This is a genomic window from Pseudomonas sp. Teo4 (genome assembly GCF_034387475.1).
In the GTDB taxonomy this organism is placed as follows: Bacteria; Pseudomonadota; Gammaproteobacteria; order Pseudomonadales; family Pseudomonadaceae; genus Aquipseudomonas.
This window is the reverse complement of record NZ_JAXCIL010000003.1, coordinates 1-55,408: the sequence shown is the minus strand read 5'-3', so window position 1 is coordinate 55,408 and position 55,408 is coordinate 1. Positions and strand designations below refer to the sequence as shown.

General features: G+C 57.3%; 57 protein-coding genes (1 of these 57 cut by a window edge). 27 read left to right on the top strand and 30 right to left on the bottom strand.

Going from position 1 to position 55,408, the window contains the following annotated elements; genetic code table 11:
- Positions 1 to 857, bottom strand: the 5' portion of a protein-coding gene (locus PspTeo4_RS27990; RefSeq protein WP_009684324.1) for a hypothetical protein. 550 nt of this gene lie to the left of the window's left edge; the window shows 857 of its 1,407 coding nt (coding positions 1–857); its start codon is at positions 855 to 857; its stop codon lies off the left edge, out of view.
- A 22-nt stretch (positions 858 to 879) separates the two neighbouring features.
- On the opposite strand from PspTeo4_RS27990, the gene PspTeo4_RS27985 reads away from it, so the two are divergent.
- The gene (locus PspTeo4_RS27985; RefSeq protein WP_023118086.1) at positions 880 to 1,089 is read left to right on the top strand and encodes a hypothetical protein; all 210 of its coding nucleotides are present in this window, start codon (positions 880 to 882) and stop codon (positions 1,087 to 1,089) included.
- 74 nt (positions 1,090 to 1,163) lie between these two features.
- Here the strand turns inward: PspTeo4_RS27985 and PspTeo4_RS27980 are convergent, their stop codons facing one another.
- Genes PspTeo4_RS27980 through PspTeo4_RS27965 form a run of 4 tightly spaced genes read right to left on the bottom strand, consistent with a single transcriptional unit; the run spans position 1,164 to position 5,316 of the window.
- Positions 1,164 to 1,877: an EAL domain-containing protein gene (locus tag PspTeo4_RS27980; protein WP_009684325.1), complete on the bottom strand. Its 714-nt coding sequence runs from the start codon at positions 1,875 to 1,877 to the stop codon at positions 1,164 to 1,166.
- Between the two features lie 27 nt (positions 1,878 to 1,904).
- Entirely contained in the window at positions 1,905 to 2,420 is a 516-nt protein-coding gene (locus tag PspTeo4_RS27975; protein WP_009684326.1) for a hypothetical protein, read from the bottom strand.
- A 55-nt stretch (positions 2,421 to 2,475) separates the two neighbouring features.
- Entirely contained in the window at positions 2,476 to 3,156 is a 681-nt protein-coding gene (locus PspTeo4_RS27970; protein WP_009684327.1) for a hypothetical protein, read from the bottom strand.
- 12 nt (positions 3,157 to 3,168) lie between these two features.
- On the bottom strand, positions 3,169 to 5,316 hold the full coding sequence (locus PspTeo4_RS27965) for a DNA topoisomerase (RefSeq protein WP_023118088.1): 2,148 nt from the start codon (positions 5,314 to 5,316) through the stop codon (positions 3,169 to 3,171).
- A gap of 97 nt (positions 5,317 to 5,413) precedes the next feature.
- Between PspTeo4_RS27965 and PspTeo4_RS27960 the strand changes: the two genes are divergently transcribed.
- Positions 5,414 to 5,692 carry a hypothetical protein gene (locus PspTeo4_RS27960; RefSeq protein WP_009684330.1) on the top strand — a complete coding sequence of 93 codons (279 nt, stop codon included), beginning with the start codon at positions 5,414 to 5,416 and terminating at the stop codon, positions 5,690 to 5,692.
- A gap of 16 nt (positions 5,693 to 5,708) precedes the next feature.
- On the opposite strand, the gene PspTeo4_RS27955 is transcribed toward PspTeo4_RS27960, so the two are convergent.
- From PspTeo4_RS27955 to PspTeo4_RS27850, 22 genes are all read right to left on the bottom strand, one after another.
- Positions 5,709 to 6,053, bottom strand: coding sequence for a hypothetical protein (locus PspTeo4_RS27955; RefSeq protein ID WP_007975543.1), 345 nt, complete (start codon positions 6,051 to 6,053; stop codon positions 5,709 to 5,711).
- 9 nt (positions 6,054 to 6,062) lie between these two features.
- Positions 6,063 to 11,291 (bottom strand): strawberry notch C-terminal domain-containing protein, encoded by a 5,229-nt coding sequence (locus PspTeo4_RS27950; protein ID WP_009684331.1) that lies wholly within the window; start codon positions 11,289 to 11,291, stop codon positions 6,063 to 6,065.
- A 74-nt stretch (positions 11,292 to 11,365) separates the two neighbouring features.
- Positions 11,366 to 12,667 carry a hypothetical protein gene (locus tag PspTeo4_RS27945; protein WP_009684332.1) on the bottom strand — a complete coding sequence of 434 codons (1,302 nt, stop codon included), beginning with the start codon at positions 12,665 to 12,667 and terminating at the stop codon, positions 11,366 to 11,368.
- A 35-nt stretch (positions 12,668 to 12,702) separates the two neighbouring features.
- Entirely contained in the window at positions 12,703 to 14,217 is a 1,515-nt protein-coding gene (locus tag PspTeo4_RS27940; RefSeq protein ID WP_009684333.1) for a UvrD-helicase domain-containing protein, read from the bottom strand.
- Positions 14,218 to 14,348: 131 nt separating this feature from the next.
- Positions 14,349 to 14,825 (bottom strand): hypothetical protein, encoded by a 477-nt coding sequence (locus tag PspTeo4_RS27935; RefSeq protein WP_009684334.1) that lies wholly within the window; start codon positions 14,823 to 14,825, stop codon positions 14,349 to 14,351.
- A gap of 50 nt (positions 14,826 to 14,875) precedes the next feature.
- Positions 14,876 to 15,766, bottom strand: coding sequence for a DUF6685 family protein (locus PspTeo4_RS27930; RefSeq protein WP_023118090.1), 891 nt, complete (start codon positions 15,764 to 15,766; stop codon positions 14,876 to 14,878).
- Positions 15,767 to 16,056: 290 nt separating this feature from the next.
- Positions 16,057 to 16,467 (bottom strand): hypothetical protein, encoded by a 411-nt coding sequence (locus PspTeo4_RS27925; protein WP_009684336.1) that lies wholly within the window; start codon positions 16,465 to 16,467, stop codon positions 16,057 to 16,059.
- 11 nt (positions 16,468 to 16,478) lie between these two features.
- The gene (locus tag PspTeo4_RS27920; protein ID WP_023118091.1) at positions 16,479 to 17,255 is read right to left on the bottom strand and encodes a hypothetical protein; all 777 of its coding nucleotides are present in this window, start codon (positions 17,253 to 17,255) and stop codon (positions 16,479 to 16,481) included.
- Between the two features lie 203 nt (positions 17,256 to 17,458).
- Complete coding sequence (locus tag PspTeo4_RS27915; protein WP_009684338.1) at positions 17,459 to 18,064, bottom strand: hypothetical protein; 606 nt, start codon at positions 18,062 to 18,064, stop codon at positions 17,459 to 17,461.
- 141 nt (positions 18,065 to 18,205) lie between these two features.
- The gene (locus PspTeo4_RS27910; protein ID WP_009684339.1) at positions 18,206 to 18,463 is read right to left on the bottom strand and encodes a hypothetical protein; all 258 of its coding nucleotides are present in this window, start codon (positions 18,461 to 18,463) and stop codon (positions 18,206 to 18,208) included.
- Between the two features lie 179 nt (positions 18,464 to 18,642).
- Complete coding sequence (locus tag PspTeo4_RS27905) at positions 18,643 to 19,077, bottom strand: hypothetical protein (protein ID WP_009684340.1); 435 nt, start codon at positions 19,075 to 19,077, stop codon at positions 18,643 to 18,645.
- A complete protein-coding gene (locus tag PspTeo4_RS27900; RefSeq protein ID WP_023118093.1) occupies positions 19,074 to 22,100 on the bottom strand; it encodes a hypothetical protein in 3,027 nt (1,008 codons plus the stop codon). The genes PspTeo4_RS27905 and PspTeo4_RS27900 overlap by 4 nt, the downstream gene beginning before the upstream one ends.
- Positions 22,097 to 22,366 (bottom strand): hypothetical protein, encoded by a 270-nt coding sequence (locus PspTeo4_RS27895; RefSeq protein WP_009684343.1) that lies wholly within the window; start codon positions 22,364 to 22,366, stop codon positions 22,097 to 22,099. Before PspTeo4_RS27895 ends, PspTeo4_RS27900 begins: the two co-directional genes overlap by 4 nt.
- Positions 22,359 to 23,591 (bottom strand): hypothetical protein, encoded by a 1,233-nt coding sequence (locus PspTeo4_RS27890; protein ID WP_009684344.1) that lies wholly within the window; start codon positions 23,589 to 23,591, stop codon positions 22,359 to 22,361. Before PspTeo4_RS27890 ends, PspTeo4_RS27895 begins: the two co-directional genes overlap by 8 nt.
- Entirely contained in the window at positions 23,591 to 24,304 is a 714-nt protein-coding gene (locus PspTeo4_RS27885; protein ID WP_009684345.1) for an HNH endonuclease, read from the bottom strand. The genes PspTeo4_RS27890 and PspTeo4_RS27885 overlap by 1 nt, the downstream gene beginning before the upstream one ends.
- Positions 24,305 to 24,318: 14 nt before the next feature.
- Positions 24,319 to 24,711: a hypothetical protein gene (locus tag PspTeo4_RS27880; RefSeq protein WP_009684346.1), complete on the bottom strand. Its 393-nt coding sequence runs from the start codon at positions 24,709 to 24,711 to the stop codon at positions 24,319 to 24,321.
- Between the two features lie 17 nt (positions 24,712 to 24,728).
- Positions 24,729 to 25,262, bottom strand: a complete 534-nt coding sequence (locus PspTeo4_RS27875; protein WP_009684347.1) for a hypothetical protein — start codon at positions 25,260 to 25,262, stop codon at positions 24,729 to 24,731.
- A gap of 10 nt (positions 25,263 to 25,272) precedes the next feature.
- The gene (locus PspTeo4_RS27870; RefSeq protein ID WP_009684348.1) at positions 25,273 to 26,202 is read right to left on the bottom strand and encodes a hypothetical protein; all 930 of its coding nucleotides are present in this window, start codon (positions 26,200 to 26,202) and stop codon (positions 25,273 to 25,275) included.
- A complete protein-coding gene (locus PspTeo4_RS27865; RefSeq protein WP_009684349.1) occupies positions 26,202 to 27,437 on the bottom strand; it encodes a DotG/IcmE/VirB10 family protein in 1,236 nt (411 codons plus the stop codon). The genes PspTeo4_RS27870 and PspTeo4_RS27865 overlap by 1 nt, the downstream gene beginning before the upstream one ends.
- 2 nt (positions 27,438 to 27,439) lie before the next feature.
- The gene (locus PspTeo4_RS27860; RefSeq protein WP_009684350.1) at positions 27,440 to 28,360 is read right to left on the bottom strand and encodes a DotH/IcmK family type IV secretion protein; all 921 of its coding nucleotides are present in this window, start codon (positions 28,358 to 28,360) and stop codon (positions 27,440 to 27,442) included.
- On the bottom strand, positions 28,357 to 29,010 hold the full coding sequence (locus tag PspTeo4_RS27855) for a DotI/IcmL family type IV secretion protein (protein WP_009684351.1): 654 nt from the start codon (positions 29,008 to 29,010) through the stop codon (positions 28,357 to 28,359). The genes PspTeo4_RS27860 and PspTeo4_RS27855 overlap by 4 nt, the downstream gene beginning before the upstream one ends.
- Positions 29,011 to 29,143: 133 nt before the next feature.
- Entirely contained in the window at positions 29,144 to 29,662 is a 519-nt protein-coding gene (locus PspTeo4_RS27850) for a hypothetical protein (protein ID WP_009684352.1), read from the bottom strand.
- A 1,279-nt stretch (positions 29,663 to 30,941) separates the two neighbouring features.
- Here PspTeo4_RS27850 and PspTeo4_RS27845 point away from each other — a divergent pair.
- Positions 30,942 to 32,261: a replication initiation protein gene (locus PspTeo4_RS27845; RefSeq protein ID WP_009684354.1), complete on the top strand. Its 1,320-nt coding sequence runs from the start codon at positions 30,942 to 30,944 to the stop codon at positions 32,259 to 32,261.
- A gap of 384 nt (positions 32,262 to 32,645) precedes the next feature.
- Here the strand turns inward: PspTeo4_RS27845 and PspTeo4_RS27840 are convergent, their stop codons facing one another.
- Positions 32,646 to 33,602, bottom strand: a complete 957-nt coding sequence (locus PspTeo4_RS27840; protein WP_015026520.1) for a ParB/RepB/Spo0J family partition protein — start codon at positions 33,600 to 33,602, stop codon at positions 32,646 to 32,648.
- A gap of 89 nt (positions 33,603 to 33,691) precedes the next feature.
- Positions 33,692 to 34,816 (bottom strand): AAA family ATPase, encoded by a 1,125-nt coding sequence (locus tag PspTeo4_RS27835; RefSeq protein ID WP_009684356.1) that lies wholly within the window; start codon positions 34,814 to 34,816, stop codon positions 33,692 to 33,694.
- 299 nt (positions 34,817 to 35,115) lie between these two features.
- On the opposite strand from PspTeo4_RS27835, the gene PspTeo4_RS27830 reads away from it, so the two are divergent.
- From PspTeo4_RS27830 to PspTeo4_RS27790, 9 genes are all read left to right on the top strand, one after another.
- Positions 35,116 to 35,388, top strand: a complete 273-nt coding sequence (locus PspTeo4_RS27830) for a hypothetical protein (protein WP_009684357.1) — start codon at positions 35,116 to 35,118, stop codon at positions 35,386 to 35,388.
- A complete protein-coding gene (locus PspTeo4_RS27825) occupies positions 35,388 to 36,311 on the top strand; it encodes a hypothetical protein (protein WP_023118095.1) in 924 nt (307 codons plus the stop codon). The genes PspTeo4_RS27830 and PspTeo4_RS27825 overlap by 1 nt, the downstream gene beginning before the upstream one ends.
- A 54-nt stretch (positions 36,312 to 36,365) precedes the next feature.
- Positions 36,366 to 36,893: a hypothetical protein gene (locus tag PspTeo4_RS27820; RefSeq protein ID WP_009684360.1), complete on the top strand. Its 528-nt coding sequence runs from the start codon at positions 36,366 to 36,368 to the stop codon at positions 36,891 to 36,893.
- Between the two features lie 59 nt (positions 36,894 to 36,952).
- A complete protein-coding gene (locus PspTeo4_RS27815; RefSeq protein WP_009684361.1) occupies positions 36,953 to 37,186 on the top strand; it encodes a hypothetical protein in 234 nt (77 codons plus the stop codon).
- Between the two features lie 9 nt (positions 37,187 to 37,195).
- A complete protein-coding gene (locus PspTeo4_RS27810; RefSeq protein WP_009684362.1) occupies positions 37,196 to 37,537 on the top strand; it encodes a hypothetical protein in 342 nt (113 codons plus the stop codon).
- 12 nt (positions 37,538 to 37,549) lie between these two features.
- A complete protein-coding gene (locus PspTeo4_RS27805; RefSeq protein WP_131201116.1) occupies positions 37,550 to 37,744 on the top strand; it encodes a hypothetical protein in 195 nt (64 codons plus the stop codon).
- A 41-nt stretch (positions 37,745 to 37,785) separates the two neighbouring features.
- Positions 37,786 to 38,091 carry a hypothetical protein gene (locus PspTeo4_RS27800; RefSeq protein ID WP_009684363.1) on the top strand — a complete coding sequence of 102 codons (306 nt, stop codon included), beginning with the start codon at positions 37,786 to 37,788 and terminating at the stop codon, positions 38,089 to 38,091.
- A 19-nt stretch (positions 38,092 to 38,110) separates the two neighbouring features.
- Entirely contained in the window at positions 38,111 to 38,872 is a 762-nt protein-coding gene (locus PspTeo4_RS27795) for a hypothetical protein (protein ID WP_009684364.1), read from the top strand.
- A gap of 112 nt (positions 38,873 to 38,984) precedes the next feature.
- Positions 38,985 to 39,347, top strand: a complete 363-nt coding sequence (locus PspTeo4_RS27790; RefSeq protein ID WP_009684365.1) for a histone-like nucleoid-structuring protein, MvaT/MvaU family — start codon at positions 38,985 to 38,987, stop codon at positions 39,345 to 39,347.
- Between the two features lie 58 nt (positions 39,348 to 39,405).
- Here PspTeo4_RS27790 and PspTeo4_RS27785 read toward each other — a convergent pair whose 3' ends face one another.
- Positions 39,406 to 40,257 carry a site-specific integrase gene (locus tag PspTeo4_RS27785; protein WP_228490487.1) on the bottom strand — a complete coding sequence of 284 codons (852 nt, stop codon included), beginning with the start codon at positions 40,255 to 40,257 and terminating at the stop codon, positions 39,406 to 39,408.
- Between the two features lie 646 nt (positions 40,258 to 40,903).
- Here PspTeo4_RS27785 and PspTeo4_RS27780 point away from each other — a divergent pair.
- Genes PspTeo4_RS27780 through pilV form a run of 15 tightly spaced genes read left to right on the top strand, consistent with a single transcriptional unit; the run spans position 40,904 to position 55,189 of the window.
- A complete protein-coding gene (locus tag PspTeo4_RS27780; protein WP_009684367.1) occupies positions 40,904 to 41,392 on the top strand; it encodes a DotD/TraH family lipoprotein in 489 nt (162 codons plus the stop codon).
- Entirely contained in the window at positions 41,379 to 42,188 is an 810-nt protein-coding gene (locus tag PspTeo4_RS27775) for a type IV secretory system conjugative DNA transfer family protein (RefSeq protein WP_023118096.1), read from the top strand. Before PspTeo4_RS27780 ends, PspTeo4_RS27775 begins: the two co-directional genes overlap by 14 nt.
- Positions 42,185 to 43,390: a type IV pilus twitching motility protein PilT gene (locus PspTeo4_RS27770; RefSeq protein ID WP_009684369.1), complete on the top strand. Its 1,206-nt coding sequence runs from the start codon at positions 42,185 to 42,187 to the stop codon at positions 43,388 to 43,390. Before PspTeo4_RS27775 ends, PspTeo4_RS27770 begins: the two co-directional genes overlap by 4 nt.
- Positions 43,383 to 43,652, top strand: a complete 270-nt coding sequence (gene icmT / locus PspTeo4_RS27765) for an IcmT/TraK family protein (protein WP_009684370.1) — start codon at positions 43,383 to 43,385, stop codon at positions 43,650 to 43,652. The genes PspTeo4_RS27770 and icmT overlap by 8 nt, the downstream gene beginning before the upstream one ends.
- A gap of 10 nt (positions 43,653 to 43,662) precedes the next feature.
- A complete protein-coding gene (gene parM, locus PspTeo4_RS27760) occupies positions 43,663 to 44,796 on the top strand; it encodes a ParM/StbA family protein (RefSeq protein ID WP_009684371.1) in 1,134 nt (377 codons plus the stop codon).
- A 3-nt stretch (positions 44,797 to 44,799) separates the two neighbouring features.
- The gene (locus PspTeo4_RS27755) at positions 44,800 to 45,246 is read left to right on the top strand and encodes a hypothetical protein (RefSeq protein ID WP_009684372.1); all 447 of its coding nucleotides are present in this window, start codon (positions 44,800 to 44,802) and stop codon (positions 45,244 to 45,246) included.
- A gap of 27 nt (positions 45,247 to 45,273) precedes the next feature.
- Positions 45,274 to 46,116 (top strand): toxin co-regulated pilus biosynthesis Q family protein, encoded by an 843-nt coding sequence (locus tag PspTeo4_RS27750; RefSeq protein WP_052960512.1) that lies wholly within the window; start codon positions 45,274 to 45,276, stop codon positions 46,114 to 46,116.
- Positions 46,117 to 46,118: 2 nt separating this feature from the next.
- The gene (locus PspTeo4_RS27745) at positions 46,119 to 47,810 is read left to right on the top strand and encodes a PilN family type IVB pilus formation outer membrane protein (RefSeq protein WP_015026533.1); all 1,692 of its coding nucleotides are present in this window, start codon (positions 46,119 to 46,121) and stop codon (positions 47,808 to 47,810) included.
- A gap of 2 nt (positions 47,811 to 47,812) precedes the next feature.
- Complete coding sequence (gene pilO2 / locus PspTeo4_RS27740) at positions 47,813 to 49,156, top strand: type 4b pilus protein PilO2 (protein ID WP_023118098.1); 1,344 nt, start codon at positions 47,813 to 47,815, stop codon at positions 49,154 to 49,156.
- On the top strand, positions 49,143 to 49,664 hold the full coding sequence (gene pilP / locus PspTeo4_RS27735) for a type IV pilus biogenesis protein PilP (protein ID WP_009684378.1): 522 nt from the start codon (positions 49,143 to 49,145) through the stop codon (positions 49,662 to 49,664). Before pilO2 ends, pilP begins: the two co-directional genes overlap by 14 nt.
- Before the next feature lie 19 nt (positions 49,665 to 49,683).
- Positions 49,684 to 51,246 carry a GspE/PulE family protein gene (locus PspTeo4_RS27730; RefSeq protein ID WP_009684379.1) on the top strand — a complete coding sequence of 521 codons (1,563 nt, stop codon included), beginning with the start codon at positions 49,684 to 49,686 and terminating at the stop codon, positions 51,244 to 51,246.
- 1 nt (position 51,247) lies between these two features.
- Positions 51,248 to 52,330, top strand: a complete 1,083-nt coding sequence (locus PspTeo4_RS27725; RefSeq protein ID WP_009684380.1) for a type II secretion system F family protein — start codon at positions 51,248 to 51,250, stop codon at positions 52,328 to 52,330.
- 32 nt (positions 52,331 to 52,362) lie between these two features.
- Complete coding sequence (locus tag PspTeo4_RS27720) at positions 52,363 to 52,929, top strand: type 4 pilus major pilin (protein ID WP_023118099.1); 567 nt, start codon at positions 52,363 to 52,365, stop codon at positions 52,927 to 52,929.
- A 26-nt stretch (positions 52,930 to 52,955) separates the two neighbouring features.
- Positions 52,956 to 53,933, top strand: a complete 978-nt coding sequence (locus tag PspTeo4_RS27715) for an ATPase, T2SS/T4P/T4SS family (protein WP_009684382.1) — start codon at positions 52,956 to 52,958, stop codon at positions 53,931 to 53,933.
- Positions 53,930 to 55,189 (top strand): shufflon system plasmid conjugative transfer pilus tip adhesin PilV, encoded by a 1,260-nt coding sequence (pilV, locus tag PspTeo4_RS27710; RefSeq protein WP_243720648.1) that lies wholly within the window; start codon positions 53,930 to 53,932, stop codon positions 55,187 to 55,189. Before PspTeo4_RS27715 ends, pilV begins: the two co-directional genes overlap by 4 nt.
- The last annotated feature ends 219 nt before the right edge of the window (positions 55,190 to 55,408 follow it).

The window sequence follows — 55,408 nt, the reverse complement described above, 5'->3', positions numbered from 1 at the left end:
CCGCGATAGCTACTTGCGTCCAGCCGCTGAAGGACAATCCCGAGCATGTGCTCCGTCGCATGCTCGGGATCCGCCAACGAAGCCCCGCGGAAGGCCCCCAGCGACGCCGCTGCGTTGACGAAGGAGCCATCCTTGCTCGCATGCGCGAGCGCTACAGCGAGGTCGGCCTTGAGCTCGCGAAGCGCAGTGCCATATAACTTTCCGGCTACCCCAAACTCAGCAATGGCACGACGCCGCAGGTCATCACCACTCACATCGCGGCAATGCTGCAGCTCGTGGACCGTCGCAAAAAACAATTTTTCCTCTGCCGACTGAAGGACCCGAGGCCCACCATTGATCGCGTCATCCACATATTTGAGACCGGAATCGCTGATAGCCATATCGGCGCCGACGCCTTCAAGACCGCCAACAAAGCAAAGAGTCTCTCGCTCACTCCAGAGGTACTTCTTCTCCGACAATTTGATGGCGAACTGGCGGTCCCCACCTCGCTCTGCTGCCAACCAGAAACGGCTCTGCGGATCCAGAAGGTCTGGGGAACCTCGCATCAGAAAAGCGGGGGCCTGGCTGACGAACTGCATGAAATCAGCCGATGATGTCGACACGATTCGGATAGAAGTAGAGCCCGGAGCCGCCAGATTCTGAAGCTCCTGGGAAATGGAGTCCTGCCCCAGATGAGCCAGGCCCGAGAGACCCGCCTGGCGGCCATCTGCAGCGCTCACCGGCGCTGCCAAACACAATGACGCCAGGACGCCGGCAGCAATCGTTCTGAGCAGTGTCTTCGCCCCAGGCGTAGAACCCTCTTTCGAGTGCACAACAGTCGTCCCGGACATCAGAAAATCGGTAACTCCGCTACCCATGCAGTCCTCCGGACAACGGAACATGCCGGACCTCGGTCACTCCGGGCCGCGGCTGGAAAAGCACGTGAAGACCCGCCGCCTCGATAATCTCAAGGCATTGACTCTCCACGGCCGGCAGGACGATATCACCGGCCTCGCTCTTGATCCGGACATCACGTCGAACGTCGAGAGGCCTCGACACCACCTGCACAACGGCATCGTGGAACGGCCAATCGGACGCAAGCCAGAGTAAGGCGCAAGACTGCACGCCATCGAGCTCACCTCGGTGCAAGAGGTATTCGTCGAGCACAACCGGCAGAGCGGATGTCATAGCCCGATCCTCGCAACACCGAGAGCGAGCTGCCGGCTTTCCTGCAGATCGGGCAGCTCTTCCAGGATGGGGCCTACATGAAACCCCTGGACGAGCCCCACGCGCAGCTCCCTCAGCCGGGCGAGCTTTTCTTCGGAGTCGACATGCTCGGCGATCAACTCACCGCCGAACGAGCGCGCAAGATCCCGGATAGGCAGGATCTCTCCGCTGCTGCAGAGCCTTGCAACCAAGTCGCCACTCAGCTTCAGGTATTCCGGTTGGATTTCGCGCACGAGCGGCGCGGTAAAGTAACCATCGCCGAAGTCGTCGATGGCCACCTTCGCGTTCAATAGGCGAACCGCCGCGACGAACTGCTGGATCCTCGGCATGTCGTTGATCTGCGCAGTTTCGGTGATCTCGAAAACGACCTGGTGTGCCAGATCCATATTCTTGAACACCAGCGAAAGCAGCTCGTTACAGGATTCTTCTATCGTCAACACGGACACGTTAACAGCGACGCGCACATATGGCCGATCGCGCAGTAAACGGAAAACATGCCGCAGCACTTCGAAGTCGATGAGGTCGATGAAACCGAATTCCTCGCCCAGCTGCAGTAGTTTTACATGCCCGGAACGGACCCCCCTCGTTCTGGCAAGGGCTTCGTAATGCGAGACAGCACCTGTCCGAGCGTCCACGATCGGCTGGAACACCGGGCTTACTACTTTCCGCATTCGTCCCCCCTCGCCTATTGGCAGTTCTTACAGCTCTTTGGATGCCCAATTGATCGGTGCATCAGTGATCGCCTCGATCGAGTTCAGGTGAACCCACAAAGCACGCTTCGCATAGACACGCGCCTCGCCGGCGATCCGCTTCAGCTCGGCCGAGTTCAGAGGAGCGATACCCTGGTGAATGGCGTTACGGAGAGCGACCACTAGTTCCAGGTGGCTGTAACTATCCGCAGCTCCGCCGAAGGCTTGATGCACGGCGCGAAATAGATCCGCGTTATCACGAGTGATCGAATCCAGGTCTCCCAGATCAACAGGGCGGGAGCTGTCCTGGATCGGCACATAACCGGTTCCGTCGACGTTGAGGTAGGCGACGGAAAACTCTTTGCCATGCGCGGTCACCGACTGAGCCTGGACCACTTTGCGGCCGAGGCCGTTCGCCTCGAACGCGATATCGTCCAGCTCAACATAGTGGCCGGCGGGGAACTGAACGGCCGACTGGATGACGACCTGCGGATAGGTGAATTGGGTATTCAGAGCAACAGTCATGGCGATACCTCTATCTGAATTGGCAAATGTTATTTTCTGTTATTATTGCGTATTGTCAACGGACTTTCAGGCTATTCCCGCCCTCTTCCAGCTCGTTGCTCATACGCTGAACTCCCGCCAACATTTGCGCCTCGGACAGCAGCGAATTCGCAAACTGGTCTTCCTGCAGCTCAACCAGGCCGTCACGCATTTCTCTACGCAGTTCACGACTGACCTGAGCGGCCGCCCCGGTTTGCACCCGAGAAAGGCGCTCCAGGGTTTCGTTGATAGCATTCAGTCCACCGGCCACCTTGTGCGCCAGGGCGTTCAGGCTGGGATCCCGAGCACGCAGTTCACGGATGCTCTCGGCGCCGGCGTTCAGCTCGTTCACCGCCCGCCCATGGACCAGGTAGTCCTGCACCTGCTGCAAATGGCGCCGGATCTCCAGGTGGTAGAAGTTCTTCGCCGACTCGACATAGAGCGGCAAACTGAAGCCTTGGCCGTTGGCCGCCCGATTGCGGTATTCCAGATTCAGTCGCTCGGCGAAAAAATCCTGCCGCTCTTGCTTCGCAATGGCTGCGGGCAGGCCCGCGACTTCCTGGCGTCTCATCATCTGTTCCAGCTGCTCCCGGTACAGGTAAATCACGTCGGCAGCGATGCTGTCTTGGATCCGCACCAACACGTTGCGGTCCAGCCCATTCGGTACGGCTGCGACAGCACGCAACTCGTCAATCACCAGATCTCTCACGCCGATCATCATCTCTGCCCCTTATGCGGCTACTTGTTCGGTGTACTTGCAACCCGACCGGAAGCCCTCGCAGCCGATAAACGGCCCATTGCCTCCCATTCGTTTCATCAATTGGCTGCCGCATTGCGGACAGGCCTTGCCGACCGGCTCCGGTGCGACACGAGGGCCCGAGCTTCCACCTTTGCCTGCCCCCGCTTTCGCCGGCCCCGTGTAGGGGATATTCAGGGGTTTGGAGCGGATCTCCGCGATCACCTTGGTAATCCACGAGCGCTGCATCGCCTCAAATCGATCGATGGTGCTTCTGCCCGCCTCGATCTCGCGCATCGCCGTTTCCCACAACGCGGTCATGTCCGGTTTCGCGATCTCGGCAGGCAGCGCCTGGATCAGCGCCCTGCCGGCTTGAGTCGAGATGATGAATTCTTCCTTCTGCTTACCCTTCGGCTTCACGAACTCCACCTGGGCCAGGTCGACCAACTTCGGCACGAAGGTATGCCTTGTTGCAGGGGTCCCCAGGCCGCCTGCGGCTTCTTCTTCGCCCGCTTTCCGGTCATCGATCATCTGCTTGAAGATCGCTTTGATGCGCTCGTCGGTGACGTACTTGTGCACGTTGATCATCGCGTCGAGCAGCGTGGCGTCAGTGAAGTGATCGGGTGGCGTGGTTTTCTTCGCAGTGATGTCCAGGCCTTCACATAGGGCAGCATCCCCAACAGCCATCGGCGGCAGCACGTCGTTCTCGCCGCTGTCGTCTTCCCCTTTCTTCTTCGTTTTCATGCCCGGGTAAAGGGCCTTCCAGCCCGGCAGAAGCGGGGTGGTGCCGGAGGTACCGAAGCGCTGCCCCGAGACCTCGACCACTACCTCTACCTGGCGGTAGCGATGAAGCGGCATGAACTGCGCCAAATAGCGTCTGCAGATTTCCTCGTAGAGGTCCTGCTCGATCCCCGAAAGGACGGAGATATTGGCCCGTCGCGTAGTGGGAATGATCGCGTGGTGGACCGGAGTCTTGGACGTGTTCCAGGCTCGCGACTTGCGAGTTAGATCAATGTCCTGCAGCGGTGCACCAAATTGCAGGTTATTCGTGACGGCGGCATACACTTCAGGAGCATCAGCATGCTGACTCTCAGGCAGATACTGGCAGTCGGATCGCGGATAGGTGGTGAGCTCATGCTTTTCATAGAGGCTCTGCAGGGCCTTCAGCACCGCATCCGACTTGTAGCCGAATTTCTTCGACGCCAGGATTTGCAGCTGGTCGACAGAGAACGGCAAAGGGGCCGACTCGGTCTTTTCAGTGTCGCTGTATTCGACCACCTTGCCAGTCTTGCCTTGGACCGCAGTGTTCAACTGGTCGGCTACTCGCCGATCCAGCAGCCGCCCTCTTTCATCCAGCCCCGCCTGGCTGGGGTACGGTTTCCAGCGCGCACGGAAATCGCCTTTGGTGACCTTGAATCGCGCCGAAAGCGCGAAATAATCAACGGGAACAAAATTTTCGATCGCCAGGTCACGCTGGACGATCAGCCCCAACAACGCGGTCATCACGCGGCCGTAGGCTATGTGCGACCCTTGAAATCCACATTCCTTCGCGTGAAGGGAAATGGCACGACTGAGGTTCATCCCCGCCAGCCAATCAGCCCTTGAGCGCGATCGCGCTGCGTCACGAAGACCGATGAAGCCGGCGTTGTCGCACTCCCCCTTCAAACCGTTCGCGACAGTCGTCTCATCGAAACCAGAAATGAGCACGCGCCGCACCGGTTTCCGGTTGCCCAGAAACTCCAGGATCTCGTCGATAAGCAACTGCCCTTCGCGGTCGGGATCCCCGGCATTGACCACCACAGTGGCCTTCGCGACAAAAGACTTGATCGTCTTGAACAGATCTTTTTTCTCGGAGTCGAGCGCTATCGACCACCCTGGTAAATCGCTCTGCCCAGGGAAGAGCGGCAGGTGATCCCAACTCCATTTGAACTTGCCGTTCTTACCCTTCGGGGCGCCTGGGAAAGCAGCTCCGATGTAGTAATCGGGTTCTTCGAGCGCAAAAATGTGCCCCGCAGCCCAGCAAACCGCCCAACCATTTCCTTCCGCAAAAGTCCCCCCCCTGTTGGTTATTGGCGAGGTCTTTGACAAGACCTGAACCATGGCCTTACCCAGCTTTGGCTTCTCGGCGACGTAGACTTTCATCTCAAGATGCCTCCACTGGCCAATTGCGAAACGGTTTCCAAGCCGAGTTCGGAAGGTTTGGTATCATCAAAACGAGTTCGAAAAAGGAGTCCATCAGATGGACAAACAACTGAAAGACTTGGTGAAAAAAGCCGGCACCTTCGCTCGGGAAAAAAACGGGGGCCTTTCTCACCGAATCCGCACCAAACTTGACGAGATCAAGCCCGCCATTGCGGTGCTTGCTCAGGAGCGTCTCACCCCCAGCGATATCCGCGAGTTCATTCAGAAGGAAACTGGCATGAAGATCGGGATCCAGAACCTTCGCCGGTACCTGAAGGACAGCTTGAACTACCCCCCGAATGGATCCGGCGGCAAAGATTCGGCCGCGGGAGAGTGATACCAGGGCAATGCTTCTACGCGCTTGCATCATCACCCCCTAGCACCCTCATACCCTGCATGGCCAACAGCAGATCGGCCATCACTTCGCCACCCTCACCGGCGGGCACCAAAAGCTCACCGGAGCTTTCCGAAAACTCGACCTGCATTACCGGCTCACGGATGACGCCGGCCTCGGCCTTTTTCCACTCGGATACCGAAAATCGGATCCGGTGCTCGTCATCACCCTCAATCCACTCAACTGCGGCATCTGCCCCAGTGCTTTGATCAGCGCTAACAAACCCGAGCTGCACATAAGGCAGCTCGCGGCCGATACCCGATGGCATTTCCATGCGGGAGCAGAATTTCTCGAATGGCGTCATGCAGCCTCCCTAAGCTTTCACAGCGCGCATGCGCTCTTCATTTTCACTTTCATTAGAGTATATGACACCTCTTAAATTGTTAATAGCTTGTCTCAAAGAGGATTCCGCATATAGCGAAACGCCCTGCCTGTACAAAATCCCCATCGCTTTCGAGATGTTTTCGGTGGGAAACTTGGCCACCATCACCTTCCGCGTACCGGCGAAAGGCCCGGTAACCTTGATCAGGTCCTCGTTCGCAAAGTAACGACCGCCCCAGACCTTGCTTCCGGGAACCTCCATGACGGCCATGCCGTCCTGCAGGAAAAGACGCATCTCGCTTTCGTCGTCATCGCTCAAGCCTGGCGAAGTTGTGAGCTTCACCGCTGGGAACCGGTCGAGTACCTCACCACACATAGCCGCCGTTTCCACGCGAACTGGCAGGCTTTGCAAATGCTTGAGGTCGACGCCCCTGGCCATCAGCACCCCGCGGTGACGCGCACCCCGCTCATCGGTGTAAATGATGCTGCTGCCGATGGAGCCCGCAGCCGCGATCTGCGCGGCCTTGAACAGGTTGCCGTCGAGAATCAGCCGCTGGTATGTCACGTTCCCTGCGGGCGCAGTGTCGAACCGCAGCATGAGGTCATCCAGCAATCCGGCCTTTGGCATGATCCGGAACTGGACGTCGTCCTGCAGGCTGTAGAGCGTCCGGTCGATCAGCGTTTGCCGGCCCGGTACTGCAAAGCTGAGCTCATACCCTCCAAGCAGGTGGATGTGTTTCGGGTTGTCAGGCACGGCGATCGAAGCGATAACGCCGAAATCAGTTTCACCGTCGTTGTTGGTAAACCTGGCTACGGCCCCGACCTGCAGTCCGTCGAGGACGCCATCAAGCACCTTGAGGCGGTGCATCATCTTCTGAACAGAGTTCGGCCTCTTAGCCGCCAACGCCTCGTCAACCGACTTGCAATCCTTCGCTAAAACGGTTTCCAGAAACTTCCGTCGGTTGACCGCAAGGAACCCCTTGAGGGCAAGGAAGAAGTCCTGGTTCTGACGTCGCTCATGATTGATCCTGAAGTGCTCAACCGCAGCAGAACCCTCACGAACCAGGCGCTTGACGGCATCCGACCTCATCGGATCCAGCGCGACGTCATACTCGATCGTCTTGGCGAAGACCGGCTGATTGAATGCGCTATCGGAATGGGGATTCCCGCTCTCGTACACCACCCGCGCCACCTCCCGCGCTCGCACATCAAGCTCTCGCGATTTCAAGGGGTTCACGCCCTTGGCGTCGAGCTCCTTGATGACCCGGAGGTATTCATTGGTGAGCGCTTCGTAGATCTGCTCTTGCTCGACCACACGCAGCATCACAAGCCGACTGGTCAGCTTGTTGATGAAGTACGATTCTTCGCGCTCGTCCTCATTCTCCAGATTGATGTCGAGACGCTGCGCAATTCGCGGATTGGCCTCCAAATACCGGAAGGCGACCTCGTCACCAATGGCATTGATGAAGTCCGGTACCGATCGGTCCAGAGCAGCGTTGTCCTGGTTTGCGGTTGTATTGGCAGATAGCTTCCGGAGCTTGGAATTCTGCATCGCGATGGGCCGGGCCTCGCCGATCAAGCCCGACGACAACGTCTCGATTTCCGGCGACGACGTTTGGCCCTTCCGGTTGACGCGACCGAAGAACTGCACCCGAGTGTTCACGTCCGCGGCGGACTGAAGCTCGATCATTACCCGGCGCCGCTGGTCAGGGAACTTTTCGCCGGCATGCAAGCTGATACCCGTGCTGCCGGCACGTGTCAGCAGAAGGGCATCGGTAGTGCCCGTCACGAAGTCCTTCACGATCTGCGCCTTGGGCCGTTCAAGCACAGGCGATGCAAAGAAGCTCCCTGCTCGCTGATGGATCTGCAGCTTGCGGCCGGAAAGCTCATCGCAGATGAAACCAGCCGTCGCGATTCGGGTTCGGATCTCATCCAGTGGCGACACCGGCAGATCCGGGAAGTCATTGATCAACCCGTCCACTGTCGAAACCACATCCATGAACTCTTCGGAGGTCACGGGGACCTTGGTGGCCTCACCATAGCGGTTGGTCTCCACGTAGTAGGTCAGGCGATGCAGCATGCGGTGCAGCACATCCCGGAAGGTGAGATAGCCATCCAGTTCGGTCTCGCCCTGCAGGCTGGTTCCGAACTCTTCGGCATCAACGTCATCGAAGCCAGGCCGTAGGTCGGCCACAATGTCCACCAGGAGGGACTCCATGGTGTTCTCCAACACGATGACAGGCTTTTTGCCCTCTTCCAGGGCCTTGATAGCCCTGTCAGCAGCGAGGTCTGTCTTGATGGCCATCATGAACTGGCGGTAAATCGCGTAGAGGCGCGACCCAAAGTTGGTGCTGACCGCTCCCATCCGGTTGCCTTTGCGCTCCACCTCCGGAATGGCTTCAAGTGCTTTTTTGATCTCCTTGTTCCGCTTGTTGACCAACTCATTGATGTCGCCGGCCAAGTAGTTCATCAGCTCCAGGATCTCGGCGAGCTTGTCCGAAAGCGATCGATTTCGTTCCTCTCGCCCGTCGTCGCTGACGGTGCTAAATGCCAGATTGCTGAGGTCATGCTCGCGCCGAATAAACACGCCGTCCCGAGCCAGCATTCCCGAGAGCACCTCCTGCAGAACCTCGCCGCCAATGGCGAGCGTCTCCGGTAACGCTCCCATATCCACTGTTTCGGGGAAGAGCTCGGAATACAGCATCACGTTCTTGCCAGCCTTCATGGCCGTCGCCGAGGAGTAAACGACGAAGTCGGCGTTGTCGATGGCGAGACCGATGTTCTGCCCGGTATTCGACTCGCCGGCCGCGTTGTGCGCTTCATCCAGCAATAACGCTTTGCCCTCCGCGATCTGGCTGATCCAGCGCGCCTTCGAAGATTTGGCTCTGTCCCGGTTGAACTGGGAATAAGTACCGAGCACCAGGTTGTAGGCGGGATCCACCACCCCGCCATCGAGCGCGGCCTGGATCACCGCCTTGGGTGTGGCTGGAACCAGTTTGTTGCCAGAGATCGGATCGAAGATCGACACTCCATCGTTGACGATCATCGGCGTGAAAAGCTCGGCCGATCCGATGTCGCTGATGTCCCGCCAGAAGTCCGTGAACAACGTCGGCGTTTCGGTTAGGAAGACAACCGTCTTCTGCTGCAGGACCGAGTACCTGGCCAAGGCAGCCATCACCCGCCCTTTACCCAACCCTGTCTGGTCCGCCTCCAGGAAGCCCCTCCCCTTCTGCAAGGAGTTGATGGCCAGGGCCACGGCGTCAACCTGCTCAGGGGAGAGATAGCCGCCCAACTCCTCCACGGACCACCCCAGTTCAGCCGCCACGAAACCGTCGACATCGCCCTCTTCTCGCACAACCTCTGTCAGAGCCATACGGGTAGGCGTCGCCAGGTTTCGGGGGACCATCGCTGTGGCCTCGCCGGCTCGGCTGAAAGCCGCATATGGCGACTGGTACGAGTTTTCTTCTTCCTCGCTGCGATCCACCGGCGCGACCGCCCTTGCCGCACCGGACTCCGTCTCAACTGGGGGATGGGATTGCTCAGCTGAGCGATCCTCCACCGGGGCATCGCCATCGAGCTCGACGACGGCCGAATCGCTGAGCGCTTCCTGAAGGCCCATTTCAGGAGTTCGAATCTCCGCCAGGCCATACTTCTCGTACATGCCGGCAGCCCATTCGAACACCTCGTCGTGGTCCAGCAGCACCGGCAGCCGATCGGGCACTTGGGCATGCCCGGCTTCCTTCCTCCCGACCACGACGATACGAATCGGGAAAGAAGCCCCCTGCTTGGTGTAAATCCCACCATCCACCTCGACGGCGTCGACCTGGTAGCGATCCGCCAACCAGTTGAAGAGATACCGAGAACCGCCTGTGACGAGCCCGGCCTGGCTGTCAAGGTAGCTGTCCGCGCCGATGATATAGACCCCTACGCCGTCGTCCGCCCGCGCCTGCAGCGACCGGATCATGATCAGGTGGTCTACCCTGCTGACCTTGAGCCCGGACATCATGCGGGGTGGCTGCAGGCCCCCAAATGGCGGGTTGCTTAAAACGACATCGAAGTCCCCGCCACCATTAAGCGAGCGGAAGTCGAAGGATGTGGCATCGCCATGCTGGAGGTTCGCCTCCGACCGGTCTCTCCGGATCGCATCAAGGCGCCGAGCGTCGAGCTCGACGCCGGCCAAGGCGGCGTCCTTGACGGTGCATACCAGCGAGCCGTTGCCAATCGTCGGCTCCAGAACAGAACGCCCCTTGAAGCCGCCAACGATTTGCTGGACAGCAACACTCAATGGAAGCGGCGTCGAATACTGCTGCAGAGCAACGGATTCGGAGGTACGTGCAGCCAGCGGCGGTTGCCCTTCGTGCAGCTTGATGGCCAGACTGTAGGCAGCTTTAGGCGTCATCCCAGGTTGTTTGCGAATGTGCCGAACCAGCGCGGCCTCGATTGCCTCCTGTACCTCTCTTGCCCGAGGAGAAGAGAGAACAGCCCCCTCAGGGATCTCCGTCACGATACTGCTGAAGCGCTTCAGATCGTCGAACCGCAGGACCTTGCCGCCGGCAATCTCCCTCACCAAGCCATCGGCGCATAAAGCCAGGTCCTCCGCAGTTGCCCCATACAGGAATGTGGCACCGCGGCTGTCGGCCTCCCGAATGATCTGTTGGGCTGGCCCCTGAATGAAGCGTCCATCCTCACCCAGGAAGACCATCTGGCCACGGTAATTCATGCCAAGCGGCCGGGCTGACATCACCGCGTTGTTGACGGTGACCGTTACCGGAAGAACCTCGTCGGGCCGGTCTTCGCTTTCGTTCCCTACGGACTGTTCGCGGCCTTGCGCCGGAACCTGCGGGGGGATGCTGATTGCCGGGGCAGAGACCTTGGGAGTGGACACAGTCGCACTAGCTGGTGAAACCGGGCGCTCCGGCATGATGCGAGTCACCCAGTTCATCGGCACCTTCACCGGATGGGCTTTGGGAAAAGCTTTCTGGATCTGCTGCAGGCTGAAGCGCAGGTCATCGCGAACCAGGAACCCCGACCGACTGCGATAGAAGCCCAGCTCGCCCAACACCTGGAGCTGGCCGTTGGTGAGATCCTGGTTCGCTACCAACACGAGGCGCTTGGTACCCGAAGGGAACTTGACTGCCACCAAGCGCGTTTCCGGATCATCTGTGTTGAGCTGGATCCAGTTGACGAGGTTCTTGGTTTGAGTGGGGGTGGCTGGTTGCATGGCGATCACTACCGGAGGCGTAAAAAACAGCCGCTCGAAAGCGGCTGAAATGGCTACTGCTTGCCTTGAAGGCGTTACGGACGAGGACCGGCCGGAGCCTCCTCCTCGCCCTTGAGCGCGGTATCGAACTCGCTTTCGAGCGAGGCGAAGTCGGGGGCCGGTTCCTGCGCTTCTTCAGCCGGAAGCTTCGGCGGTTGCGGCTCGGCGCCCGGGCGAACCAGAGGGGTACTGAACTGGTTCGCCAGGTAGGTGCCCGGTTCGTCGGCGAGGATGTTGAACGGCGAGAAGCCGGAGATCGTGTCGGTGCGAGCGATGCCGGGGAGGATGACCTTGCTGAACAGGTTTGCCTGTTCACCGAAAATCATTTCGTAGCGCTGGGTGCGACCGGCCTTCACCTCGCTGATCAGCTTGAACGCTGCGTTGTTGTCCTGCGTCGGATCGCCGGCGTAGTTCATGCGGTAGCCGGGAATGCTTTCCACACGCACGTCGCCATTGACCAGGCCGGCGAACAGGTCGTCGTTCGGGATGCCCTTGAAGATGTTGTTCTTGAACAGATCTTCCAGGGTTTTCTCGGTGTCGGGCACGTACTCGTCACCGTCGCGCTTGAAGCCGACGTACACAGCACGAGTCAGTACATCTTCACCATCAGTCACCCGCAGCAGCGCGAGCGCCTTGGTGCCACGGCCGAGTTGTTCGGCGAGGACTTCTTCCAGATCCTGGCGGCTGCGCACATTGCGGGCGTTCGACGGCTCCACGGTATCGATGTGCACTTGCGGTTTGTCGTTCGGGCCGAGGGCCTCCAGCTTCTGGACCGCCCAGGTAACGGGAAACTCCTTCTCGAAGGTGCCATGGTCGGTCTTGACGCGGGCCGTCACGGTACGGGCGTTCACTGGCAGGGTGATGCGCTCGGGCTCGCCCGGCTGCACCGCGGGGTTCTTGAACGAGATACGCGGCGCCGTCGCCAGGATGTTCTCGATGAACGAGCGGTTGTCGTGGTCGGTGTCATTGCTGGACGCCAGGGTGTTGAGCCAGCGCGAGCTGAGTACGCGCTTGCCATCCTCCATCTCGTCGCTGAAGAAGCAACCTTCCAGGGTGAGGAAGGTGCCCTTCGCGGCATCCGGGGCGGCCAGCGACTTCTTGCCGTTGCCCTTGACGAAGTTGGTCAGGGATTTACTCGCGGACTCGCCGCGGAAGGTGACGACGATCTCTTCGCCGGCTTTCACCTTGGGGTTGCTCTCGTTCAGCAGCTTCCCGGTCAGCTTGACCGCGCCGTTCGATTCCACGGCGGTGCTGACCTCGAACACGGCGCCGAAGGCGTCGTACTTCTTGTCGGCGCCGCCCTTGTTTACATCTTGGATACGCTTCAGCAGGGACATAGTGTGGTGCTCCTTGTCGGGGGATAAATCGTTGATTACGCCATGGAAGGACGACTGGAGCGGTTGGCCGCCAGTTCTTCGAGGTGTTCGAGGTAGGCCTCCAGCTGCTCATTGAGGTGGAGAACGCGCTGCGCTCGGGTTACCCCGACGTAGTTGACGTTGATCTCCTCGATCAGGTTGGTGTCGGCCTTGCTCATGTCGATCAACTGGCCGGTGTCGGAGTCGAGAAACTCCATGAAGTCGCCAGCCAGCTGGACATTGGGGAATTCGAGCCCTTTCGACTTGTGGCCCGTGGTGAGGATCAGACGGTTGTCCGCAACGTTGCCGTCTTCGACCGGTGCCAGGGCTGCCCGCTCGATTCGCTCCAACAAACCTGGGATATCCCGGCCATAGGCAGTGACGATCTTGCAGCGCGACTTAACTTCGCGGTCGTTGATCATTTCGGCGTATTCCACCAGCTCATCGAAGCTGCTGAAGGACCGGATGAATGGATCCTTCACCTGGCCTTTGATCGACAACTGATAGACGTCCAGGATCTGATCGAAGCGGTAACCGCGGATGTCACCGACGAAGGAGAAGGGCTCGTTCTTGGTCAGAGCTTTCACGGCCCGGTCGAACAGCGCAGCATTGCCTCGGCTGAGGTACGCATAGCCCTCGCTGGCAGTCAGAGGACGGATCTTGCTTTCCGCCCCCAGTCCACGCAGATGAACGACATCACCCTTGAGGTCCAGGATGCGGTTAGCCACTTCCGCCACTTCGTTGCCGAAGCGGAACGAGCCCGTCAGGTAGAAGGTTTCGTCCGAGGGGATGAGCTCCATCGCGTTGCTCGCACCACGGAAGCCGTAGATCGCCTGATGGCGATCGCCCACATACACCTTCTTCGCCTGCTGCTGATTTACGATTGCTTGGGTGACGGGATTGGTATCTTGCGCTTCGTCGAAAAGGATCAGGTCGTAGGGCAGTCGACGACCTGCGACCTGGTAGAGCTTGAGGTACCCGTCATGCAGCATCGGGACTTCGGAGCGCAGATCCTGCATTGCGGTCCAGACCTGCATCGCGTCCTGCAAGATCCGCTGCGGATCGAAATGGCTACGCTCGACCGGGGCGTCGCCGATGCTGACGTGCTTCGGGCTAAGCGTGGAATCGGCCGACACGAGGTAGTTTTTCACGGTCTCGATCACGCGACCGCCATACAAGTTGTGGGCACTCGACGGGACGCCCGACAGGCTGGAGGTCAGCTGTCGAGTAACATGGAAGGGCTTGATGTCCCCCTGAAGCTTGCCATGTACGTTGCCGTAGTCACGGCCAATGGCGCCGTAGGCAAGCGAATGTGCGGTCTTGCAGGTGACGTTGGATGGGAACTTCCTGGAGGCCTCGACCTGGATCGATTTGTTGAACGCGACATATAGCTGACGCTTGTCGCGCTTGGCCTCGGCGATGCCTCGCAACGTGGTGGTCTTGCCAGTGCCAGCACCGGCTTCGATCTTGATTACATCGGAGTTGCTTTCGCAGGGAGCACGTTGCTCCTCGGTCATCTGCAGGCCATCCATAACAAAACCCTCGTTACCTGATATTGCATCAGGATAAACAAACGAAAGTCGTCGTGTAAAGCCTAACCTTTTAACACCTGCGCCCCCTCCCCCATCACCCGGCCAAAGCGAGCGCAGGGACCAGCTCGCGCCTAGCGCTCACTCACGCGGGCAATTACATCCTTCCATCCCGGCCAATCACTCGCCGCCAAGTTGCTATTCCCCGAGGCGTGCCGATCAACCCAGTCAGCAACCTGGGCCTTCTCTTCGTCATTCATCGCGACTGCAGCGGTGATGATGCGTTCGTAATGGGCTACTAGATGAGGGGGCGTTAGCTTGGTGGAGCCGAGGAACATTTTGCCGGCCTGCCAATCCTTGAATACCCTTTGAATCTTTCTTCCCCCGCTGCCTGGCTCCAAGAAAATAGTGGCGAAGTAGTCAATCTCAACGATTCCATCATTCGGAATACTAGGTACACCATCCGGCATCAGATGCTGCCCGTTGCAAATCACCTCAACATACTCAGGCTCTTCGGGATTGATGTCGTGCCAGTGAATTTGGTAGCCCTGTTCCCTTAAAAACTGGATGAACTGCTTAAACAGCTTGCCTGTAGTGGTGAGTGCCTGCATAGATTGCCTCTCGCGTTTTTCTCGTTACAATGCAAGTATATAATTGAACTTCAGTTCAATCTGAAAGCCGCCATGTTTCTGCGAGCCAGCTCTTGCAGATGATCACCCAGATCGAAGAACCCCCACTCGTGGAGCACGGCCGCAACTCGCACCGAACGAATATCATCTCGCGGCAGAAACACAGCTCGGGAATCCTCATAAGGACGGGGCAGGCGTCGGTGCAGGTAGGCAGCGCCATAAGCCCGCATGGCATCGTGAAACGCCATGTAGCTCATCGGCTCGTCCCGTAGCGCGAATATCTCAAAGTCACGCACCAGGGAACTGACAGAAGCGCTGTTGAGGCCGTAGATCTTTAGCCGCCCCTGCAGCGGCACAGAACGACGCAACCGCGAAGCGATATAGCGTGCTGCCGCAAAGTGATGCGAGCCACCGGAGTTCATCAGGAAAAGCCGCCCATCCCACCGATAGCAGGCGAAATGATCCGAAGGATCCTCGCGATGAAGTATTCGTATCTCGGACCAGGCGAGGTTTTGATCCAGCTTTTCCAAGCTCATAGGCTCGATCATCGGTCGCGAGTTGGTGGCGACCATATCGTCAAGGCTCGCGAAGTCACGCAGCTCCGATTTCGACGCTGAAAGGCCTTCGACATCCTGAATCTCGCACCGCCATTGCTCCTTGACCTCGCGACAGCCCAAGCGGGCGAGATCCTCCCGGGTGAGATGGAAGCTGCCGTATTGGCCGCCCTGATTGCGCCACCCGAGCATTTCTCCGGCAGCTAGACGGGGCCAAGAGCCGTGCACCGCGCCACCCCATTCATGCCATAGAACAACGCTCGACGCGGCAATACTTTGAGCGGGTTCCCGCAAGTGCACTTTCAGAGCAGGAAAGGCCTCAACAATAGCGCGGACCGAAGCGGGGATACCGAGATCATCCTGAATCATCCGCTTCATCCGGAGGAAGAAATGTCGCACTCCCGCCCCCTTATGCAGCAATCGGAGCCGGCGACTCCGGCGAGTTAAGCAAGCCATGCTTCAGCCCAACCAGGTCAATCATCCCCACGAAAACGCTCCCCATACAACGCCAACGACCACCAGCACGCCCAGGCCGGCCAAGATCCACCGAGTCCGAACTTTACGGCGCAGACGCGCCTTTTCGGCAGCCAGTTTCTCAAGCCATCCATCCGGCCGCGACCCCATGAAATGCGCTTGCACGATACCAACTCCTGCAACGGCTAAAGCAGAACGACGGATGCCAAAGTGCGTGACAACCAGGAGAGAAGTATCGGCACCGGGATCGAGTATTCCGCTGCCTGAATAATGACCATGAGATCGGGTGACCCAACCTTTTCAGCACATTCGGCGAAGGTCAGAACGGGCTGGGGGGGGGAGGCAATCTTTTCGACATCCGGTTCGCCTGGAGATCCGATGCAGACAGTCCGGTAGCGGGCCACCGCCTCGCCATCTTCCGGATGTTCATTCAGCCATTGAGCGATAGCTGCGTCCCTGGCCTCCCCCACCTTCCCCAAGTAGACGCTACCCTCGGCCAGCACCAAGATGAGGAACAAGAACAGCGCAACGCCACCCCATAGGATCACCCTCGGGACGGCTCGAAACATCTTCGAATCGCGGAGAACTACAAGCATGGACAGCCCCCTCAACCTGCTGCGAGGTACAGCACGCGCCCGCCGCTGCTATCCAAATCGATGCCTTCGTCATCCTGTGCCCCTGCTCCATCGGGGACCAGCTCGCCATGTCGCTCCAGGATCCACTGCGACACATCAGCAGCCGTAACGCCGAATTCGCGAGCCATGAGCGAAACATCAGCCCAGCTCACGTTTTCGCTAACCTGATTGAACATGCGATCGAACTCATACGTGGTCAGGTCGCGCTCAACCAGGTGCGTCCACAAACGACGGTTTGTCGTGATCAGATGATCATCACTGTCATCCCGCCAACAGGCCCCTTTGATCACCTCGGGAGATACCGCCGGCGCCCGGAAGAAACTGCGACGCACGCACACAACAAGTCGCACCTTGGCGCTCGCCACCAGGTAGAAGCGATGCCCAAGGCGCTCTTTGAGCCGTGGCGACGTAGATTCGACCGCCGTGATCGAGCAGCCTGCCAGCAACTTGGAAAGCTTCGTCAGCGCCGCGTAGACGCTCTTCTTCTGGCTGAAAATGCTGTCTTCGATGTACCAATAGTGAACCCGCGCGTCATCCAGGCGAAGTCCGTTGTCGACCTTCAACCCCATGACCGACATCAAATTCATCACCGACTGCAGCCGAAGGTTTTCCTTCTTGCCGGCCAACCAGGAACGCAGGTTCTGGACAGGGATATTGGCAAACCTGGCCATCATCTCGATGTCCATCACCACCAGCTCAGCGAGCAGAGTGACCAGCTCGTTAGCTTTCATTCGCTTCTGGGTAGCCATAGCTTTTCCTTAGATTTTCGCCGCAACAATCATCAACAACACGCCAGCAAAGCTGGGCCAAATTAAGTTTTGTCATCCAGACTGCGCCCCGTTACCGAATGCCCGAATCCGAGCGCTAAGTGCCTCTTCGGCAACGAACAAAACCGGCGATGACCAAAATCAGCATTGGCGAGCAAAAACCATTTCCGGACACTACATCTGGATCAGCCCGCCCTCTTCTCAATGGGCAATCGGAATAACGGCTCATCCGTCCAGAGACTTTGTATGCTCGCAAACACCGAAGCGTCTGCAGGGGTTTGCCACAGCGCCTGAATCTGCGCATCGCCAGCCCGGTCGAGATCCACCAAGCTGATGCGCTGCCCGCCTTCAGTTGGTTTCAATCCAGAAGCCACCCGCTCAGCAATCTCAACAGGCAAACTCGCGAACACCGCGTTGGCCTCGCACACCTGAACCACTGCGAATGCCCGTAGGCCATTCCCCAAGCGGAACACATACCCTCGCTCGAACTCGCTTTTATTCAGCAGCTCACACAGGGAATCGACCATTTCTTCATCGACCTCCCAACGGTGGAGGCCTGGAGCTAACATCCCGCCATCCAGAAGCCCGAGGTCAAACAGGACCATCCGCAGCTTCTCCATCGAAACATTCCGCGTCGTCCCCTTGCTCGAAATGAACGCCGACAGATTCCCCCGATGGGTAGCGTGAGTTTCTGCGATGCTCTGCAGAGTCACCCGCTTGGCCTTCCTCAGAAAACCCAGCCATGCCGCCATTTCGGCGCTGACTTCTCGTTCCTTATCGGTGACTTTCATTGATCTATATTACCATGTCAATATGTCGTTGATAGTAAAAAAATAACCAATCAGACGCAATCATACGCGGCAGGTTTTTCCCTCACCATGAATCTAACCATCGAGCTTGTTCCTAGATCCTGCTGGTACAGCAACGTCCGTTCAAACGTCAGCGAAGCCACTTGGAGTCGGCTGAAAAGCATCTGCTTCAAGGCTGCCAACTACCGTTGCGAGATCTGCTCTAACCGAGGCCCGCACCATCCTGTCGAGTGCCATGAAATCTGGCACTACGATGACCACCGGCTCATCCAGCGCCTGGATCGATTGATAGCGCTCTGCCCGAGGTGCCACCAGGTAAAGCATATCGGTCTCGCCATCGAGCGCAGCGAAACCCACAAAGCCATCGAGTGGCTGTGCCATGTGAACTCCATCAGCCCCGGCCAAGCCCTACAGCTGGTCAAGCGAGCCTTCGCGATCCACGAGATCCGCTCCGCGTACAGCTGGTCGCTCGACCTCTCTCAACTATCTGATCACTACCAGGTGAGGCTCGCTCCAGATAATCGCGAAGCTGGCCTCAACCGCCCCTCATCGACAAGAGCTCAATGAGGCGCCAACTGCTGCATGCGCAACATGTGTTCAGCACCGACACGCTCTAGTTCTGCTGCAGACGTTTTGTAGACCTGCTTCATACGAGCGATGTAGTCGACATCGCTTTCGTTTGGGTAGCGGTCGTAGCGCCGAACTTCTGCATCGTCCGATATCGGGGCAGGCAACACCGACGCAGCCGGCGGCGTATAGGGCTGATAGACGGGGGGGCTTTCCACCGGTACCCGTTGCGGCGATGCACTTTCCACAGGGACAATCGGTGTCGATGCTCTCCCCGGGCCAGCATCAGGGCGAACAACCACATTGCTCGAACTGCTCTCGTTCGAAGCGCCTCCCGAAGTTCCGATGTTGAAGATCCCCGCGCACGCGGGGAAAGCGGTCGCCACCATCAGAAGGAAAACGACCGAGCAGTTGATCCGCTTGATCATGCGCGTAGTGCCTCCGACCGCTGCTGTTGGTAGATATCGAGCAACTCGGCGACCAGCCCATCAATTACTCCATCGTCCCGATCCTGGCCAATCAGGCCGCTGATCTCGACCTTCTTCTTCCGCGCCTCGATTTCCCGCGCAACGCTACCACCAGGGTAGAGCCGAGCCAGGAGGCGCCGCGTTTCGACTGGCCCAATTTCCCGATACAGTGTGTCGCGGACGTAGGTGTCTTCTTGCGTGGTCGAAAACGCCCAGAGCCTGATACCGCCCATAGTGCTATTCAGCAAATGCACCGATTCGCCTTCACGAGTACTGAACGCGCCAACGAACGTAGACCCCTTCGCACTCGGAGGACGGATCATGTGGCGAACCGCGTATTCCGCCGTCGATGACAGGCCGAACATTTCGCGCATGCGCCCCGCCTTCTTCTCGTTCTGCTTCGAGAAAACCTTCTTGACGGTAGCGAAGGACAACATTTCTTCGTCAAAGTCATCCACGTCCTGAGACAGTACGGTAACCATTACGCCCTCCTTACCCCCCTCGCGCATATCGCCGATAACCTGGTCCCGTACCGGACGCACGCGCTTCGTTCGATGGAGTTCGTCCCACTGAAGGTGCTTTTTGTCTTGGCGGATTTCGCGAATACGGTGCTCATGGTACGGGCGGTACCGTGGGGCGAAGCACTCGACATCTTCCTCGGTCAAGTAGAAGTTCCTCGCCACGACATAGCGAGCCAGCATGTAACACATCGCTGTCTGGTGGTCGGCCGCGGCGGATCCACTACGAGCAACTTCGGCGAGGTCGATCGAAACGACCCTGGCTTCGCCCAGATCAAAGGCCGTAGGCAAAGCGAGAATCGGGTAGCTGCGCAACGATTCCGAAATCATCCGGGAGAAGGCATCCAGTAGCGCCTCACCATCCTCGGTGCTCTTGCCTCCATAGAGATCGACGAATTGTTGCTCGCGACTCACCGCCGCCAAGTCGGCCAGCGTAGGAACGGCTTGCCGCTGCGCCAGGGTTGCAGAATGGATGTCACCATGGTCGTAGAGCGCGTCGACGATCTCCCACCAGGAAGTTCGCCCGTCTACCTGGATACCGAAGCGCTCAACCGCCCGGTCGACCTGCTCAGCCCCTCGGGTGTTGGGGATGTAGGGCTTGGCCCTGGTATTGTTGCCATCGCCTGCGTAGTAGCGGTAGGCCTCCTGCAGGGTGAACTTGACCAAGCCAACCATGCCGTCTGCCGGTGCGGCAGCACCCATTGGCGTAACAAGCAGCGACACAAAGTTAGTTTGAAAAGCAACTTCGCTGGGTAGTGGGTAACGGGACCCTACCTGAGTGTCCAAAGGGTTGATGGCGAACTCCGGCGTCATACGCAGACGCAAGCTCATCGCCAAATGCCGCTTTTCCTCGGGAAGAGCGTTGCGTAGCAGAGATATCAAACCAGCACTCCCCTTGCCGACGTCGATGATCCCGATCATCGGCAGCCGGGTGATACCCGGCGAGAGGCAAAGCGCAAGGTTCCCTTGGTTACCATCAACCGTTTTACCGGACCGAGGTTCAGCCACACCGACCGTAATCCAACTGGACTGGACTGGTGAGTTGGGTTGATAAGGCCAGATCTTTCCATCCGGCGTGCGATAGAGAACCGCTCCGCCATCAGCCCAAGGCGACGCAGGACGGTACAAAGGCAACATCTGCGTGACATCACCGAGAACCGCACAAGAAGGTGTTGCGACGCTATTCAAGCTCAGGCAGAGCGCCGACGATGTAAAACCTTGGAACTGATCGCCGCTGGCTTCGCGAATATCAATACCTCCCCATCCCTGTACGGCACGGGCGAGGCGAGATGCGCGGGATGCGAGTAATTTCTCGTCATCCTTCGGAGCCCACGTCGCGAAATCCACACGCAGGCGGACGTCCAGTTCATTCTGTTTCTTCACCATCTCACGAACCGCCGAAACCCCCTCCCGGAAAACCTTGTTGTCCGGATTGGTGAAGCTGATGATGCTGGCAACCATGTTCTTGAAGCCGACCATCTTCAGGCCGCCTGACTCAATCAAAAAACTGATCCGCCAAGGCAAGCGGTTCTGACTTACCCGCACAAACAGCTTCTGAAAGGGCTCAATGTCTTGTGCATGCAGGTGCACGTACATCGGGGCATATATCCTGTCGCCAACTATCGTGTACTTCCGCCCTGCTTTTTCAGCATCTCGCGGTACCAGCTGGCGATCGAGGCGCGGCCAAAATGCCCCTGACATGTCCTTGGGATTTCTGCTGATGTCCCGCACGGGAATCTTGTCGCCCGGAAGCCGCGGGCGCCAATCATCGGCGGTGAACTCCGGATCCACGCTCATCCGCATTTCGTAACCGGCCTTGTGGACGTCCAGAACCTCTACAGCGATATGGACCGACCGCAGGTCCCCGACCAGGGCGTCGACGAACGAGCGGTGCCGAGTACGCAACGACTGCATCGCCGCGAAGACGTTCGGCACATCCCGCATCCGGGGAAGCGGCGAGGCCTCGCGCAGCTCCTCCTTCGCCTTCACATCGCGCTTCTGCTCGCCACTGGTGGCCGCCGACGGCCTGGTGATCAGGGTGATGAAGGCCTTCTCGTTGGTGCAGAACTGGGAAAGGTGTCTGACGTCCTCTTCGAAGAGGTCATCCAGCTCCAACCCGAGGCGCTTGGCTGTCGCTCGGGAAGGAGCGATGGCCGCTTCGATATCGCGTACAGCACTATCGGGATCACCGCTGAAGTACACGTGGACGGCATGGCCGCCATTGCTCAGGTACGCCTTCAAGCTCTTGCTGAACAGGCTGTCACATTCAGCAAATTCGACCTCGCCGATCATCCTGGTGGAGCCGTGCAATTGCAGGACGGTGAGCAAGGTGCCATCCCGCATAGTCATGGTCTGCTCGTCGTCGATGCTTTCTATATTAATGTAGTCAGCCATCGCCATTTTGAATTTCGAGCAGACATACGCGAGGAGATCCTCAATCGTGTCGACGATACCTGCAGCGCTCATCTAGCGGTCTCCCCGGTTTCCAATTTCGCCTTGTAGTGCTCCGCCACCAGTCGGCCATGCTGGACGAACAGTCCTCTGGCAAACTCTTTAAGGTGACTTGGCAACTTTGTATTAATGAATGATTTTACCGTCTCAAGATCTTTCATTGCCGCATGAAGTGCAGCATCGTTCTCCGGAAGAAGAAGCAGTCGATCCAGCGCAATTATCACTTCCAAATTGCGCGAATCTCGCAGTGCAACTTCAAGCAGAGTGTTAATGTCAGACATTGTGTAAGTCCTCTTGAACTTCAATGTCCGACGACATATTTGGAGGAGCAAGCAGACCTATAGAAGATGCGATGTCATAAGCATCCTTAAAATTATGCTTTGGCACCAGACAGGTCACGCTACCCGCGCCATACTTTCTGATGGCGAACCCGGCCTTATGAAGCTGTAGCGCATAGGTGAACATCAAGAAACGGTCCACCGCGGTTATCCAGGCTGCACGCGGGGAAACTGCCCGATACTCCGTACTCTTAGGCTCAAGCCGATAGCAGTTCTCACGTGAAAGACCGACCCAATGGTTCATAGCCAAGAGCTCCGCTCCAGGACTCATAGCCTGCAAAGCAGAGAACATCGGCAGCTCGCAGGACGTCTCAAGCATTTCATAGCCGCTGAATACAAAAGCACATGCCACTTCAACCTGGGCGTACTGAGAAAGTAGTAGAAGTTCTGGCTGCGATACCCAGGATCGGTTACTACCAGCCTTTGCCCCGTTAGCAAAAGCAATTACGTTCACATAATCAGGATTTATATTTGAAACGGATACTTTAGCCAGCACTGGGCGGGGGTTATTCACAACCCATTGAACTTTATCCGAGATTGGAGCTATCTGTTCTGCAGAGAAATACTCAACTTGTTCTCCGGGTACGATCATGCTCAGCATTTCGCGAGCATACGCCACTGCCGGCGCAGAAAATCGAACCACTACCATTTCTTCCCGATTGTAATGGGGCGTCAGGCAATAAGTGTAATACTGATGGGCAGCCGACAGCGCACCATCTACTTCCGGCGCAATGTGTGGATCTTTATCTGGAAGGATCTTGCACCGAATTTCGTCCGCCAAATTGTCGTGCATAGGAACAGAACGAGAGCCATCAATGCCGTAGGCGCCTTTCGCGTACCACATGACCCGAGAAAAAACACCGGAAAGGATTTCCGTGATTTGTTTCTCGGTGTAGCTACGCCGCATTAAACCCCAAGCACTGCAAATGTCTGCCTGCCCCTCTTGCAGCCACGAGTTAAGATAGGTTGTCCTCTTTATATATGGCGTCTTATGTAAATTCGCACCATAAATCGCCGAAAACGAAAGATTCGTCCACCAGAGGGTGTCGTTATCCAAGTTCCCGACAGAAGAAATACGAAACGCCTCCATACCTTCCACGGACGCCCAACCGCCCATATTCGGATCGTCGGCATCGAAACGGACACAACCGTGCCTGACTACCCCCATCAGGCCACTCCTGCAACGCCAGGCCAGGCCGCGAGATCCAGGCGACTGAAAGACGCACCGTTCCCAGACCACATGCCAGCTTGCTGGATGAAATAGTCCGCTCCAGGAACGTAACGACAGCCACCCAGAAGGACACTACGCTGCTCGTACTCATCGTCGCTCATGTCCAGCAAAACTCTGCTACATACCAAGGGGTCCGAAAGGCCTTTCCGCACAGTTTCCCCCTTCGAGTTCATCTCGACCTGGTGGGCTCGGTCGGTGATACGGCGGTAGACCGTATGCGGGTTAATACCCTGTTCCGCCGTCGAAGCCACCTTTTCCGGCCCAGCCGCAACAGACTGCATCGCCATGCAGTAGAAAATCACCTGCAAGAGATTGTTGAGCTGAACTTGAGTCAGCTCAGGCAGGAAGACAATTTTCCCAGGATCGGATGGCCATTTCTTAGAAACCGTATCGAGATGAAATGGCGCGTGGCATAGCTCACAAACAGGAACTAAGTTTTCGAGTTCATTATTCGTGTGATCACCATCCAGATTATGGATATCGAAACTATCGGTTGTTCCGAATGCAAAATCGCAAAAATGACAGCGACGTCCAAAGCGCCCTTGCGCAATAACCTGCTTGCGCAACTCACCCGCGCTCTTGTCCAGCCGAGAGCCGTGCTGAATAAGAGGCGCTTTCCGGATGTCACGAACAACCGATAGCTCGATCATTTTACCAACTCACCTTAACGCTGGATCTGCACACGAGACTTGTCGCCGCCGCCTTCACCCCAAATGGTGTCAGAGCCAGTTTCGATCCCGCTTGCGATGTACAACAGGAAAGCACCGCCAAACAGCAGAATGGCAGCCATTGAGATCTTCCCTTGCGCACCATCGGTTTTGTTGTATTTCTTGATCTCGAAGATCGACAGGCCGACCATGATCAAACCACCCAGCGCGAACAAAGCCTGCGCTCCCACCCCCAGGCCGTCAGCTTCAGTGGCTGCGCGACGACCGATTGCACCTACACCCTCGCCGTGAGCAAGCTCGGTAAAGGCCAGCATCGCCATTGCGCTGGTAGAGTAAAAACAAACTTTCGCCTTGTTCCAAAAACCGCGCAGCGTACTCATTACTTTCATAGGATGGTCTCCTTTCTCTATAGAACTTCCCCGAAACCGAAGGTCTCAGAGAACATATTTACTGTACCGACGATGTTGATTAGCGCTACACCAGCCACTAATCGGATAAACGATTTTTTGAAAACCTCATCACTTCCGTTCTGACCACTTCCAATCCGCCGCATACTCATCCAGCCTCGGGCATAGGTGATGTATCCGTAGAACCGGAGGCAAAGAACAATGACCCCAATCAACTCTGAAGTTTGAGCCGGCATATTTGCCGAGCCTTGATAGCTCATGAGGTTCTTCACCGATACCGAGCCACCCCAAAATGAGTCCAAAGCGGTGTCAATACTTGCCGCGAAGTTGAAAAGTGCCACGCCGCAGAAGAAATACATAATCGGCGTGGTCCAGGTCATACCCTGGCCACCCGTCTTATCAACTTGGATTGCTTTAAAAACTGCGTTGCCAGTCAGTACTAGGCCCAGCAAAGCCACAACCGCGTTCAACAGATCCTCCAGTCCGGGGAACTGCTGGGCGAAGCTGGCCAGCATCGTCGAGGCGTCGATCATCTCAGCGGCCTCAGCGGTAGACGACGCCGTTGGACATGATCACTTGCCCTTGGTCTGGATCAATGCGCTGCACGGAGCCAACTCCTGGGATCGTGTCGCCAACGGAAACGCTGATGCTCTCCCCTCCCTTCGTCACGAACCACGCTCGACCTTCGAGCACGGCCTTGAGCGACATGCTGGCAGGCGAATTTTTCTGCTGGCCCGATCCAGCCTGAGACTTCTGAACCTGACGCTGGGGTTGCGGTTGTGGCTTCTTCTGCGAGGCTGCTTGAGAAGTGCTGGACTTACTTGCGGAACTAGGCTTCGGCGCCGGCTTGGCAGCGGTTTTCGGCAGCGACTTCTTGATTTCGTCCAGCGTTTCCTGAATTGCCTTCAACTGAATATCTTGCTGCTCCAACTGTTTTTGAACCTGAGCAATCGAAGCCATTTCCTGGCCCGATGTCGGCACCGGAGCCGCCGTTGCAGCTTGCGGCTCCATCGTTACGTGCGGCTGTATCTGCGCAGCTTGTCCGACCGGAGCAACAGGCTGCTGCATAACCGGTGGTGCCGGCGATTCGGATACCGGCAGCGCGGCCTGCACTTGTGGATCTGCCACATAGTTCTGCGCCTGCTGGTACTGGCCAACCGGCTCCGGCACGGGAGAGGGGGGATTCGGTTGCGGCTGATACCCCTGCCCCTGGTAGCCGTACTGCCCTGCCCCTTGGCCAGAAGGCTGATCGATAGTGATCGGGGCGGTCCCATAACCTTGGTCATTGCTATGGAAGAACCGGGGGCCGAATATCTTGAACAATGCGAGGCCAACAACGAGAGCCGCAACAACGTACATCCCGTAGGTCATCAGTTGACCGTTCTTGTTGCTCTTTTTCTTGTCGGCAGGCGGGGCATCGTCCTCATCGAACTCATTCTGTTGCCCGAGAATATCTTCCTGATCAATACTCATTACTTATTCCCCTCGCCCTTAATTTCAACATCATTCATGAACAGGAAGCAGACGGCAGTTCCCGAGTCGATAGTAATCGTTGGTTTTCTGTTAACCCCATCGGCCAGGCTATCGGCAACTCTTTTACCTACATTCCCAGCCGCAGCAGAAAGAATTTGCGTGTTATCCAAAGCATCGGTTTGGACGACAGTCCCGCTGGGACTCGCTACAAGTTGTTGATTCTGGCCAGCCTGCATAATTGCAGTGCCATATCCTTCTAGAAAAGTTGCAGCGAGGAACAGGCCATAGCGCTGAACCAGGTGATTATCGACATCAGTGGCCAGAGCAGTTCTAGCGGTATTCGGATCGACTGCATAAGCATCGACTTGGACAGATCCATTCACACCAGGAATATTTGCGGTAGTAAAATGCAAAGTTGCTTTTTGGGCGTTTTGACCTGTTTCAATCTTACCGAGCAGCTTGGTACGCTTCAGCTCGCCTTCTTGCCATATCGTGGCAAGAACCGGCCCTGGCTCGTCAGTATTAACTGCAGTATCAACTTGCCCACATTGCAAATCACCAGCCCGGGCGAGCTTCAGCGCTGGTGTCTGCTGCACATTTGAAGCAGCACCGACCTGCCCTTTTCCTCCAACCCCTGAAGCCGTGTTAGCCGTCGCTGTCGAGTAAATATCAAGTGTTTTATGGGAGGAAGGCTCCCAGTTTTTTACTAGCAAACCGACTTGTTGGCTCATAGCCTCTTTGCGGGCCTTGATCGCCTCGTCATTAGCGCGCCTGGCCTCGTCATAACGTTTCTGCGCATCAGCCAGCTGCTTCTCGCGCTCTTCGTTACGACGTCGGACTGCTTCCGGATCTTCCTCCGGCGCCTTTTTCTTTGGCGGCGCAGCATCCTCAATGACGGTCTCGGTTACGCCAGTTCGGACAGTAGGGACCGCGCTGCTGCCGGATTGAACAGCAGCTCGAACATTGTCGGAATTTTCCTGAGCAATGTATGCGTCATACTGAGGGGTAGACTGGGGCATTGGCCCACCACCACTCATGACAGCCGGACCTTGGAGCCCTTGGTAGCTATTGACGTAGCTCGGATCTGCATTGGTTTTCTTGTTGCTCGTGAAGAGCCAATAACCAGCCCCCGCAGCTATCAACATAATCAAAAAAGAACCACCATAGATCAACCTGGTAGGCCCATCACTTAGGGCAACTTTCAGATTATCCAACTTCGAAATCTTATCCGCCATAATCAATAGCCGCTCAGACTGACGTTAAGTGGAGCCCCATTGCTCAGCGCAACAACGACAGGAGTCCGAGGTATCTCATAAACAGCAATTCCATCCGGTGATCGCTGCATAGAAAGATAAGCTGGGGACAAAAGTGCATAGTTCGTCCGCACAAAAAACTTATCTTTGTATTCCCATGCCATCACTTCCGTATTCGAGCTAGTCAGTAGCTTGGCGCCGTCAGGGCCGAATCCCGACAGCATGGTGAGGATTGCAGGCGCGACTCCTTTAGGCAGAGCTGCGGTCGCAATATTGCCGATCCCCTGAACACGGACATCTACTCGATCATCAACTTCCCGCTGACCACTTACCAGAGTCAGTGAAATAGGAACGCTCACGTCAACCAAAGTGATTGATACGTTGCCAAAAGCGTAAGGTGACTTGGGCGAAATCTTCACGTAGTTAGAGCCTGACTTTTCAGCATCCTTTTCCCAGGTGACTGTGAAGTCTTTGTCCCCGCCTCCGATATCGACTGTTTTGACGATTAACGGGTTACCTGCCTGGTCAACAACCATCAGCGTTGTGACAAAACCACTGAATAAGCGGACTACTTGCGGGGTAGCGCCCGGCGAAAGCGACACCGTCACCGAATTGGTGACGATTTTCGGGAAGAATCGCGGGAGGGCCGCAGCTGCTCGCTCAGTATCATCAACCTGCTGCCGTAGGTTCCTGATCTGAGAAGGAGTCAAAGGCGCAGCTTGCTCGACGGCCTGCTGATACGCGGCATCATTGATGTCCGGCAGCGGTGGCAGCGCAGGAATAGCCATCTCCCCCGCGGTGGCAGGATTCTGACCAGGCACACTTTCAGCCGTATCAGCATGCGCTGGGCCCGCCGAAAGGACGAACCAAATCAAGCCGGCTGAAACTTTGACCAGGCGGCTCATCGAAGGTCGCCCCCGAGGTATTGCGCGATCCCCAGCCCATCGCGGCTTTCAAACGGGTTCACCCGGGTGACAAGCAGCGTCACCAGCGTTTTCTGAGTGGCGACGGTTCGCCCACCTTGCCCCCCCTGGAAACTGACGATGAAAGGAACTTCGATCTGCCAGGTCCACACACCGCGGCGCATCCCTTGGTTGGTTACCACCGGTGCAGCAAGGGGCACCGCCGAGGTCACCAGTCGCTGTTTCTTGACTAGGTCCAGATTGCCGGAGCGGTCCAGCGCTTCCATGAACATCGACCAGCCGTCCGGAGTGAAGCACTGCGAGTTGCGCTGCAGCTGCTTCTGCGAGTGCACGAAGTCGTAGCTGTTCGCACCAGCAACACATTCGACTGTCCAGTCCAACAGTTTCTGGGGCGATACAAAGGGTTCGCTCAGCGGAACCATCTGCGTGAGCCTTCCAGTCACCGAGTCCTGGCCGAAGTACTCACGCTCGACGTCACGGGTTTTGACCCAGACGAAAGCACCGCCGGTGACGAAGTTCAGCACAATAGAGAAGATCAGGGCGTTCAGCAGTTTGCCGAAGTATTTCTTGTAGAACTGCAGACGGCTCAGATCCAGGCAGTGCTCGTCATCGCGTGGTGAAGTACCTGACATACCGAACGAACCCCAACGACTTTCATTAGTTGATAGATGCGGAAAATACGCAAAAATACCTTTAGTGTCAACGAATGGACACCGCACTTTTTCCTGTTGTCGGGTTGAGATGCTACTGAGGATGGGGCCGCCCTCAGGCGGCCGATTTGAAATTGACCACGCAGCTGTGGTCGAACGAGGCATCGTCGTCGGCTATCGCCATCATGTCCGCCATTGCCTGGCGGAGCTGCTCCAAGGACGTTGCCGACTCGACAACAAAACCCAGTCCTTTCAGGTAGGTCACAACGAAGTCGACATCGCTGGCCACAATGAAACCAGCCTTCAATGCCCCAAACGCATCGACCACATGCCCCGTGAAGCAGAACACGTTGCTTTCAGGATAGGGCTGGATCTCTGCCGGATAGACGTCTACGTAATCAGTCGGCTCGATATCAGGATGGCGATGAGCGATGAGCTCCAGGATGGAAACGGTCTGTTTCACCTCAGCCAATGAAGTGATCGCCGAGATGTAGAAACCACATTCCCGCATCGACCGAATTGCCTCCTCGGCCGACTGTGCAACGGCGTATCCACTCTTCAGCTCGCCACCGAGCTCTCCTTCAAGGTGCCCACAGAAACTGAACACCTCGTTCTCTGCATAGGTAGAAGACATGTATTCGCTCCCCTACCTGGTTAGCGGGGGCGCAGAGTGCCGTTCTGCGGCGGAGACGGCAGATCAGCCAGATCAAGCTTCGGCCGGTTACTGGTACTGGAAGCCACAGCGAACATACCGCGGCTGACCCCCGTGTTGTCTTTCGGCACATCGAACAACGGCAGCGGACCTTGCATAGCGAACCTCTCCCATACGGCGAAAGCCGCAAAATTGGTTTATGTCGCCTAAAAGCATCGCGGATAGCACAACAAAAGTCAAAATAAGCCATCGGCCCCATATCCATTCACCTTTGCCACCCACGATCCCCCCAGACACGATTTGCCGCCCCATATGCGTTCACCTTTCATGCTCTCCTCCCCAAGCCAACCCCATAAACGTTCACCTTTGGCGGGATTTAGGTCACATGTGGCTGCTTGTTTATGGCCAACGGGAGATCGGCTGCCTGCCCATAAATGTTCACCCTTTAAATAAAAAGTACCCCGCAGACGCCTGTATTTACTGGGGTTTATGCCGCGCTTGATGGCCTCCCCATATTTTTTCACCTTTGCCACCTTCCGCGCCTCATCGGGGCATCGAACGGTGACTCATTTCAGTGGCCTGGTCGGATGCCGACCCGTTGTCAGATCCACAACTCACGCTCAACCCCATAAACGTTCACCTTTTAAGGGGCTACACCTCCTAACCTCCCCATAAACGTTCACCTTTCCCCCGATCCTGGTGCTCGACCAGTAGCCTTCAAATGGCCCCATATGCTTTCACCTTTGCTCAGGAGGCCCCATAAACGTTCACTTCACGCTCCCCACATCCATTCACCTTTCGCCCCACATCCATTCACCTCTCACCCCATAGCCTTTCACCATTGCTCCCCATAAACTTTCACCTTCGCCCCATAAGTTTTCACTTCTCACCCCATATATATTCACCCTCACCCCATAAACGTTCACCTTAACCCCAATAAAACCCTTTAAAATCAAACACTTAGCAGCCTCTAAATATCTGTTTGTTTGTTTAAAAAAGAAACAGACAAACAGACATGGGATCCAATCCAGAAAGTTTTTGTATGTGTGTGAAAATATATTGACTAGAATTTAAACAGCGGTTTAACTACCGCAAAATTCGACCGAGCGGGTACCTGCAACCGGACCGGACCGGAGTGGAGTGGACCTCAAGCACCGCAGCTCGCGAGAGGTTGTCTGTCTGTCTGTTTTGTTCGTTTCTTGATCATTTTTGACTTTCGTCATAGTATCTATGCAGTTTTGGAGGCTTGCAGGGGGGAAGCATGGGCATGCCGGCAGCAACACCGGGGCAAAACGTCCTGGCGCCAAGCGTTCGGAAGCACGCTGGGGCGATTCACATCAAGAACGACATTTCGTGCCTTCAGCGGAAGGCTTGGAACGTCCTGCTGCACAATGCCTACGATGACTTCCCAGACGTGAACCTGCAGCTGCACACCATCCCTGTTCGCGACCTTATGGATCTCGCTGGGTTTGACAGTAAAAACGTCAAATACCTCAAGGACGCCCTTGAGGACATGGTCACCACCAAGATCAAATGGGACATCATCGATCACCAGGGCAAGAGCGACTGGGGTGTGACCACGGCGCTTGCTAGCGCCTCGATCAAAGACGGGATCTGCAGCTATGCCTACAGTCCGCAGCTGCGGACAAAGCTCTACAATCCGGAGTTCTATGCTCGAATTGACCTGCTGATCATCTCGCGCTTCAGCTCAGGGCATGCCCTTGCTTTGTACGAGAATTGCGCTCGCTACAGAGCAATCAATCAAACACCAATCCTCCCTCTCCCCCTCTTCCGTGAGCTGCTCGGTGTGAACAACACTGCCAGCTATGATGAGTTCAAGATCCTCAACCGGGCTGTCATCCAGCCTGCGATCAAAGAGATCAACTCAATATCGGACATCTGTCTTGAGGTCGAGCTGCAGCGTGAGAAGCGCAAGGTCGTCGGTGTCAAGTTTCGCATCCAGGAGAACGTCCAGGGCGCGTTAGCGATCGACTCTCCATCCAGCTTCAACCACGAGCTGCTGCGGAAGTTGCAGGACGATTTCTGCCTGACGGAAACTCAGGCGAAGGAAGCGCTGGCCCTCCACTCTGAGGATCGTATCTCCATCGTTATGGAATACGTCCAGGAGAAGTACACAGAAGGAAAGATCAAGGCCGGCGCGAAAGGCATTGCCCCCTACTTCCTCCGTGTTCTGCGCGATGGAGATGTGAAGCTGGCCAAGACTGGGCTCGACAAGCTTCTGCAAGGCGGGGCTCAGGCTAGTCCCAAAGCCGCTCAGGCTGGTCAACAGAGCCTTCTGCAGGATGACGATGCTGTCCGCCGCGAGTTCAACGCTCAGCGCCGGTCGGAGGTTGAACTGCTCCTTGCTGGTATGGACAGTGAGGTGCGCAATTCCCTCAATGATCAGTTTGCAGCAACCCTGGTTGGGCAGCGCCTCATGTTGAAGAAATGGGCCGAATTCCTCGCCAAAGGTGAAGGTAGTGCCATGGTCGTCAACAACTTCTACATGTTCGTCGCTGAAAAACTGCTGCCTCCTTACGAAGAAGCGCTTGAGCTCTACAGAAAATCGCTTGGTGCGTAAAGGAAAGGGGGCTTCGGCCCCCTTCTCTTTACGCATACCCTTCCCAATCTCCCCTCCCCCACCCTCTCCTTTCCGACCTCCTGTTCTACGATGCACTCCCTCGACCACGTTCAGGCGGAGATGCTGCATGGATGATCTACAAGCAACAACCGTATCGGTTTTCACGGTGAAAAAAACATAGGCATATGCTTGGCACCGGATAGGTGAAAGGATATGGGGGTTGCATGCGAATGTGGTCTTGTTGGCCCTTCTGGCAGCATGAACAGCCCTTTTCACCGTGAAAAGGGCTGCCACATCACTCGCATCAGCTGGTGTCATGTAGGTAAGGTGAAAGAATATGGGGCAAAAAAAAGGGCGCTCATCGCGCCCTTGGTTGGGAAAATCTCAAGCCTCAGATGGTGGATCGAAGTGTTTCTTGATGAGCTCCAGAACCTCCTCCGGATTGACGCCTTTGGGGCAGTCGAGCGTGATCTTCTGCCCTCGAACCTTCAGGTCGGCCAACTCGCGACCTTTCGCGAAGAGCTTAACGGGCACCGGAGGCGCCGGCGGCAAATCACTGCTCTTCCTCACCGAGCTCTTGATCCAAGCAACTGCGGCTTCCTGGGAGAGCTTTCCATCGAAGACGAGTTGCGTAGCTTGGACAACCAGGTCCTTGTGCCCTTCGTCTGCCAATGCCGCCAGATCGGCCACATGCTTAGTGCCGATGAATGCCGGATCGTCTTCAAGCAGTGTGAGAGTCTCTTGCGGCAGCTTGAAGTAGGCCAGGCAGCGACTGATGGTGGCCATGCTTCGACCAACACGGCGGGAAAGCGTCATCTGGTTCTTTACGGCCTTGCTGTCTAGTAGCTTCTTGTAGCTCAACGCACGTTCGAAGTCCGTCAGTGGCTCCTGGGATTCGTTATCTGTGACGGCCAGGACAGCTGCATCTTCGTCAGACAGATCCCGGACATAGGCCTCAATCTTGGTCCATTGCAGGATGTCATGCGCCCGCCAGCGGCGCTCACCACCAACAAGCTCGAAGCGACCATTGGCTTTGGGGCGGACGACGATAGGATTGTTGAGACCGCCGTTGGCCTGGATCGCGTCAGCCAGAAGCTGGAGTGCAACTTCGTTGAAGATCTTCCGTGGCTGATACGGGCTTGGATCAACCATGTCGGTATCGAGAAGCGTGACACCTTCCTTGGCTGGCAGATACTGACCTTCGAGAGGCGCTGCAGGTCCTACAGATTTTTCACCGTGAAAATTCGTCGACTTTTCACCGTGAAAAGTTTCAGCAGGGACACCGGAAGTCTGGGCCTGAGAGTCGTCGAGCAGCCCTCGCTCCGCCAGTATGTCGCTCATCGACCTGCCGAGATTAGCTGCAGGCGCCTCGGCGACGGGGACTCCTTGAATATGGGTTGGTTGGCTAGTCCCGAGTGGGCGCGTAGATTTCATTTCGAAGCCTCCAGGACGTCACGGATACGGGACACTACCTCAGAGAACACGGTGCGGAAAGCGCCGACGGAATTGTCGCTGGCCTGACGCCACAGCGAAACAGGGATGCCTTCCTCAAGACTCTTCGAATAGTCCTCGTTGTGATAAAGCGGGCTCTGCGTCACTTTGCCCGGGAAGAGGGTAGTCAGGCGCTCCAGGTTGGCCTGGATCCGCGGGCGGTTGCGAATGTACATAGTCGGGATCGCAATGATCTCAGGCGACCGCTGGAAGTCCTTGGCGAACTCGCTCAGCCGGAATGCAAGGCGCGACAGGGCTCTGAACGAGAACTTATCCATCCGGATGGGGCAGACCAGGAAATCTGCAGCGACCATCGAGTTGCGAGAAAGCATTGTGCCGGACGGTGCATTGTCCATGATGATCACGTCGTAGCTAGAAAGATCGCAGTGCGGCAGCTTCCCGTTGCGTGCTTGCTCGATGAAGATCGAGTAGCGGAAGTCGCTGCCGTTTGCGTTCCGCAGCACGATATCCATCTCGTCGAGCGTGACTTCGGCCGGAATGAGATGCGGCCCGAATTCGCCAAACGGCTTCTTGATAACCTCTTCCAGCGACAAGGGGGTGTAGGTGCTGCCGACACGCATAAGATTCCCGATGTGCCCGTCTACAGCTCGGGCCCCTGGTACACCGACGTCCTCCAGCTCGGCTGCAGTGAGGTCGGGATCGTAACCCAACATGCTCGTGACATCGGCCTGTGGATCGTTGTCGATCACCAGAGTGCGCAGCCCCATCAAGCTGAACTGTATCGCCAGGTTGCAGGCGGTGGTCGTCTTCGCCGTGCCACCTTTCTGCACGTATACCGAGAGTGTGATAGGTCGAGGGAATGGCTTGATTACGCCACTCTCACGTCTGATCGACGCGATGCGAAAGATATCGTCGAGGGTATAGCCACGTGCTTCGACAGTGCCGCGGGGAATGCGGCGGATGTTGAGATTGTGCTGCTTCTCGATCAGGGCAAGCATGTCCTGGCTTACCTGGATGCACTCTGCCGCGTACTTGCTCGAATAGAACAATTGCTGAAAGTCGGTGAAGGGGTACTGGTCGATGCCGAACTCATTGTTTTCCATTGAAGCGAATCCTTCTCGGGGTTTGTGTGCCTAAAAAGTAGGGCTAACCCCGAGGATTTGCAATACCTGATGCGAAATCCTCGGGGTTTTAGGCTAAAAAAAGGCGTTAAACCCCGAATCGATAGACGGTCAAAGGTGACCTAATCGAGTTTTAGCCTAAACCTATAGGGCTCATGTGACCTAAAAAATGTGCGCTGAGAAGGGCAGGGTAGGGAATAGGTCACAATTGACTTTTGTTTGTTGATCTTTTCGATTTGCTGTGTAGTATAGGTGCACAAGTGCACCGTGGAGAGAATGGCATGACTGCCGAGGAAACCAACGGGGCGTTGCTCCGAAGGCTGATTGAAAAGGCCGGGATGACTCAGCTGGAAGCGTTGGAGCTGGTGAATGTTGGACAGGCCAAGCCGATCGCGGTGAGCACCTGGAAGGCGTACCTGGCGAGTCGGGAAAGCAAACGGTGGCGTGATTGCCCCGAAACGATCCTGGCGCACGCGAAGAGCAGATTGAGCTCTGATAGTCGCGATTCGATAGCAACAAACCAGACAACGGATACGCAGGGTAGGGGACAGTGATGGCAAAACAAGTTGAGATGCCGCTCGATAGCTTCGAACGCGACCTGGTTCAGGGCAGCACGAAGAAGGCTATGTCGGGATCGAAAAGCCGTGATCTCTGGCAGGTGGATCCCCGCGAACTGAAGTTCATGTCGGGCTTTAATGCGCGCACTCCGCGCCCTGGTCTGGAAGCGCATATCCGGGCACTGGCGGACTCGATGAAGTCCGAAGGCTACTACATGGACAAACCCATCGCGGTGTACATCGCTCGCGAAGGTGATCAGGAGGTCAAGTACGTCTCCGATGGCCACTGCCGGACCAAGGCCGTGCTTCTGGCTATTCAAGAAGGCGCCGAGATCGAAACGATTCCTGCGGTACCGGAAGAGCGCGGCGTCTCCCTGGAGGACCTGACCGTAAAGCTGTACCGCAGCAACACCGGTTTGCCCCTGACGCCTTACGAAACGGGCCTGGTTTGCAAACGCCTGATTCGCTACGGCCTAGAGCTCGAAGTCGTCGCCGATCGGATGGGCCTCGGTACTGCCTATGTCGATGGCCTGCTGATGCTCGTAGGGGGACCGAAATCTATTCGTGATGCCGTTATCGACGACCGGATCTCGGCCACTGAAGCGGTCAAGCTGCTGAAGACGCATGGCGACAAGGCCGTCGAGGTTCTTGAGCAGATGCTTGCTGCAGCACAGGCCCAGGGCCGGAACAAAGCGACTGCGAAGCACGCGCCTGGCGCAGCAATCAAGCGAGTGGTGAAGAAGCACTCTGACTCGCTCTACCAGGCTGCTAAGACCGTTCGCCAGGATCCTGGCTATACCTCCCTGGCTGTCGAGACTCGGCTGCTGCTCGATGAGCTGCTGCGTACCCTCGACAGGGCTGAAAAAGATCTGGCGACTGAGGACTCCGACGCGCCTGAAGAGGAACGACAGCAAGCTTAGGTGCTCGCTGTTTTCACCGTGAAAACTGAAAAACCAACCCAAGGATAACAAGCGATGAAGCGCTTCCTGATTGTTGCTGTAATGTTTCCCATGCTGGCCACTTCGGCTCTGGCGGAATCCGGGTCGAACATCTTTCTGAGCGGTAAGGTGTTCAAAGGGGACGAGGTTGTCGCTTCGTTTGCCGCACCGACTCTTCTGGGGAATACCCTTCCCGTTAAAGACCAGGTCCTCCACAGCTATATCGAAAAAGCTGTAAGCGACGGCAAAAAAACGACGCTGATTCCGGGCAAGCTTGTTACGGGCCTCGATATGTCGATGACTCCGACAGCTGTTGTTGGTGAAAACGTGATCGTCGCCGTAAAAGGCTCGCTGGCTGTGCTGGAGGGGTTCGACAAGGCGCCCCTGGCTGGTACTAATCTGGCGATTGATTTGCCGAAGATGAGCCGAAACGAGTTCAGTCAGTCGTTCGAAATCAAAAAGGGACAGCCCCTGGAGTTCGGTTTCGGAGGGTGCACTCTGGTCGACGGTAATCCGACCAATTGCAGCCATAAGCTGATTCTTGATGCTTCTGCAAACAACTGATTCTGCTAGTGGCCTGGCTTTGCCAGGCCACTGTTTGAGATCGCGAGGAAAATACTCAGATGGCAAACAAAAGAAAAACCCCAGCGCAACTGCAGTCCCAGTGCGACGCTTGGAACAAACTGCACGGGCTCGGCACGCTAATCGCCTACGAGGACATCCGCGGTGAAGGGGAGACGCATCGGGGCAAGTCCACCACCGAGGCGCAAGTGCTTGGTGGCCACTCGGCAGTCATTTGGCTGGAAGGGAAGAGTGGTTGCGTTAGCCTCGATCATTGCATGGCTCTGGCGTCGTAAGAGACACACATGATGAAGAACATAGTTTTCTCACTCGCTCTGCTTGGGGCTCTGACGGAGACTGGCCCGGCCTTTGCCGAAAGTAAGTCACTACCCGATTGTGCGGTGACATCTGCCAAGTCTCATGGGGTGGAACTTGCGCTGTTCAGAGCCCTCATGATCCACGAGCTGGGGGAGACGCCTCTTGCAGCGCCTTGCTCGTTCTACGAGGCTGCTGCAGCCAATCTTGCGACTTCCCTGAACAGTCAGCATGGCGATCGCTGGGGTGCGGTGAGTTTGTTCATCCATGGGCGTGTTCTACTGGACGACCCGGTCGTAGAGCGAGTGCGCACAATTTACGAGTCCAAATAGGAAAGCAAGACCATGACTGAAAAACCGCAGGCGATCCCCGATTCGACAACCGAGCAAGAGCAATGCCTGGGCGTTTTCAACGCAGGGCATGGTGTTGTGACCACGCCATCGAGCTACGATCCAGCCCTGTATGAACGTTTTAAGCGCATTTACTCAGAAGGTGAACCGGTGATTATTACCGGAAATATGAAAGTCTTCCGACCATAAGAAAATAGCCGTTCCAACTGAACCGAGTAGGTGAACCAAGCATGGAATTGAAGTTTCGAACCATCACTGGCGCCATCATCGGCGCCGACCCGCAGGCAGAAGCGCCTACCCCCGTGGGCCTAGCTGATCCAGCCTCTGAGCGTGGAGTAGGCCAGGTCGAGCCCGCGCACCTTCTCCGTAAACAAATCGAGCGCGTCATTCGTGAGTACAGCGCTGATCCAGCGCAAGCCGCTCTGGCCGTCTGCGTTATCCTCGACGAGAATCTGGGCCTGGCTGAAGACGGCTGCTTCGACGATGACGAAACCGTGTTGAACGCAATTTTGGCCAATGAACAGGCCGACGACTGAGCTGTTCAGGGGAGTTCCTATGGCAACCAGCAAACGCAACGGCCTGACACAGGCGTCAGGCATCACGGCTGATCTAGTCTTGGAGCTTGGAACCTACTACAGCGCCCAGGACATGCGAAAGGTTCAGACCGGCCTTACTGCCGCTGCCCGCGAAGTCCGTGCTCTGACTCAGTACGGCTCGCTACTTGGGCGCCTGGGCGAGAAACTTTCCCCCGAGCAACGGGAGCTTTTGACCAACGCTGCAGCGCTTCTGGATTCGGTCAAATACAACGTGCAGCACGCAAAGGAGCGCAAGGCTCGCGACGAGAAGGCTATAGCCAAAAAGCGCGAGCTGTGGGAGCGACAGGCCGAGCAACTGGTCAAGACGAACTTTGCCATGCCAGCGGATACCGTGAACGAGCAGTTGCAGATCCTTGAGCTTTACCTGGTTGCCCGGGTTGTTCTGGGGCACGCGGTCTACCTGCAGGACCACTCCCGGCTGCGTAAGGTGATGCAGGAGGAACCGCCGCGTTCTTCACATTACACCGTTGCGCAATGGCGTCGAAATGAGGTTTCGAGCCTCGTCGCGGATTTGCGATCTGCCTTCCGTGACTATTTAAGCTGGGATCTGGAGCGGACGCCCGCCCAGCGTCTGGACGAGTTGCAGGCGAGCCTGGCTACGTATCGCGCCGAGACTCTTACACAGCCTCAAGCCGTAGAAACTATCCGCATCTGGGCCGACGCGCTTAAAGGCGCAGCCTTTATTGCGAGCGTGATGCCCACGTCCAGACCCCCAAAATAGCAAAAATGCTCTCTGCGCGGCCGTATAAGGAGATCGCACGGAAAGTGCACCTGTTTTGAATTCGAACACAAATTCTTTTACTATCAGACCTCCAGAATAAGCGAGCCATGCTATGTCTCTGATTAACGAGTACCGTATTACCGAGCAGGCCATCAAAGATCTCCAGGCTCGTTTAGCTAGCTTGCAGCAGAATGGGCAGATGAAAGCAGAGCTCGAATTCGATACCAAACTGCGTGCTTTGATGTCTGAATACAATAAATCTCTCCGTGATGTCATCAATTTACTTGATCCGCAAGCACAAAACCGCAGTTCGAAGACTCAACCGAATTCTGGGCGCCGTGAGCGGCAGTTAAAACGCTATCTCAACCCAAACACGAACGAGGTTGTTGAAACGAAGGGTGGTAATCACAAGATTCTGAAAGAGTGGAAAACTCAATTCGGCGCCGACGTAGTGGAATCCTGGCTGCAGTCGTAGTTGTCATAGCGATACAAACAAAAAAGGGAGCATAAAGATCCCTTTTTTTTGCCGATCATTATTCGCCGCCTAAAGCAACTTTGGACCTCGGTTTGAACGTCTTCGACTTCAATCGCACTTTTTGGACATCAGAGGCTAACGGCTTCACCTTTCCGGCGGCATCACCTGAAACCTTTCTCGCGTAATGCTCTCCTGCGGTCTCGTCACTTCCATGCCCCATCAGCGCGGCCACCTCGGCCTTGCTGTTGCCGGCCAGCTTTGCGTTCGCCGAGAACTGATGCCGCATTGAGTACAGCGTCGGATACTTCATTCGCTTCCCAAAGCAATGCCTGGTGGCGTACTTCATGTAGTCGCCCATCCTCTCCTGCAGGGTGTCGAACGGGAGCTCGCCGGCGTAGCCTTCCAGCATCGCAATCATCTCGTGGATGTCCTCCAGCTCGTCAGCTGTCAGATCCCCCAGATCCAGGGAGCGGAACGTTCCATTGCCGCGGCCGTTCGTGGCCTTCGCGTTCTCGACATTAAGTACGGGGCGGCCGTGGATCTCAGTCACGCCGGCTGACTTCCATTCTCCCGGCCGCAGACCGACCAAGTAGGTCGCTTTCAACCAGGTCTTCAATGGGCGCGCATAGCGGTGTTTGCCCTGGTGCATCTCCAGGTACGAAAGCAAACGTTGGTAGTCGGCTCGCTTAAAGCCCTTCTGCTTCTTGGAGGATGTCTGAGTCCCTTTTCGAAGGGTGCCCTCTGATGAGGTCGTATCCAGCATCTGGAGAGCGGCCTGGAGCTCTTCCTGGACGACTTTCTCCTCAGTCGCCGCCATACGCTCAGTGAACAGATGCCGAAGGGCGTTCTTGTACTGCTTCCAGGTGTTACGGGCGATCGAGGGCTTACGGGTGATGAGGTGCTCGATCACCGTGAGTGGCGGTACCGAATGGGGGGAGTCGATGCCGTATGCCTGGGCAGCTTGGGAGCAGACAGAGAGAGCCTTGATGACGTACTGCTCATTCGTTTCCGGAAGTCTACTCGGAATCATAAGTTTTATTTGGCTACCCCCGTTACTCGGAACCGTAAACGTCTCCAAGTAACGTATCAGATGCAGACTATTGTCGCCAGAAATCTTCGTTCGATACCCGTGTTGACCTATTCGGAAACGGACGTTGCTGAGTTCGTCATCGATCCATCGGCGAGCGCATCACCCGCTGCGAGTGATCTGCCAGCTGTGACCTAAAAAGAGTCGGCGTGTCTGGGTATTTGTCGGCGGAGTAGGGCGGTGCTGCTGCCGAGTGTCACATGTGACCTAAAGGGGGTATTGGCTCCCGAAAGCCCTGTATCTGCGGCATCTCGCACTGGCTATAGGGATGGTCACAGGTGACCTATTTGGCGGGCAGAAGGGATTTTAGGTCACCTAAGACCTATATGGGTGTGGGTTGGTGTTGAGTGGTGGGTCACTTCTGACTATCATTGTCTTATCGTTCGACTTTCGTTGATGTATAGTCGTGCGCTAAAGCGTTGTTTTCCTGTAAGGAGCGCTTTATCCATCAACCAACCGAGCAGATACGATGAAGAACCGAGTGATTGCTGGCTCTCTGCTTGTCGCTACGTTGTTGTCCGGGTGCGCTGGGACTGGCCGTGGTGGCGACAAGAGCTACAGCGACGACCCCGCTTACCAGAAGCTCCAGGAAACAGCGAAGAACATCCAGCAGTCGCTCACGCAGCTTGCTGAAGCTGAGCAGTACGAGAAGATGAAGAACCGGCCTTCGCAGCCGCGGATCTATGCTCAGATCCGCGGCATGGAGCAGGTCGTGACCATGCCCTGGCACGGCTCTCTCGAACAGGCGGTGAGCAAGCTCGCATCGTTCTCCGGCTACGAAGTGAAGTTCATGGGTAAACCGCCGGCTGTTCCGATCCTTGTGCAGATCGGCGAGTCCCCCGCGAGCATTTCTGACCATCTGCGTAACGTCGGCATCCAGGCCGGTGTGCGTGCGGACATCGTAGTGAATCCTTCGCTTCGTGTTGTGGAAGTGAGGTACACCGATGGCGCCGTTTAAGTGTGGTCTTTTGGCTGCTTGCCTGTTGGCCGCGTCTGGCGCATTCGCCGGACAGGATGCTCCGCCGCCGGACTTGTCGGGCGTCCTCACTGGAAGCACCAATGCAGCTCATGAATCGAGTATTGAAAGCGACATTCCGGCTATCCGTCTCAGCTCGTTGAAAGAAGCGGCTTTGGGATATGGCGTTCGAAGCGGTTTGGCTCGTCGATCCTATGAGATTGGCAAAATGCTGAGTGCCAACGAGTCGCTTCTCGACGGCATTTTTAATTTTGCCGCGCTAGTTCTTGAGCGAAATGTAATGCCCCCGGTTCTGTCCTACGGTCAAGTAAGTTTGAACTTGCCTGACACCGAAACTATCCGCGTCGCTGACGCTACTTACCGCATTGAGAGCCAAGCAAGATTTGTTACTGCGCCGACTAACTGGCGCGATTACTTGCTGCACGACTTCCAATATCAAGTAGAAGTCCCGGCCACGAGCCTGTTGCCGAAAAATGACGCCGAAAAGAAAGTATGGGAGAAATATGTCTCCCAAGGCTGGGATATCGGTTTCAAACAAGCTGATGAAATATTCGGTCAGTCGTTGGCTCGCTTGGAACGAGATTACAAAGGTATGGTTCTTTATAAGAGCCTTCTTGCCAAGGGCATGATTAGCAAGCCCTATGTTGCCGAGTCGAAGATGGGCGTTACCGGAAATGGGAACGAAATCAATATCAATGATCGAGTTCTTCGTATTACGGCGAAGCCGCAGCTGCAAACCAATCCGGCGATCTGGAAGCCGGTGGCGGTGCCGAGATGAGCTCCGTGACCGTTGCTCGTGATCGGCTGACCGGCTATCTCATGAAAGGGGAGGCGGCTCGCTTCAACGATGCCGATTTCGACCAGGTGCTCATCCATGCAATGGACATGGAAGCGTCTGATGTCTACTTCAAGACTTCCCGCCCGGTGGTTGCCCGGGTGCATGGGCGACTGGTTCGCCTCACTACCAGGCCGCTGCAGCATGCTGAGGTGGTTCGTCTGGTGGTGCTGATGTACGGGGCTAACGCCGAGGTTGAACTTCGCAAGGGTACGCCGTTGGACCAGGCCTTCTCAGTGAAGGTCAACCGCGAGAAAGACTACCGTTTCCGCTGGTGTGCCACCGGCGTTCGCATTGATGGTGCTTTCGGCATCTCCGTGATCATGCGGGAGCTGAAAGAAGTTCCGCCTGCAGCGCGAGAGGAGGAGTACCACGCGGATCTCTGGCGGGCTCTGTTCCCACTGCAGGGTCTTGTCTTCATCACGGGGGAAACCGGCGCCGGCAAGACGACGACGCTCGCCTCGTGGATTCGCAAGATCGCCGAGGATCCCGAGTCCGACACGCACATTGTCTCGTTTGAGGCGCCGATCGAGTACCGCTTGGACTCCCTGGCAACCACGTCCTGTGAGATCGACCAGTCTGACGTGCCGGCCGACGTCGCTTCGTTCGCTCTGGGAGTCGTTAACGCACTGCGTCGCGATCCAGACGTAATCCTGGTAGGTGAGTCGCGGGACGCCGAAACCATCAAGGCGGCGGTGCTCGCAGCGCAAACGGGTCACCTCGTCCTCAGCACTCTTCATAGCAACAGCGTACAGACCACTTTCCTGCGGTTGATCCAGGCCTGCCCGGTCGAGGAGCTCTACTCGATCATGGGGGCTGTGATCGGGAACATCGAAATCATCGTCTGCCAGCGCTTGGTGCGCTCCACAGATGGTCGTCGTTGCGCTGTGCGGGAACACCTGGTGTTCAACAGCTACATCCGCAACGAGCTGCTCAAAACGGCCGCAACCAACATCTCGCTTCTGCCGTATCGCGCCGGCCAGCTGCTGGCCCAGTTCGGCCAGTCGATGTTGCAGGACGCGGAACGTCTGCACGCGGAAGGACGCATCGATCAAACGCAGGTGGATCTGTTCCGGGCGGAGGGCGAGGCGGCCGAGGCGACCTCGCAGGCGCCGTTCGGTGTGCTGGAGGTGGCTCATGCCTAGAAAAAACGAATGGCGTAATACCGCCCTCACGGTGCGGTTCTTCATTTTCGATGCACGGGCGGCGTTCCCGTTTGCTTTGGCTCTTATGCACATTCGGCCGTGGACGATGGGCGCAGCGCTCGCAGTGTTTGTGCTTTTCGGGGTGCTGGAGTGGCTTGGAATTTCAATGGTGGTGGCTTTACGCGCCCTGCGCAGTTGGATCGCCGGGCCGGTTCGGTACGGCGTTGCGTGGTGGCACAAGCCGCAAAGAAAAATCAAATAAGGGGAGCATGATGGCTTCGAAAAACAATTCTCCGGCCGCGGTCGGAGCTGATGATGTAGTACTCGCGGTAGTAGATGACGGCTTCCGCCAGATGAAAGGGCTGGCGAGCGACGCGCTGATCGCGCATCCATCTCTGGCCCGGGCAGGCTTCACCTTGTCCCTGATCGGCGGTGGCGACGGGGATGCAGGCTTGGGCGGCTACCAGACCAGCGGGCGCGAGTACACCGTGGATCCGCAAATCGACGGCGAAGACACTCGCTTCGATGATTTCTCGACCAGCGAAATCAACCGCGTCCTAGTGCACCACACGCTCCATTCGCTCGGGCTTTCTGGAAAACGAGTGGTATTGGCCACCGGCCTGCCGTTTCAGTCGTTCTTTGTTGCCGGCAGCAGCGAGCCCAACCAATCCCTCATCGATCGCAAGATGGCGAACCTCTCCGAACCCGTCGAACCGCTGGGCGGGTTGCAGCCCATCCAGATCATCCAGCAGCGGGTGACGGCACAAGGCCTGGTGGCCTACATCGACTACGTCGTCGACGACAACGGCAATTTCAAGTCCGATGTTGAGATGGACGCTCCCGTTGCCGTTATCGACATCGGTGGGCGCACTACTGACTGTGTCACCGTCTATGGCGGCGGCAAGCTTGATCACGTGGGGTCCGGTACCGGTGTGGTGGGCATCAGCAATGTCTACGACATCATCGAGAACGAGCTCAAACGTAAGTTCGGTGCCAGCAAGATCCGCCTCTCCACGCTGGAGCACGTTGCCCGGCACCGCAACATCCGCCTCAGAGGTCTGCAGCACGATGTCGGCGACATCGTCGACGCTGCGGTAGCCGAGATCTCGCAACAGATCATCCGCGAATCTAAGCGCCGGATTGGCGATGCCGCCGAGATGCAGGCGGTGATCCTGGTGGGCGGCGGTGCTGCTCTCATGTCCAACTGCTTGAAAGAAGCCTTCCCGCACCTGCTCGTACCGACGCGCCCGGAGTTTTCCAACGCTCGCGGAATGCTCAAGTACCTGAAGATGGAAATCGATGTCGATGCGCTTCTCCAGGAGCTAGCCGGGAAGTCCCCTGCAGAGCAGCAGCGGGTGATCCAGGCCCTGGAGGCAATCGCGGACTCCTCGGGGCAGGAGGCCTGATTCATGGCCAGGACGACCAGCAAGAGTTGGGAGCGTTACGGGCGGAGATTTCTTCTCCGCCTCTCCTTCAAGCGTCCTGCCGAGCTGGCTGTTATGGATGAGTTCGATCGCCGATCAGCCGAGCTCGGTAAACCTGACAAGGAGTACCTAAAGCTGTGCCTCTCCGTGGGAAATCAAATCCTTTCGGCAAAGGCTTTAGGCTCTGTTAGTGTTGCGTTATCAAACAACGAAAGTAATAATACGCAAAAAGACGAAGTGCGATTTTCAAGCAATGAAAGTCGCGTGGAAACCACTGTTGTGGAGCAGCAGCAAGCCCAGGAGCCGGAGCCACCGAGCGTGCCCCGGAACGCTGCTCAGCAGGAGCGGGAGGCGACACCTCCACCTGCTGCCGAGCAGGGCAGGGCACCGTCCGCCAAGGGTCTCCTTGGTGGGCTCATGAGGCACGGCTAGACACAAGACATAGGGGCTTCAAGGCGGATGAAAAAATTAGTTTTGATTGCAGCGGCGATGGCGATATTGCCCGTTGCTGCTCATGCGGGTTTCTTCGTCACGGAGGAGCCTCCGGTGCGACCGGCGCCGTCTCCTGCTGTGCCGGCGGCGATGAGCCGTCCTGCATCCGCTGCGGTAGCCACTGCAGCGCCGCCGACGGCCGTAATTCAGCCAGGCGCGACTACCGGCCTGTCGGTTGCATCGGTGCCGGCTGCAAACGTCGGCGGCTTTACCCTTCTGGCTGTCACCTTCGTTGGGCAGCCCTCCGGGGAGGTAGAGATTCGCCGCGGCTTCGGTCGCCAAGTGCGGATCACCGAAGCGCTGAAGCAGATTGCGCCGGTGGGTTGGCATGGGTACCTGAAAGCGGAAATGGTTGGCCGTGTCGACAAAGGCAAATTGGTCGACTGGCGTGGTGGCCGGCGCTGGGTGGAGGTCCTCGACATTCTGGCAACCGAGCAGGGTCTCTCTGCAGAGGTCGACTGGAACAAGCGCGAGATCTTCATCGGCGAGAAACGCCCGGTGTACGCGCCGGCAACTGCTGTAGCAGCGGCCAAGGTGCCGCCCCCGCCTCCGCCGAAACCTCAGTGGGTGGCCAAGCCGGGCAGCACGCTTAAAACCTCCGTCCAGGAGTGGGGCAAAAAGGCTGGTTGGGACGTGGTGTGGAACGCCGACTACGACTACCCCATCAAGGCCTCGCTCACTTTCGAAGGGTCTTTCCTAGACGCCATTACCACGCTGTTCCGGAGCTACGAGAAGGCTGAAAAGCCGTTCTGGGTCGACGTGTACCAGAAGCAAACTCCGCCCGTCCTGGCCATCTCAGCGAGAAACTGAACATGAATTTGAAGCCTTTGATCGCGAGCTTCCTGCTCGTCGCCGCAAGCGGCTGCACGATCAGCAATGTCAACGACACCATGCGCCGTGCCGAGGATGCGAGCGAGTCGGCCGAAGGCCTCGCCGCCAGTATGCGGTCGCGCCAGGATACGCCGGCAAGGCCAACCGTTCGCTACTCCGACACTCCGTGGGTATCGACTCGCCCAATCAACCTGAAGATCGACGGGATCCCGGACGCGCTTAACTGCGACATCACCTACTCGCCGACGGCCGACGTCGACATTTTTCAGGTCGGTCAGGAGATCACAAAATGGTGTGGCATACCGGTTCGTGTCACTCCGGATGTGACCCTGACAGGCAGTAGCGCTTCTAGCTTCTCGCTGCCTCCGCTGGGCGAGCAACAGGGCTCCGCCGCCAATCCTGGCGGCGCCATGGGGCTTCCGCCGCTGCCGGCACTGCCCCAGGGGGGCTCGGCATTGGGGGCATCGTCCGGTGGCCGCAATTTGTCTATCAGCGGATTAAAGTGGAAGGGCGGCCCGGCCAAGGGGCTGCTCGATATGGCTACCGTGCGTCTGGGACTCTCCTGGAAGTATAGCGCTGCGGAAAACCTGGTCACTATCTTCTACGTCGACACCAAGACGTTCCGCCTGTATGCAATCCCTTCGGTCACCGACATGACTTCTGTCGTGTCTTCAGGAACCACTTCTGCTGCTGGGGTAAGCAACTCCGGTACCAGCAACTCAGGCAGTGGCGGTGGGATATCGGGCAACTCCGGCAGTTCGCAGTCCACCGGCGTCACTATCAACACTGATATCACCAAGGATATCGGAAACAGTGTTCAGTCGATGCTCACTCCGGGCGTGGGCCGAATGTCGATGTCTAGCTCCACCGGCACGATGACGGTAACGGACACGCCTGAAGTGCTTGCCCGTGTCGGCGACTTCCTGAACGGCGAAAACAGCAACATCACCAAGCAGGTCCTTCTCAACGTCAAAGTCCTGAGCGTGACCTTGACCGACAAGGATGACCTCGGCATCGACTGGAATCTGGTCTACACGGCCGTAAACGGCAAGTGGGGCATCGGCTGGAAGAACGTCACCCAGGCGGATGCTGCAGCAGTACAAGGCTCGGTCAGCATCCTCGACACAAGCAGCCAATGGGCTGGATCGAATTTGCTGGTTAAGGCGTTGGCCCAGCAAGGTCGTGTATCGACTATTACCAGCCCATCCGTCACCACGCTGAACCTGCAGCCAGTGCCTGTCCAGGTCGCTCGCCAGACGAGCTACCTGGCCAGCATTCAGACCACCAATACGGCTGACGTAGGTTCGACCACTTCGCTGACTCCTGGGACCGTCACGTCCGGCTTCAACATGAACCTGCTTCCCTACGTGATGCCGGGTAAAGAGCTACTGCTGCGCTACTCGATCAACCTCAGTGCGCTGAAGCAAATCCGCCAGGTCTCCAGCGGCGACAACACCATCGAGATTCCCGAGGTCGACAACCGAATTTTCTCGCAGATGGTCAAGCTGCGGTCCGGTGAGACGTTGGTTCTTTCGGGCTTCGAGCAGTCCGTGGACAACGGCAGCAAGGCAGGCGTTGGTAGCGCGAGCAACTGGCTGATGGGCGGTAGCCTCAAGCGTGACAACAGCAAGGACGTCATCGTCGTCCTGATCACTCCGATCGTGGAAGGTTGAGCATGGGCCCGATGGAGGATGAGGTCATCTCGACGCCGGTCACCGTGACAACGGTGAACGGACAGAGCTTCGTCAGCGGCCTTTTCTGGCAGCCACTGAGCAAGCCGCGGGCCTACATGCAAGAGGCCCGGGAGATCGGAAAGCGCGAGAAGATGGACATCGTGGCGATTCGTCACGGGAGCATCATCCAGGCGGGTTTCGTCTCGAAGAACGCTGGTGTGACCAAGGGCATGTACAGCCTGGCCGCTGCGCTAGCAGGAGCCTTGGGTGAGTCCTGGCTTGGCGTGTTTGCCCTTGGTGCCGAGCGCTACGCGCTGGTCGGCGTGAAAGATGGTGCGATCCTTCCGGGTTGCGACATCGTGGGTGATCAAGTCGAGATTCAGGAAAAACTGCAGATCTTCCAGGCGTTCTTTACCGACGAGAACGACAAATTCTTTTCTCCACCCGAGTTTGGGTTTTCCAACAACGAGCTCTACCTCGACAAGGTGCTGGTAGCATCCAGCCTCAAGAAAGAGTACCGGCTCAAGCAGCTGACCTTCGGCCTGACCTCGAAGGAGTGGGGCGTTGTCGGCGTACTGGGCGTCCTTGCCCTGGTCGGCGCTGTTGTGTTCTTCCAGTGGAAGGCCGCGGAAGAAAAGCGGATCCGTGAGGAACGGATCCGCATTGCAGAAGAGCAACGCCTTGAGCTGGAGCGCCTGAACGAAAAAGCCCAGCAGGAACAGTCGCTGCAGGCTCTCGAACACCCGTGGGCGAAGATGGCCGAGGTTGATGGCTTTTGGCGCGTCTGCTTTGCCCAGGTCACCAAGCTCCCTCTGGCTTTCGACGGCTGGGTGTTCCAGTCCGCCCGTTGTTCTTTCGACAAGGTCGACGTCACCTACTCGCGCACGGGGAACGCCACGGTAGGCGATTTCATCATCGGCGCTGCCCCACGTTTTCCTGCCGCCGAGCCCGCCTTCTTCGAAGAGGGTCAGGCGGCAGCTGTACATGTGCCTCTCGACATGGGGGTAGGCGGCGATGAGGACCTGGAGCAGATGAATCCGCTGCTGAACAGGTTCTCCTCTCATTTCCAACGTCTCGGCTTGAAGCCCGTCATCAACGAGAAGGCCACAGAAGAGCAGCGGCAGGTGATGCCCGGCGAGGATCCGAACGATCCAAACGCGCCGAAGAAGCCCGAGCCGTTCTGGCGCACGTTCACCTTCAGCTATGAGTCGCCGCGGGCGCCGAACGAAACGCTGTCTGGGCTTGCTGGTCCTGGGCTTCGACTGACCGAGATTTCGGTAAACCTCAACTTCGAATCGGCCCAACTGACCTGGAAGGTCGATGGAGAGATCTATGCCCAAAAATAAGATGCCTGCTGCGATCGTAATCGCAATGTTGGTCGTATCGTCCAGTGCGCTCGCTGCCGACGCAACCGTGGGCGACCTGACTCAACTGCAGGGGCAGGTGCTGCTCAAGAAAGCGCAAGTCGACCTGGCCAGGCAGGAAGATGAGCTGCGCAAGCTCAATGGCGGCAGCGCCGGCGGGGTCCCGATGGGGTTGTCGTCGGGCGGCCTCGCTGACGCAGGTACTCCATCGGTTCGATCTGTAGCGGGTGTCAACGGCAAGCTTTACGCGACGTTTGTTTATTCCTCGGGGATCACGGCCGATGCTGCAGCCGGGGAAACTATTCCCGGCGGATTCAAGGTCGTACACGTCACCGTGGACAAGGTGGAGCTGCAGAAAGGAGGTCGACGGTTCCAGGTGGGCTTCGCCTCGCACGCACCGTCGGCAGGTGTCGCTAACGGCATGAATCCTGGGATGGGGCAGCCTGGATACGGCGTACCTCAGCCGATGCTTCCTGGCTTGAATCCGTAAAGGGGCACGGAGAGAGCATATGGGCGTTCCTGCGCTGGCTACTATCGAAACACCTCGTGAGGTGCTTACCGCTCCCGGCGGGAAGTACTCTATCGATGAGAAGCTGCGGGATCTACTGTGCCTGACCGATGACCTGGTGCTCCATGTCTCGGCTTCGCACCTCGGCGATCCGTATGTGCTCGGCTTCATGGAGCGTCTGGGGCGTAGCAAGGTCCGCTATACCCTGCAGAAGCACCCGTTGCCGGAGATTCGCGAACTCTATGCCAACGCAGCGGCCGTGCGGCCGGCGATCGCTGTCGCCAAGCCGGTCGGTCTGATCGAAGAAACCACGCCTCGGCAAGTGCAGGTGCAACGTCTCGTCAAGGACGCGATGACCTGCGGCGCGAGCGATATCCATTTGACCATCGACAAGACACGGCATACCGCGCTCGTTGAGTACCGGGTAAATGGGGATCTGGTCGTCAAGGACCAGATCCGGGCGGAAGATGGTCAAGCTATCGCTTCGACCATCTACCAGTCGATGTGTGACGTAGCGGATCCAACCTACAACGACCTCCAACCGCAAGATGCCCGTCTGAAGCAGTCCTTCGTGAAGGCCTGGGGCCTGTATGGCGCCCGCATCGCGACCAGGCCGACCGACAAAGGGACGTTGATGGTCATGCGGTTACTGCGGAGCTCGGCCGGCGGGTCGCTGGAAGAGCTCGGCTATCTGCTGGAACAGATCCAGCTGATCACGCGCATGATCCAACGCCGCAAAGGGATCATCATTTTTTCTGGCCCGACCGGCTCAGGTAAGTCGACCACCCTACAGCGCGTGTTGAGCGACCTGCTGGAGCTGTTTGAGTACAAGATCCGCTTGCTGACGATCGAGAACCCACCGGAATACGAGATCGGCAAGGGTAGGGCGATTCAAACCCCAATTCTATGCGACTCGGACGATGCTGAAGCGGTATCCCAGGAGTGGGCGCGCTCGATCTCCAACACGCTTCGTCTCGATCCCGATGTCCTGATGGTGGGTGAGATCCGCGATCTCGCGACCGCAAAGGCGGCTTTCACTGCCGCGATGACAGGGCACCAGCTGTGGACGACGCTCCACGCGAACGATCTCGTCGCTATCGTTGAGCGCCTGAAAGACCTCGGCATTGAGATAAGTCTCCTGACGGATCCCATGTTGATGACCGGGCTCATCAACCAAGAGCTGGTTAAAACGCTCTGCAACAGCTGCAAGCTGCCGTTCGTACAAGCCAAGGCCCAACTGCCATCTGACCTCATTGAGCGTGTGGAGCGCTTCTGCACGCCCAGCACCGTTTACGTGTGTGGCCCAGGTTGTTCTGACTGCAACGGCACGGGTGTGCGCGGTCGGACGGTGGTCTCGGAGGTCATGATGCCGAACAAGGGGTTCATGAAGGCATTCCGAGAGAAGGGCAAGGCCGACGCCAGGGCTTACTGGGTCGACCACATGGGCGGCATCACCAAGAACGCGCACCTCATTCGCCTGATGAACATGGGGTGTGTGGATCCGCTGCACGGAGAGCGCGACATCTGCACGCTCGACGAAGACGAAATCACCCTGAGGGATTGAAATGCAGTTGCACGATTTGATGGCCAGGCTGGATCTCGCGGTGATCCGACTGCAGTTCTACGGCTCTATAAGGATGGAGCTCTACGAGGCGCTGTCGTTGCTCCTGGAAAACCGAGTGCTCCTCGATGTTGCATTGAAGGACATGTACAAGATCTATAGTGAGAACGGGAAGAAACCGAAGCGAGCGCTCGCTGCGGTGACCTACGACTGCTACCGTGAGGTGGCCGACGGCAAGCCGCTATCCAAGGCCTTGGCAAAGTGGGTTCCCTATCAGGAATACACGCTGATCGCCGCTGGCGAGCGTTCTGGCGATCTGAAGACCTCATTCGACAACTGCGGAAAGATCATCACGGCCAAGCAGGACATCGTGGGAGCCATCCTGCTGGCTACGGTGTATCCGTCGTTCCTGATGGCCATGGTCTGCGTGATGCTGGTGATGGTGTCCACCAAGTTGGTTCCCAAATTGGCCAGGACCTCTAATCCAGAGACCTGGTCCGGCGCCGCGGCCTTCCTCTACGAGATGTCCCAATACGTCGTCCATTACGGGGCGATCACCCTGGCCGGCATTCTGATCTTCCTGTTCCTGGTCTTCGCCTCGCTTCCATATCTGCGAGGTGGACTGCGCGTCCACCTCGACAAGCTTCCGCCTTGGTCGGTGTATCGAATGCTCCACGGCTCGACGTTCCTCCTCAACGTCGGCGTGATGATCCAAGCAAACGTTTCCCTGCAGGACTCCCTCCGGATGATGGCCGCGGAAGCGAGCCCGTGGTTGCGCGAACGCCTTAATGCCGCCTTCTACGGTCTGGGTATCGGGGGGAACCTGGGGGTCGCGTTGAGCAAGGCCGGATACGACTTCCCAGATAAGAAGGCAGTCCAGTTCCTCATGATCCTGTCGGGCAAGGATGGTTTCGAAGATGCGTTGAGCAACTTCGGTGATCGATGGCTGAAGAAGAGCATCAAGCAGATCCAGTCGGCCGCAAAAATGGCAATCGCCGGCGGGATCATCACGGTCGGTGTGATTCTGATGACGGTTATTTCGGGGGTGTCGGGCATCCAGGACGCAATTCAGGCGGTAGCGAAGTGAACAACAGCAAAATCCCAACCACAGAGGTAGCTATGGAAAAAGCAGCAGAAGTAAAGCCAGTTCAGCCTGGCATCAATCGCAAGGCCCATGCGAAGAAGCAGGCGGGTTTCGGGGCTATCGAGATGATCGTGGTGCTCATCATCGTGATCGGCCTGCTGGCCCTGGCGGCGAGTCGCTGGGACACCCTGTTCGGTAGCAACGAGGCCGCCGAAGAGATCTCCAACGTCAACATGCTCATGGCTGGCACCAAGAACCTGAAAACCTCTTCCGGCTACGGCGCTTCCGGTACGAACCTGGTGCCGGCGCTGATCAAGGCCGGTGCTGTGCCGAAGAACATGACCGTTACCTCCGGCGCGCTTTACAACACCTGGGGTGGTGCTGTGACCGTGGTATCCACCGGTACCGGTTTCACGGTCGCGTCTGCCGCTGTTCCCGAAGGCGTTTGCCTGACCTTGGCCACCAAGCTGGCCCGGGGTGGGGTGTACTCCACCAGGATCAACTCCGGTACCGCGATCATTGGTGAGGTCACCCAGGCTGCTGCGACCGCCGGTTGCAGCAGTGCCACCAGCAACTCCCTCACCTGGGCGAGCAACACCTAATCTGCCGGTGGCAGTAAGGGAGGGGTATGAGCGGCCCAGAAAACCATTCGCCTAAAGAGTTCGGCTGGATCGATCTCTACATTGGTGAGGGCTACAGCGACATGAAACAGGTGGCCGGGGCGCATGCGCCCCGGATCCCTGTGCCAGACAGCATGCAGGAGCTTATTCATGCACTTCGCCAGAAGTGCATGGAGGGCTACGCCACGCATGGTGAGTCCGAGTTTGCGGTGATCCACGAGGGTACGATGCTGCGGGTCACCCAGATGACCGACGTGACCAACAGCAACGTCTTTTTCATTCGGCGACCGGAGGCGGAGATCCGCCGCTTCGCGACTCTGGGCCTGCCTCCGCACGCGGTAAAGCTCCTGCTCGATAAGGGGACGCGGGGGCTGATCCTTTTCGCTGGTGAGATGGGGGTCGGCAAGACGACCTCTGCAGCATCTCTCGTGGTGGAGCGCCTGATGATTCATGGCGGCGTCGCTATCGCGATTGAGGATCCGCCGGAAACGCCTCTGAACGGGCTGCATGGTCCTGGCCGTTGTATCCAAGTGCCGGCGTCGCGAAAGGCTGGTGGATACCGCGAGCACCTCATCAAAACGATGCGAGCCAGTGCGGACCTGATCCTCATTGGTGAGATTAGGGACACGGCCGCCGGCGTCGAGGCAGTCACCGCGAGTACCAATGGTCGCTTGGTCATCGCGACCATACACGGTCGTGACATTCCTGATGCTCTGTCGAGGATCTCGACCTGGTGCGCGGAGCTGCCGAACAACAACGACCTGCTTGCCGACGGTCTGAGTGCAGTCATCTGGCAGACCATCAAACGGCAGCCTGGTCAGCCTGGTCGACTGATGGTCAAGACGCTCTCCATTGGCGCAGGCGATACCGGGATCCGGGCCAAGATCCGGAAGGGCGAGTTTGGCCAGTTGCACCAAGACATCGAACAACAGCTCCGGCAGGCCTCGTGGAGCACCGAAAACCTATTTGGAGGGACGAGAACATGAAGGCGAGAGGCAGGGTATTGCGGGGTGCGAAGAAGCAGCAGGGCTTTGCCGCGATCGAAATGATCGTGGTGCTGATTCTGGTGATCTCCGCCCTCGGGATCGGTGCCCAGGCGATGTTCGATCACGCGGACAACATGGCCGCGCAGACCACTGCCGATCACCAGAAAATCATTTCCGACGCGGCTGCAGCCTATATCAAGGACAACTACGCCGCGGTCGTTGCGGCTGCAGGGCCGACTACGCCGGCGACGATTACCACGACGATGTTGAAGAACACCGGGTACCTGGAGACGAGCGTCGCCGACCTGAACAGCTTCGGCCAGGCCTACAGGGTACTGGCGATCGAGCCGACGCCGAATAAGCTGCAGACGCTGGTTGTCACCACCGGCGGTGAAACCATTTCCGAGACCAGCATTCGTCGGATTGCCAAGCAGGTGGGCGCTCGCGGCGGCTATGTCTCGAACGTCGACACAGCCCGGGTGGAGGGCTCGTTTGGAGGGTGGGGCGTGCCGCTGGCGTCCTACGGCGTTTCCCCGGGGGCAGGGCACTTGGCGACCGCTCTGTTTTTCGACGACGGCGCCCTTACCAACGACTACCTGTATCGAAACTCGGTAGCGGGTCACCCCGAAGTGAACCGGATGAACACCTCGATCGACATGGGAGGCAACAACCTCAACAACACCGGCACGGTGAACGCTACTACAGCAAACATCACCGGGAACGCTGCCGTCGCCGGCAACGCAACCGTCGGCGGCACGATCAAGGGGCAGACGGCTGACATTACCGGGGAGACCTATACCGGTGGGTGGTTCCGTACTCGCGGGGATAGTGGTTGGTACAACGAGAAATGGGTCGGCGGTTGGTATATGAGCGATCCGACCTGGGTGCGCTCGTATGCAAACAAGAACGTCTACACCGCCGGCGAGATGCGCGGGGGCAAGTTGACCTCGGAAGGGAGGACCGAAGTAGGGGAGTACCTCCAGCTCAACGGAGTGGCAACTGAGGGTGCCGGATGCTCTCCGAATGGCCTTGTAGGCCGCAACGCTGCTGGCCTCACACTATCTTGCCAATCCGGTGTGTGGTCCAAGGTCGGTGGCGGACTTGATGGGCCGTATCGGGTAACCGGCTCTAATCTAGGGACGTGGGTAATATGCACCCTCAATTACGGCAGTGGAAACTCGAAGTCATTAACATTTAGCGGAGGGAACTGGTATTACTCCGGCTCTGGCACCCAAGTTGTCTACTGCTACCGTTAAAATTGTGTTTTGCCAATCCGGAGCGTGGAAAGGGAGCGGTATAACTAGCGCTGCCACAGTGATACGGGTTGGCAATCCTTGTAGATGCGCCGCAAACGAAATACGCACCGGATGTTCCGGAAAACAGTCGAGCAGCTACGACACATACGCAGTCGAACCTAACCTTTGCTACGGCGAAGGCGGGCCTGCCCAATGTATCTGCGCCCGCTTCGAATAAGC

What these genes read in the sequence shown, in the direction of transcription:
- PspTeo4_RS27985 (WP_023118086.1), top strand. Translation starts at nt 880, where the DNA reads ATGCCGGACCTCGGTCACTCCGGGCCGCGGCTGGAAAAGCACGTGAAG.
- PspTeo4_RS27980 (WP_009684325.1), bottom strand. Translation starts at nt 1,877, where the DNA reads ATGCGGAAAGTAGTAAGCCCGGTGTTCCAGCCGATCGTGGACGCTCGG.
- PspTeo4_RS27975 (WP_009684326.1), bottom strand. Translation starts at nt 2,420, where the DNA reads ATGACTGTTGCTCTGAATACCCAATTCACCTATCCGCAGGTCGTCATC.
- PspTeo4_RS27970 (WP_009684327.1), bottom strand. Translation starts at nt 3,156, where the DNA reads ATGATCGGCGTGAGAGATCTGGTGATTGACGAGTTGCGTGCTGTCGCA.
- PspTeo4_RS27965 (WP_023118088.1), bottom strand. Translation starts at nt 5,316, where the DNA reads ATGAAAGTCTACGTCGCCGAGAAGCCAAAGCTGGGTAAGGCCATGGTT.
- PspTeo4_RS27960 (WP_009684330.1), top strand. Translation starts at nt 5,414, where the DNA reads ATGGACAAACAACTGAAAGACTTGGTGAAAAAAGCCGGCACCTTCGCT.
- PspTeo4_RS27955 (WP_007975543.1), bottom strand. Translation starts at nt 6,053, where the DNA reads ATGACGCCATTCGAGAAATTCTGCTCCCGCATGGAAATGCCATCGGGT.
- PspTeo4_RS27950 (WP_009684331.1), bottom strand. Translation starts at nt 11,291, where the DNA reads ATGCAACCAGCCACCCCCACTCAAACCAAGAACCTCGTCAACTGGATC.
- PspTeo4_RS27945 (WP_009684332.1), bottom strand. Translation starts at nt 12,667, where the DNA reads ATGTCCCTGCTGAAGCGTATCCAAGATGTAAACAAGGGCGGCGCCGAC.
- PspTeo4_RS27940 (WP_009684333.1), bottom strand. Translation starts at nt 14,217, where the DNA reads ATGGATGGCCTGCAGATGACCGAGGAGCAACGTGCTCCCTGCGAAAGC.
- PspTeo4_RS27935 (WP_009684334.1), bottom strand. Translation starts at nt 14,825, where the DNA reads ATGCAGGCACTCACCACTACAGGCAAGCTGTTTAAGCAGTTCATCCAG.
- PspTeo4_RS27930 (WP_023118090.1), bottom strand. Translation starts at nt 15,766, where the DNA reads ATGATTCAGGATGATCTCGGTATCCCCGCTTCGGTCCGCGCTATTGTT.
- PspTeo4_RS27925 (WP_009684336.1), bottom strand. Translation starts at nt 16,467, where the DNA reads ATGCTTGTAGTTCTCCGCGATTCGAAGATGTTTCGAGCCGTCCCGAGG.
- PspTeo4_RS27920 (WP_023118091.1), bottom strand. Translation starts at nt 17,255, where the DNA reads ATGGCTACCCAGAAGCGAATGAAAGCTAACGAGCTGGTCACTCTGCTC.
- PspTeo4_RS27915 (WP_009684338.1), bottom strand. Translation starts at nt 18,064, where the DNA reads ATGAAAGTCACCGATAAGGAACGAGAAGTCAGCGCCGAAATGGCGGCA.
- PspTeo4_RS27910 (WP_009684339.1), bottom strand. Translation starts at nt 18,463, where the DNA reads ATGGCACAGCCACTCGATGGCTTTGTGGGTTTCGCTGCGCTCGATGGC.
- PspTeo4_RS27905 (WP_009684340.1), bottom strand. Translation starts at nt 19,077, where the DNA reads ATGATCAAGCGGATCAACTGCTCGGTCGTTTTCCTTCTGATGGTGGCG.
- PspTeo4_RS27900 (WP_023118093.1), bottom strand. Translation starts at nt 22,100, where the DNA reads ATGAGCGCTGCAGGTATCGTCGACACGATTGAGGATCTCCTCGCGTAT.
- PspTeo4_RS27895 (WP_009684343.1), bottom strand. Translation starts at nt 22,366, where the DNA reads ATGTCTGACATTAACACTCTGCTTGAAGTTGCACTGCGAGATTCGCGC.
- PspTeo4_RS27890 (WP_009684344.1), bottom strand. Translation starts at nt 23,591, where the DNA reads ATGGGGGTAGTCAGGCACGGTTGTGTCCGTTTCGATGCCGACGATCCG.
- PspTeo4_RS27885 (WP_009684345.1), bottom strand. Translation starts at nt 24,304, where the DNA reads ATGATCGAGCTATCGGTTGTTCGTGACATCCGGAAAGCGCCTCTTATT.
- PspTeo4_RS27880 (WP_009684346.1), bottom strand. Translation starts at nt 24,711, where the DNA reads ATGAAAGTAATGAGTACGCTGCGCGGTTTTTGGAACAAGGCGAAAGTT.
- PspTeo4_RS27875 (WP_009684347.1), bottom strand. Translation starts at nt 25,262, where the DNA reads ATGATCGACGCCTCGACGATGCTGGCCAGCTTCGCCCAGCAGTTCCCC.
- PspTeo4_RS27870 (WP_009684348.1), bottom strand. Translation starts at nt 26,202, where the DNA reads ATGAGTATTGATCAGGAAGATATTCTCGGGCAACAGAATGAGTTCGAT.
- PspTeo4_RS27865 (WP_009684349.1), bottom strand. Translation starts at nt 27,437, where the DNA reads ATGGCGGATAAGATTTCGAAGTTGGATAATCTGAAAGTTGCCCTAAGT.
- PspTeo4_RS27860 (WP_009684350.1), bottom strand. Translation starts at nt 28,360, where the DNA reads ATGAGCCGCCTGGTCAAAGTTTCAGCCGGCTTGATTTGGTTCGTCCTT.
- PspTeo4_RS27855 (WP_009684351.1), bottom strand. Translation starts at nt 29,010, where the DNA reads ATGTCAGGTACTTCACCACGCGATGACGAGCACTGCCTGGATCTGAGC.
- PspTeo4_RS27850 (WP_009684352.1), bottom strand. Translation starts at nt 29,662, where the DNA reads ATGTCTTCTACCTATGCAGAGAACGAGGTGTTCAGTTTCTGTGGGCAC.
- PspTeo4_RS27845 (WP_009684354.1), top strand. Translation starts at nt 30,942, where the DNA reads ATGGGCATGCCGGCAGCAACACCGGGGCAAAACGTCCTGGCGCCAAGC.
- PspTeo4_RS27840 (WP_015026520.1), bottom strand. Translation starts at nt 33,602, where the DNA reads ATGAGCGACATACTGGCGGAGCGAGGGCTGCTCGACGACTCTCAGGCC.
- PspTeo4_RS27835 (WP_009684356.1), bottom strand. Translation starts at nt 34,816, where the DNA reads ATGGAAAACAATGAGTTCGGCATCGACCAGTACCCCTTCACCGACTTT.
- PspTeo4_RS27830 (WP_009684357.1), top strand. Translation starts at nt 35,116, where the DNA reads ATGACTGCCGAGGAAACCAACGGGGCGTTGCTCCGAAGGCTGATTGAA.
- PspTeo4_RS27825 (WP_023118095.1), top strand. Translation starts at nt 35,388, where the DNA reads ATGGCAAAACAAGTTGAGATGCCGCTCGATAGCTTCGAACGCGACCTG.
- PspTeo4_RS27820 (WP_009684360.1), top strand. Translation starts at nt 36,366, where the DNA reads ATGAAGCGCTTCCTGATTGTTGCTGTAATGTTTCCCATGCTGGCCACT.
- PspTeo4_RS27815 (WP_009684361.1), top strand. Translation starts at nt 36,953, where the DNA reads ATGGCAAACAAAAGAAAAACCCCAGCGCAACTGCAGTCCCAGTGCGAC.
- PspTeo4_RS27810 (WP_009684362.1), top strand. Translation starts at nt 37,196, where the DNA reads ATGATGAAGAACATAGTTTTCTCACTCGCTCTGCTTGGGGCTCTGACG.
- PspTeo4_RS27805 (WP_131201116.1), top strand. Translation starts at nt 37,550, where the DNA reads ATGACTGAAAAACCGCAGGCGATCCCCGATTCGACAACCGAGCAAGAG.
- PspTeo4_RS27800 (WP_009684363.1), top strand. Translation starts at nt 37,786, where the DNA reads ATGGAATTGAAGTTTCGAACCATCACTGGCGCCATCATCGGCGCCGAC.
- PspTeo4_RS27795 (WP_009684364.1), top strand. Translation starts at nt 38,111, where the DNA reads ATGGCAACCAGCAAACGCAACGGCCTGACACAGGCGTCAGGCATCACG.
- PspTeo4_RS27790 (WP_009684365.1), top strand. Translation starts at nt 38,985, where the DNA reads ATGTCTCTGATTAACGAGTACCGTATTACCGAGCAGGCCATCAAAGAT.
- PspTeo4_RS27780 (WP_009684367.1), top strand. Translation starts at nt 40,904, where the DNA reads ATGAAGAACCGAGTGATTGCTGGCTCTCTGCTTGTCGCTACGTTGTTG.
- PspTeo4_RS27775 (WP_023118096.1), top strand. Translation starts at nt 41,379, where the DNA reads ATGGCGCCGTTTAAGTGTGGTCTTTTGGCTGCTTGCCTGTTGGCCGCG.
- PspTeo4_RS27770 (WP_009684369.1), top strand. Translation starts at nt 42,185, where the DNA reads ATGAGCTCCGTGACCGTTGCTCGTGATCGGCTGACCGGCTATCTCATG.
- icmT (WP_009684370.1), top strand. Translation starts at nt 43,383, where the DNA reads ATGCCTAGAAAAAACGAATGGCGTAATACCGCCCTCACGGTGCGGTTC.
- parM (WP_009684371.1), top strand. Translation starts at nt 43,663, where the DNA reads ATGGCTTCGAAAAACAATTCTCCGGCCGCGGTCGGAGCTGATGATGTA.
- PspTeo4_RS27755 (WP_009684372.1), top strand. Translation starts at nt 44,800, where the DNA reads ATGGCCAGGACGACCAGCAAGAGTTGGGAGCGTTACGGGCGGAGATTT.
- PspTeo4_RS27750 (WP_052960512.1), top strand. Translation starts at nt 45,274, where the DNA reads ATGAAAAAATTAGTTTTGATTGCAGCGGCGATGGCGATATTGCCCGTT.
- PspTeo4_RS27745 (WP_015026533.1), top strand. Translation starts at nt 46,119, where the DNA reads ATGAATTTGAAGCCTTTGATCGCGAGCTTCCTGCTCGTCGCCGCAAGC.
- pilO2 (WP_023118098.1), top strand. Translation starts at nt 47,813, where the DNA reads ATGGGCCCGATGGAGGATGAGGTCATCTCGACGCCGGTCACCGTGACA.
- pilP (WP_009684378.1), top strand. Translation starts at nt 49,143, where the DNA reads ATGCCCAAAAATAAGATGCCTGCTGCGATCGTAATCGCAATGTTGGTC.
- PspTeo4_RS27730 (WP_009684379.1), top strand. Translation starts at nt 49,684, where the DNA reads ATGGGCGTTCCTGCGCTGGCTACTATCGAAACACCTCGTGAGGTGCTT.
- PspTeo4_RS27725 (WP_009684380.1), top strand. Translation starts at nt 51,248, where the DNA reads ATGCAGTTGCACGATTTGATGGCCAGGCTGGATCTCGCGGTGATCCGA.
- PspTeo4_RS27720 (WP_023118099.1), top strand. Translation starts at nt 52,363, where the DNA reads ATGGAAAAAGCAGCAGAAGTAAAGCCAGTTCAGCCTGGCATCAATCGC.
- PspTeo4_RS27715 (WP_009684382.1), top strand. Translation starts at nt 52,956, where the DNA reads ATGAGCGGCCCAGAAAACCATTCGCCTAAAGAGTTCGGCTGGATCGAT.
- pilV (WP_243720648.1), top strand. Translation starts at nt 53,930, where the DNA reads ATGAAGGCGAGAGGCAGGGTATTGCGGGGTGCGAAGAAGCAGCAGGGC.